Annotated in this window: 37 protein-coding genes and 1 tRNA gene; 25 read left to right on the top strand and 13 right to left on the bottom strand. The window is 51.3% G+C overall.

Annotated features, from left to right (window positions below):
• Positions 1–962 (bottom strand): SecDF P1 head subdomain-containing protein (locus NTH01S_RS08950; RefSeq protein WP_408887597.1); only part of this gene is annotated, 962 nt, incomplete at its 3' end.
• 190 nt (positions 963–1,152) lie between these two features.
• Here NTH01S_RS08950 and NTH01S_RS08945 point away from each other — a divergent pair.
• A complete protein-coding gene (locus tag NTH01S_RS08945; RefSeq protein WP_068172662.1) occupies positions 1,153–2,136 on the top strand; it encodes a Gfo/Idh/MocA family protein in 984 nt (327 codons plus the stop codon).
• 7 nt (positions 2,137–2,143) lie between these two features.
• Here NTH01S_RS08945 and NTH01S_RS08940 read toward each other — a convergent pair whose 3' ends face one another.
• Both NTH01S_RS08940 and NTH01S_RS08935 read right to left on the bottom strand, forming a co-directional pair.
• Positions 2,144–3,955: an ABC-F family ATP-binding cassette domain-containing protein gene (locus NTH01S_RS08940; RefSeq protein ID WP_068172659.1), complete on the bottom strand. Its 1,812-nt coding sequence runs from the start codon at positions 3,953–3,955 to the stop codon at positions 2,144–2,146.
• A gap of 57 nt (positions 3,956–4,012) precedes the next feature.
• Positions 4,013–4,738 carry a response regulator gene (locus tag NTH01S_RS08935; protein WP_068172656.1) on the bottom strand — a complete coding sequence of 242 codons (726 nt, stop codon included), beginning with the start codon at positions 4,736–4,738 and terminating at the stop codon, positions 4,013–4,015.
• Positions 4,739–5,045: 307 nt separating this feature from the next.
• Here NTH01S_RS08935 and NTH01S_RS08930 point away from each other — a divergent pair, with 307 nt between their 5' ends.
• The 8 genes from NTH01S_RS08930 (at position 5,046) to recQ (ending at position 14,042) form a co-directional block, all read left to right on the top strand.
• A complete protein-coding gene (locus NTH01S_RS08930) occupies positions 5,046–5,510 on the top strand; it encodes a sigma-70 family RNA polymerase sigma factor (RefSeq protein WP_068172654.1) in 465 nt (154 codons plus the stop codon).
• 85 nt (positions 5,511–5,595) lie between these two features.
• On the top strand, positions 5,596–6,162 hold the full coding sequence (locus tag NTH01S_RS08925) for a sigma-70 family RNA polymerase sigma factor (protein ID WP_068172651.1): 567 nt from the start codon (positions 5,596–5,598) through the stop codon (positions 6,160–6,162).
• 213 nt (positions 6,163–6,375) lie between these two features.
• Positions 6,376–6,561, top strand: coding sequence for a hypothetical protein (locus tag NTH01S_RS11610; protein ID WP_084367220.1), 186 nt, complete (start codon positions 6,376–6,378; stop codon positions 6,559–6,561).
• Between the two features lie 652 nt (positions 6,562–7,213).
• Positions 7,214–8,287 carry a sensor histidine kinase gene (locus NTH01S_RS08920; RefSeq protein WP_068172649.1) on the top strand — a complete coding sequence of 358 codons (1,074 nt, stop codon included), beginning with the start codon at positions 7,214–7,216 and terminating at the stop codon, positions 8,285–8,287.
• Between the two features lie 80 nt (positions 8,288–8,367).
• Positions 8,368–10,053 (top strand): thiol reductant ABC exporter subunit CydD, encoded by a 1,686-nt coding sequence (gene cydD, locus NTH01S_RS08915; protein WP_068172645.1) that lies wholly within the window; start codon positions 8,368–8,370, stop codon positions 10,051–10,053.
• Positions 10,054–10,058: 5 nt separating this feature from the next.
• Positions 10,059–11,714, top strand: a complete 1,656-nt coding sequence (gene cydC, locus NTH01S_RS08910; RefSeq protein WP_068172642.1) for a thiol reductant ABC exporter subunit CydC — start codon at positions 10,059–10,061, stop codon at positions 11,712–11,714.
• 75 nt (positions 11,715–11,789) lie between these two features.
• Positions 11,790–12,209, top strand: coding sequence for an OmpA family protein (locus tag NTH01S_RS08905; RefSeq protein WP_068172669.1), 420 nt, complete (start codon positions 11,790–11,792; stop codon positions 12,207–12,209).
• A gap of 15 nt (positions 12,210–12,224) precedes the next feature.
• Entirely contained in the window at positions 12,225–14,042 is a 1,818-nt protein-coding gene (gene recQ / locus NTH01S_RS08900; protein WP_068172639.1) for a DNA helicase RecQ, read from the top strand.
• Between the two features lie 5 nt (positions 14,043–14,047).
• On the opposite strand, the gene NTH01S_RS08895 is transcribed toward recQ, so the two are convergent.
• Positions 14,048–14,446, bottom strand: coding sequence for a copper chaperone PCu(A)C (locus NTH01S_RS08895; protein WP_068172638.1), 399 nt, complete (start codon positions 14,444–14,446; stop codon positions 14,048–14,050).
• Positions 14,447–14,616: 170 nt separating this feature from the next.
• On the opposite strand from NTH01S_RS08895, the gene nrdR reads away from it, so the two are divergent.
• Genes nrdR through thiL form a run of 3 tightly spaced genes read left to right on the top strand, consistent with a single transcriptional unit; the run spans position 14,617 to position 16,672 of the window.
• Positions 14,617–15,156, top strand: coding sequence for a transcriptional regulator NrdR (gene nrdR / locus NTH01S_RS08890; RefSeq protein WP_084367217.1), 540 nt, complete (start codon positions 14,617–14,619; stop codon positions 15,154–15,156).
• Positions 15,157–15,208: 52 nt separating this feature from the next.
• Positions 15,209–15,685, top strand: a complete 477-nt coding sequence (gene nusB / locus NTH01S_RS08885) for a transcription antitermination factor NusB (protein WP_068172634.1) — start codon at positions 15,209–15,211, stop codon at positions 15,683–15,685.
• A 42-nt stretch (positions 15,686–15,727) separates the two neighbouring features.
• Complete coding sequence (gene thiL, locus NTH01S_RS08880; protein WP_068172631.1) at positions 15,728–16,672, top strand: thiamine-phosphate kinase; 945 nt, start codon at positions 15,728–15,730, stop codon at positions 16,670–16,672.
• A 61-nt stretch (positions 16,673–16,733) separates the two neighbouring features.
• Here the strand turns inward: thiL and NTH01S_RS08875 are convergent, their stop codons facing one another.
• Positions 16,734–17,918 carry a hypothetical protein gene (locus tag NTH01S_RS08875; protein WP_174523617.1) on the bottom strand — a complete coding sequence of 395 codons (1,185 nt, stop codon included), beginning with the start codon at positions 17,916–17,918 and terminating at the stop codon, positions 16,734–16,736.
• 121 nt (positions 17,919–18,039) lie between these two features.
• On the opposite strand from NTH01S_RS08875, the gene NTH01S_RS08870 reads away from it, so the two are divergent.
• A complete protein-coding gene (locus NTH01S_RS08870) occupies positions 18,040–18,852 on the top strand; it encodes an SDR family NAD(P)-dependent oxidoreductase (RefSeq protein WP_174523616.1) in 813 nt (270 codons plus the stop codon).
• Positions 18,853–18,938: 86 nt separating this feature from the next.
• Positions 18,939–19,907, top strand: coding sequence for a glucokinase (glk, locus tag NTH01S_RS08865; protein ID WP_068172625.1), 969 nt, complete (start codon positions 18,939–18,941; stop codon positions 19,905–19,907).
• A gap of 14 nt (positions 19,908–19,921) precedes the next feature.
• On the opposite strand, the gene NTH01S_RS08860 is transcribed toward glk, so the two are convergent.
• Positions 19,922–19,996: transfer RNA gene (locus NTH01S_RS08860), tRNA-Cys, on the bottom strand.
• Positions 19,997–20,149: 153 nt separating this feature from the next.
• Between NTH01S_RS08860 and NTH01S_RS08855 the strand changes: the two genes are divergently transcribed.
• The 3 genes from NTH01S_RS08855 (at position 20,150) to NTH01S_RS08845 (ending at position 24,876) form a co-directional block, all read left to right on the top strand.
• Positions 20,150–21,610: a TolC family outer membrane protein gene (locus NTH01S_RS08855; RefSeq protein WP_084367215.1), complete on the top strand. Its 1,461-nt coding sequence runs from the start codon at positions 20,150–20,152 to the stop codon at positions 21,608–21,610.
• A 9-nt stretch (positions 21,611–21,619) separates the two neighbouring features.
• Complete coding sequence (locus tag NTH01S_RS08850) at positions 21,620–22,090, top strand: DUF2497 domain-containing protein (protein WP_068172622.1); 471 nt, start codon at positions 21,620–21,622, stop codon at positions 22,088–22,090.
• A gap of 104 nt (positions 22,091–22,194) precedes the next feature.
• Positions 22,195–24,876 carry a valine--tRNA ligase gene (locus NTH01S_RS08845; RefSeq protein WP_068172619.1) on the top strand — a complete coding sequence of 894 codons (2,682 nt, stop codon included), beginning with the start codon at positions 22,195–22,197 and terminating at the stop codon, positions 24,874–24,876.
• Positions 24,877–25,242: 366 nt separating this feature from the next.
• On the opposite strand, the gene NTH01S_RS08840 is transcribed toward NTH01S_RS08845, so the two are convergent.
• On the bottom strand, positions 25,243–26,157 hold the full coding sequence (locus tag NTH01S_RS08840) for a hypothetical protein (RefSeq protein WP_068172615.1): 915 nt from the start codon (positions 26,155–26,157) through the stop codon (positions 25,243–25,245).
• A 271-nt stretch (positions 26,158–26,428) separates the two neighbouring features.
• Positions 26,429–28,285, bottom strand: coding sequence for a dihydroxy-acid dehydratase (gene ilvD / locus NTH01S_RS08835; protein ID WP_068172612.1), 1,857 nt, complete (start codon positions 28,283–28,285; stop codon positions 26,429–26,431).
• 155 nt (positions 28,286–28,440) lie between these two features.
• Here ilvD and NTH01S_RS08830 point away from each other — a divergent pair, with 155 nt between their 5' ends.
• Both NTH01S_RS08830 and msrA read left to right on the top strand, forming a co-directional pair.
• A complete protein-coding gene (locus tag NTH01S_RS08830) occupies positions 28,441–30,372 on the top strand; it encodes a CocE/NonD family hydrolase (protein WP_068172609.1) in 1,932 nt (643 codons plus the stop codon).
• Between the two features lie 81 nt (positions 30,373–30,453).
• A complete protein-coding gene (msrA, locus tag NTH01S_RS08825) occupies positions 30,454–31,002 on the top strand; it encodes a peptide-methionine (S)-S-oxide reductase MsrA (RefSeq protein ID WP_068172606.1) in 549 nt (182 codons plus the stop codon).
• A 194-nt stretch (positions 31,003–31,196) separates the two neighbouring features.
• Here the strand turns inward: msrA and NTH01S_RS08820 are convergent, their stop codons facing one another.
• The 5 genes from NTH01S_RS08820 to NTH01S_RS08800 all read right to left on the bottom strand — a co-directional run bounded on the left by NTH01S_RS08820 (position 31,197) and on the right by NTH01S_RS08800 (position 36,798).
• On the bottom strand, positions 31,197–32,510 hold the full coding sequence (locus tag NTH01S_RS08820; protein WP_068172602.1) for an ABC transporter ATP-binding protein: 1,314 nt from the start codon (positions 32,508–32,510) through the stop codon (positions 31,197–31,199).
• Positions 32,507–34,150 (bottom strand): ABC transporter permease subunit, encoded by a 1,644-nt coding sequence (locus NTH01S_RS08815; RefSeq protein ID WP_068172599.1) that lies wholly within the window; start codon positions 34,148–34,150, stop codon positions 32,507–32,509. Before NTH01S_RS08815 ends, NTH01S_RS08820 begins: the two co-directional genes overlap by 4 nt.
• A 177-nt stretch (positions 34,151–34,327) precedes the next feature.
• Positions 34,328–34,783 (bottom strand): dUTP diphosphatase, encoded by a 456-nt coding sequence (gene dut, locus NTH01S_RS08810; RefSeq protein ID WP_068172597.1) that lies wholly within the window; start codon positions 34,781–34,783, stop codon positions 34,328–34,330.
• A 30-nt stretch (positions 34,784–34,813) separates the two neighbouring features.
• On the bottom strand, positions 34,814–35,995 hold the full coding sequence (gene coaBC / locus NTH01S_RS08805; RefSeq protein ID WP_068172593.1) for a bifunctional phosphopantothenoylcysteine decarboxylase/phosphopantothenate--cysteine ligase CoaBC: 1,182 nt from the start codon (positions 35,993–35,995) through the stop codon (positions 34,814–34,816).
• Positions 35,996–35,997: 2 nt separating this feature from the next.
• Positions 35,998–36,798, bottom strand: a complete 801-nt coding sequence (locus NTH01S_RS08800; RefSeq protein WP_068172590.1) for a class I SAM-dependent methyltransferase — start codon at positions 36,796–36,798, stop codon at positions 35,998–36,000.
• A gap of 30 nt (positions 36,799–36,828) precedes the next feature.
• On the opposite strand from NTH01S_RS08800, the gene mutM reads away from it, so the two are divergent.
• The 6 genes from mutM to NTH01S_RS08770 form a co-directional block, all read left to right on the top strand.
• On the top strand, positions 36,829–37,659 hold the full coding sequence (gene mutM / locus NTH01S_RS08795) for a bifunctional DNA-formamidopyrimidine glycosylase/DNA-(apurinic or apyrimidinic site) lyase (protein ID WP_068172587.1): 831 nt from the start codon (positions 36,829–36,831) through the stop codon (positions 37,657–37,659).
• 109 nt (positions 37,660–37,768) lie between these two features.
• Complete coding sequence (gene rpsT, locus NTH01S_RS08790) at positions 37,769–38,038, top strand: 30S ribosomal protein S20 (RefSeq protein WP_068172585.1); 270 nt, start codon at positions 37,769–37,771, stop codon at positions 38,036–38,038.
• A 334-nt stretch (positions 38,039–38,372) separates the two neighbouring features.
• Positions 38,373–39,791 carry a chromosomal replication initiator protein DnaA gene (dnaA, locus tag NTH01S_RS08785; protein WP_370664317.1) on the top strand — a complete coding sequence of 473 codons (1,419 nt, stop codon included), beginning with the start codon at positions 38,373–38,375 and terminating at the stop codon, positions 39,789–39,791.
• Between the two features lie 108 nt (positions 39,792–39,899).
• Positions 39,900–41,024: a DNA polymerase III subunit beta gene (gene dnaN / locus NTH01S_RS08780; protein WP_068172581.1), complete on the top strand. Its 1,125-nt coding sequence runs from the start codon at positions 39,900–39,902 to the stop codon at positions 41,022–41,024.
• Positions 41,025–41,033: 9 nt separating this feature from the next.
• On the top strand, positions 41,034–42,137 hold the full coding sequence (gene recF / locus NTH01S_RS08775) for a DNA replication/repair protein RecF (protein ID WP_068172579.1): 1,104 nt from the start codon (positions 41,034–41,036) through the stop codon (positions 42,135–42,137).
• Positions 42,138–42,219: 82 nt separating this feature from the next.
• Positions 42,220–44,043, top strand: a 1,824-nt coding sequence (locus tag NTH01S_RS08770) for a DNA gyrase subunit B (RefSeq protein ID WP_245642310.1), incomplete at its 3' end; no start/stop codon positions are given.

Raw genomic sequence — 44,043 nt, 5'->3', positions numbered from 1 at the left:
AGGGCCAAATCAGACGCACTACGCGCATCAAAACCACCCGTAATCTGACCGCTACCAGCCGTAATCGGGTTAATAATGTTCGGCGCTTCGATAACTTTGTTATCCAGCACAATCGCAAAACGACGACCAACATTCGTACGTGTCACATTTCCGAAGGCGCTCGCCCCGGTACTGTTGAGCTGGAATGTTACCGCCCAGCCGCCAGATTGTTGATCAATCACAGCACCTGCATTGGTCAGATCTGTGCCGTCCACATCCACATGATCCTGCACTGCAAGCTGCGTGTGCGTGCTAATATCTTCCAGCATTGTTGAACCGGGGGACGCAGCCGTCGGGTTCGGCGCAAGCAGACGGAAGGTCAAACGCGCGGTCGTGCCCAGCAACGTCTTAATCCGCTCCGGATCAGAAACACCCGGCAGTTCCACCACAATACGGTCATCGCCTTCACGGGCAATGCTCGGATCAATGGCGCCCGTCGCATCAATACGGCGGCGTACAATCTCAATAGACTGCGCCACAGCATCCCGTGCGCGGGACAACATCGCATCATGCTGCAAAATCAGATCAATGCGTTCACCCGTCGCCGCAACCTGAAATTCATTCGGCACAGCAGTCGGCACAGCACGCAATGTCGACAAAACAGAATCACGTTCCGCATCACTACGCAGCGTGAAGCTCAAACGTTGCGTCGCATCATCACGAACAAAATCACGATATCCAAGACCGTGATCCAACAGCGCCTGACGCGCCTGATCTTGCAGGCTTAAAAGACGATCATGCTCTAAAGACTTCAGATCCAACTGAAGCAACAGGTATGAACCACCCTTCAAGTCCAACCCAAGGTGGATTTGCCGCCAGGGCAGGGAGGATGACGGTGCTTTTAGGAAATTGGGCAGACAGAGCAAAACGCCCAGCAGGCAAACGCCTGCGACGCCAAGCAATCTGAGCCGACTATAATACATCATGACGGAACGGGGCGCCCTCGGCTTGAATTAGGTCAACAGATCAAAATCGGCAGCAAAGCCACCAGTGCATGGCCGGGACCATGCCTATTCTCACAACACGATGCAACCTTTCTGCACGCTTGTCAGCCCTTGTGCTATACGGAAGCCTCTACGGCTGTTAGTCGTATTGTGCATGATGAGAGTAGGCATGAACACAAAACGACAGCTAAGAGTTGGTATTATCGGGGCAGGACATTTCGGGCGTTTTCATGCGCTGAAAGCTGCGGCCAACCCACGAGAAAACCTTGTTGGGCTTTATGACCCGGACCCTGCACGCGCTGCTTTAGTCGCGGGAGAGGCCGGGTGTGACCCCGCAATAAGCCTTGATGACCTTTTGGAACGTGTTGATGCCGTTATTGTCGCGGCACCTGCAGAATATCACTACGCACTTGCTTCTCAAGCATTAGATGCCAAAAAGCACGTCTTAGTTGAAAAGCCGATCGCAGCAACGCGTGAAGAAGCGCAAAAACTCGCAGAATGTGCAGAACGCAATCAAAAAATCTTACAAGTCGGCCATTTACTGCGCTATTCTGCTGAGCACCGCGCTATTACCGAGCGAATTGCAGCGCCTCTTTATATCGAAGCAACCCGCATCGCTCCTTACAAACCACGCGGCACAGATGTTTCGGTCATTTTAGATCTCATGATCCATGACCTAGATCTCGTCCTCGCCATCGTTGATAGCCCTATTGAGAGCATTGATGCCATTGGCGCAGCAGTATCTAGCCCACATGAAGATATTGCGAATGCACGCGTACGATTCGAGAATGGCTGCGTAGCCACCATCACAGCCAGCCGCATTTCTCTCAAAACCGAGCGCCGCATGCGTATCTTCTCGCAAGAGGGATATTTATCTGCTGATTTCATGGAGCGGAAACTCAGTTTCATCAGCAAAGAGCGTGGATTACCCCTGCCGGGCACGGGCGGGTACCGCCGTGAAGCCATCTCATGGCGTGACCACGACAATCTCGCGGCTGAGCATGACGCATTTGCCGCTTCATGCCTGGACGGTGCCCCGGTGCTGGTGGATGCTCAAGCAGGCATCCGCGCGCTTGATGCGGCCTTACGCGTTACAGAAAGCATCACGCAGGCCCGTCACGTTATGGAAGCATCGGGCCTTATCAAGCTTTGAAGCTGGTTTAACCAGCTTCAAGCTCCTCTTTTTTCATCTCTAGCTCAAGCCACTGCTCTTCAGCCGCAGCTAATTCCTCTTCCACGGCTTGTAAACGCACTGTCGCCTTTTCAAACTTTTTTGGATCCTGCCCATATAAAGTGGGATCCGCCAAAGCCTCACGCAAAGATGTTGCCTCAGCCTCAAGCTTGGCCATCTGTCCCGGCAACAACTCCAAGGCCCGCTTATCTTTATAACTAAGCTTAACCTGCTTCTTTTCTGTTTTTACGGCTTTTTTCGGCGTTACATCGCCATTATCGCCCACAGGGGCCTCGCGCCCGGATGGCGCTCTCCCACCACGCTGCGCCAACATGTCCGAATAACCACCGGCATATTCAATCCAGCGACCATCACCTTCGGCCACCAGAACAGACCCCGCAACACGATCTAAGAAATCACGATCATGGCTCACAAGCAGAACCGTACCTGCATAATCCGTGAGCATATCCTGCAAAAGATCCAACGTCTCAAGATCAAGGTCGTTGGTTGGTTCGTCCAACACCATCAAGTTAGAAGGCTTGGCCAAAGCGCATGCCAATGCAAGGCGTCCACGCTCTCCACCCGATAATTTTCCAACAGGTGTGCGCGCTTGTTCCGGGCGGAACAAAAAATCTTTCATATAACCAATAACATGCCGGCGCTCATCGCCCACCTGCACGATTTCGCCATGCCCACCGGTCAATGTATCTGCCAGGGTCATTTTCGGATCTAGCGCTTCACGCTGCTGATCCAACGTCACCATAGAGATCGACGGTCCAATCCATACCGTACCCTCTTGCGGAGGCACGCGCCCCGTTAAAAGACGAATCAGCGTGGTTTTCCCAGCGCCATTCGCGCCGACAAGCCCCAAACGGTCCCCACGCATTAAGCGCAAATCAAGATGATCGACCAGTACACGGTCGTCATAGCGCCATGTCAGCCCCTCAACGGAAACAGCGATCTTCCCGCCGGCATCGGCTTCGCTCGCATCCATACGCAGAGTACCATTACCGCGCGAGGAAATATCACGCCACTTCTCACGCAATGCCGCAAGTTCAGCCACGCGCCGGACATTACGCTTCCGGCGCGCTGTAACGCCATAGCGCATCCAATCTTCTTCACGCGCGATCTCACGGTCTAGCTTATGAGCATCACGCTCCTCTTGCTCCAAAACCTCTTCACGCCACTCTTCATAACGCGCAAAACCTTGGTCCAAACGGCGCGTCTTCCCTTGTTCCAACCATACCACGCTCCGTGACAACGTCTCTAATAAGCGACGGTCATGGCTAATCACGATCATGGCACAACGTGAAGCGGCAAGCTCTCGCTCAAGCCATGAAATCGTTGGGAGATCCAAATGGTTAGTCGGCTCATCCAAGAGGAGCAAATCAGGCTCTTCCGCCAAAGCGCGCGCCAAGGCGCATCGGCGCACTTCACCGCCTGATAGGCTATCACAAGCTTCATCGCCGGTAAGGCCAAGCTCAACCAGCATAGAGCGCGCACGGTACGTCTCAGTCTCATCCAAATTCGCAGCGACACAATCAAACGTTGTCTTAAAAGCGCTAAAATCTGGCTCTTGGGCAAGGTAGTGTACCTTAACGCCCGGCTGAACAAACACAGTGCCGCCATCAGGCTGCAAATCCCCTGAAGCCATTTTCAGGAGCGTCGATTTACCCGAGCCATTACGCCCGACCAAACACACACGCTCTCCCGGCGTAACGCTTAATTCAGCGCCATCGAGGAGAGGGCGACCGCCCAAGGTATAAGTGATATTTTGGAGATGAAGAATTGGTGCTGACATGAAAGTCTATGTGTATCAGCCCCCATTTTCCTGCAAGAGCGATCTCGCAGGAAACAATCAAACAACCAGAGAACTCCCCATTATCGCCTGATATGTTGCAACAGACAGAGCCATTGGCTCAAAAGGCTTTGAAATAACGAAAGACGGCTCTTGCGATTCTCCGGTCAAAAGGCGCTCAGGATACGCAGTGACAAAAATAACCGGTGTTTTATGGGCTTCTAAAATTCGGCTAATCGCGTACATACCATCGCCGCCGATACCCAAATTAATATCAGCCAAAATCAATCCGGGCTTGGTTTCAGACGCTATACGAATTGCCTCATCTTCACTATGCGCCACCCCGACCACACGATGCCCGCATTGTTCGACCAGCCCCTGAATATCCATCGCGATAATAGGCTCATCTTCGATAATAAGGACGCTTGTATGTGCAGCATCTTCTAAAATTTCACGCGCGGCAGCCAAAGCGCCCTCGGCGTACACATCATCCAACTTTAAGATGCGTGCTGCGACTGGGAGAGACCGACCTTCCAAACACGTTAGCAACAAAAGAGCACGCTGCTCTAAGGTAAGGCTCTGCTCCCCTTGATTGTCAAACGCACTTGTTAAATGCCTGTATAAATTTTCACGAACCGATAGCGTATCATCAACACAACTCGTTATATTCTGTAAAGTTCGTGCAACTAATGCATCACCAGATTTTTGATCACCGGATAATGCTCTCGCATAACGGCGCGCATAAGGAAGGGCAGCAATTAAATCATGACGCAAAGCAGATGGCACTCTTTATAGTCTCCCTTGGCGCGACTTAAAAACTAACACTCACATCATCACAGCGCTATCGTTTAATAATGCACATTAATGATTTTTACGACACTTATCATAGCATCAAAAATTTTATTGTCCTATACAGATATGAACAAAATAGAAATTCAAAGAGGTTTCTTCATGATATTTTATATATCACCTCCATTAGATATTTTTTACACAAAAGGAATGTTTTCTGGGTAACGTTTCACAATCATCCTCCCCCAATGCGGGGAACACCCCTGCAACGCATCTTGAAAGCTCTGACTTTCACCAAAACCTTATTGCCACCCTTCCACATCTACGTGCTTTTGCACGGTTTTTAGCACGCACTCCCTCAGCCGCAGATGACCTAGTGCAAGACACATTAACGCGCGCACTTGCGGCACGCTCACAATATGCTCATGACACATCCTTAAAAGCATGGCTCTTCACCATCCAGCGCAATATATTTTATGAGCAATACCGTCGCCACACTAAAGAACGCGAGATTCTGGAAAGCCTCGGCGCAGCAGCCCTGCCTCACTCAGAGCATGACGCACCTCACGAGGCTCATGACACAATTCGCGAACTCGACGAACTCTTATGGCAGTTGCCTGATATTTTGCGCGAATCTCTCATTCTCATCGGCGCACAGGAACTTACCTATGACGAAGCTGGAAGCATTTGTAACGTGCCTTCAGGCACCATAAAGGCACGTGTATCAAGAGCTCGCAGCTTACTCTGTGAACTTCAACGAAAAGTCTAAAAATAAAATCTTTCCCCATGCAACGATCCGTCTTTTCCATTCATTCAGTAGAGTGAATGCAGAAGTGCTATCAGGGAGAGACGTCATGACGTTCCATGACCAAGTGATTACGATGATACCCAAACTGCGGGTACAAGCCCTTGCTCTAACACGCAATCGCGCTGCTGCAGAAGACTTGGTACAAGATGCTATTTGCAATGCCCTTGCAGCACAACATAGCTTTATTCCCGGCACCAATTTCTCTGCTTGGATACACCGTATTTTACGCAACAGATTCATCTCCGACCTACGCAAACGCCGCGACACAACCGATATTGAGGATGTTCCCGCATCCACATTTGCAAGCTCAGCAACGCATGAAGATACATTAGCCTTAAAAGACTTAGCCTTAGCGCTGACACACCTTCCAACCGACCAACGTGAAGCACTTGTTATGGTTGTCATTCACGGCATGAGTTATGAAGATTTAGCTGAAGCAACACATTGCGCAGTGGGCACAGCGAAAAGTCGCGTCTTTCGTGCGCGCAGACAACTTGAAGCCTGGATGAGCGGAGATCTTCCCGCAAATGACAAGCTACGCCTTAAAGTGCAAGCACTCAGAGAAAGACTGAAGAACACCACATATCCTCACGATATGGAAAATTTATTCTAATTAAGTTAAGATAATTCCTGATAATGGATGTATTTTAATTAATTTTCATATCATTTAAAAAATGTTTTCCATTATTCATTTGGTAATATAAGGAAATGTATATAGCGTATTATCTCTTTTTATCTCCTCGATGGAACCAAACTTGAACTCATCTGTTTATTCTTCAGTGAATGCACCGTTCATAACACCACACGAAAGGCCCCTCTAAACACAATGAACGGCAGCAAAAAACACAATCAAAGTCCAAAAGCGCCAGATCAAGAGGCCAGAACGATGCGTGACGAAACACCTTTTGGGATTTGGTTAAGCAGAGGACTTCACAAGCTTTTTGATGATATCGCTCATGAACCCATTCCTGAGTATTTACTCAAATTAATAGAAGACGACCGAAGCCGTTAAATCCAAAAACAATGGAGCGATCAACATTTCAAAACGATTTTCCTACGCCCGGCTGTTACGAAGTTTAGATACGTTTGGCACCAGAATTGTTTTACTCGTCATTGGAAGCTCTCTTCCTATCTCCTGCGTAGCGGGTATAATATCTTGGAATTATTATAATCAGAACATTAAAATATCTGCCAATCATACACAAAAAAATTTAGACGAAACCCTCACAAATATCCATAACTCCCTTATAAAATTACAGAAGATATCCAATTTCTTTACAGAAAATACCTCTTCTATTCAAAAAATTAGCGAATACATTGATTTTATCAATACCTCAGAAGGCAATAATTACTGCGCCATTATTGATGATAAAAACAAAAAAACAATAATAAACGAATCCCTATGCAATAAAGAAGATCAATACTACCGCAATGAAGAGTATGGAATTAAAATAAAAAAATACAATACTAATGTTTTTTTAATAAATAAATTTGAATATCAAAATAAAATTATCACAATAAAGTATGACATTAGCGATATAACACAAAAAAAAGACGATTATGATTCATACTATATAATATCCATCGATCAATATGATTGGATATACAAAAACTACCTAACAAAATACATAAACAATATAAACCGTGATAGAATAAAAAAAGACATGATTAAAAAAAATTACTTTGATTCATTTAATCAAGAATACAAAATATTTTTACTATCAAAGCAAACCGAAAATAATTGGGTTCTCATAATACACAAATACAATAAAATTGACCGGAACTACAGTAACATATTATTAGAAAATATAAGCATTATATTTACCATTATATTTATAGAAATGATGGTGGGACTTGTTTTTGCTAAAGATTTTCTCATCCATCCTTTAGAAAAATTGTCTCAATCAGTTTCTGAGTGGCACAAAGGACAAAAATTTATCTCTAATAGGAATAGATATATTCCCTCTGAAATAAGACAATTAGAACGCTCTTTCTTAAGGGCTATACGACACCTCAAAATTCGAGAAGAAAAACTTAAAAAATCAACCAATTATCAAGAACATCTTATTCACGAAATTCATCATCGCGTCAAAAATAACTTACAGATCATTGCATCTTTATTAAATTTACATGCAAACCGTGTAAAATCTCTAGATGCTCGAGAAGAATTTCATCTTGTACGTGACAGAGTGCGCGCCATATCAATGATGCACCATCATTTATATGAGAGCGACCAAAAAAACCACTTGAAATCAGACATTTTCATACCAGAGCTCGCAAATAGTATTCTCATTTCACATAATCAAAAATCAAAAGAGCGCTTCGATATCCATTACGATATTGATGATATACTCATTCCAACCACTCAATCATCTCCCATAACACTTATTATAACAGAAATAATCAGCAACCATTCGCACTACACACGTCCTTACGACGGAAGTGGCGCTATATTCATCTCCTTTAAATATGAACGCCAGGCCCACATAAAACACAATGTCGCGTTGACCTTAACGGATAACCGAACAGAACACACCGCTAAGGAACTCTCCACCCACCATCAAGATGGCATTGGGCGGCAACTTATTCGTGGGTTCGCACGGCAGCTACATGCAGATCTCACCATTGAACATGATGAAAGCACAACGTATCGTTTAACCTTCCTTTTAGCTCCCCTTGAAATGATTCCACCCACAGTCGCACGACGCACTCTGAGTGAGAGAGGCACCCTTTCGTAGTAGGGGGCAGATGAAAAAAATCTTTATACTCAAAAATAAGCTCTCACCTTTGAGAGCAGAAGCCTATATGCACAAAGATTATGAGCGGCGATAAATCCATCACAAAACGCTGGACAAAGACGCAGGGCAAAGCAAACCGCGTCCAAACAGCATTCTGCACCAGCCTTGGCATTCTAGCGACCTTCGTAGCAATAGGGCAGGGATGGGCACTCGCGCACATCATTGCAGCGACACTCACACAAGGTATTTCAACGAGCATCCCTTGGGTAGAAGCCTATTTTACCTTAGCTCTTCTTCGTACAGTCTTGGCCGTTGTACAAGAGATCGCCGCAATACATGCGGGGGCCGCAGCGCGCCGCCGTTTGTTAAACGATGTCCTACAACGCATCACCCTCACTGGCCCCGTCATCTTACGCAACCAGCATAGCGGCACAATCGCAAGCCTAATTGTAGACCGTATTCAAGCTTTAGACGGATATTTCGCCCGTTGGGTTCCAGCGTCTGCGCTGTGGCTTATCTTGCAATGGCTTGTCGTGCTCGCCGTTTACCTTGAGAACCATCATGCGGGCATTGTCTTGGCCCTATGCTGCCTCTCATTACCCTTTTTTCAAGCGATTTTCGGCATTGCTACAGGCATTGCGTCACGGCGTCAGTTTCTAGCCATGACACGCCTACAAACCCGTTTCCTCGACCGCATAAGAGGCATTGCCACAATCGTCTTATCTGGCGCCACCGAGCGTGAAGCCACGGCACTTGCACAAAGCGCAGATGACCTACGCAGCCGCACGATGAAAGTGCTACGCATCGCCTTTATCGCCTCCGCAACAACAGATGTGGCCATGGTCGTGGCACTAGTTCTCATCGTCTCTACCCAAATACATGCCTTGTCTCCCATGAGTTCAATGGAGACTTTGACCAAAGCCCTTTTCGCCGTCCTCATGGTGCCTGAGGCGTTCGCTCCCTTTCGTGCACTCTCTGCCGCCTATCAAGACCGCGCCCATGCGACGGCTGCGGCCGAGAATATGGCCGCTCTCCCCGATAGCAAAACTGCTTCGCGCCCCCAGACACAGCCACTGCCTCCCGCGCATAATTATGCACTCACCGTGGAAAATGTCAGTTTTTCATGGGAAGAATCACACAATCCCGTCTTCACTGATTTGAACTTCAGCCTTCAACCGGGTGAGACACTTATTCTGAATGGCGAAAGTGGCTCGGGAAAATCAACACTTATTGAGCTTCTTTTAGGCTTCATCATGCCAAGATCAGGCCGTATCTTACTGAATGGCCACGACCTCAACCATATTCCGCCACAGCATTTATCCAATATCATTGCCTGGATTGGACAAAAACCCATCCTCTTCGCGGGCACAATCCGCGAAAACATTCTTTTTGCACGGCCTGACGCTACAGATTCTGACCTGCAAAAAGCTCTGCGCCTTTCTGCCGTAGACCACTATCTCCCGACACTTCCGAACGGGCTTGATACCCAAATCGGGGAGGGCGGTTTTGGTCTTTCTGGCGGACAGGTACAACGCATCGCCATCGCACGCGCTTACCTGAAAAACGCGCCTATCTTGTTGCTCGATGAGCCAACGGCACATCTCGACCCCGCAACAGAACAAGACATCCTAAACAGCTTAAAAGAACTGATTGCACAGCGCACAGTCATCATGTCCACGCATTCCGAACGCGCTAAGAGCTTTTCCAGCAAGCACCTCGTTCTCACCAAATCCGCACCACATATTAACGAGACGGGAGAGGCGTAAGAAACATGTCATCTCACTCTTCAGCTCCATTGAGCCGCATCATCCGCCTCTGGCGCCCACATTATGCGCACCTCATTGTCGGGCTTATCCTCTCAGAACTCGCCGTATGTGCTGGCCTTATCATGATGGGCAAAGCCGGTCAGCGCATGACCGCAGCCGCTCTTGGCGTCAGTGCTGGTACCATTTTGCTGCAAATCGCTGGAACTTCTCAAATTATTTTGCGCTATGCGGATCGCTACAGCACCCATAACGCCATGTTTAAAGCCTTGGCAGATTTGCGTGTTTGGTTTTTCCGGCGCCTTGCACATGGCGCCGCCGCAGGGTTAGGGTTCCAGCGCTCTGGAGATCTGCTGTCACGTTTGGTCAGTGATATTCAAACGCTCGATAATTTTTACCTTCGCATTATCGTACCTCTGGCATCCGCAGCGCTCACATTGCCGCTTACCGCCTATATTTGGTGCCGCGCAGACATGATGGCTGGCATCATCATGACCATCCTTTTCGCTGTCATGGCATTTGTGTTGCCGTTATTAGCCAGCAAACAAGCACAAACATTAGGCCCTGCTATTTTGAATGCAGAGTCACACTTACGTGTGACCACTTTAGATCTCACCACTGGCCTGCGGGAAGCACGCGCTTTCGGGGCAGAAAAGAACCTCACAACACGCGTCATACAAAGCCAAGAAACACTCATCAAATACCAGCACGCTCTCCACCTACGCATGGCTCTCATGCACGGTTGTGCGCGTTTATTGGGGCAAGTTGGTGTTGGCATCACTTTATGCCTTTTAGCGGGCATATTCTTCCATACCAGCCATACACCCATACTCGCCGTCACGGCATTATTTGTCGCTCTAACAGCGTTTGAGAACATCAGTGGTCTATCCAAAGCAGGCTTGCTCACGGGCAAAGTCGTTCATGCCTCTGAGCGCATTATGGCCGTAGCTGATCAACCCCACGCCACCACGCGCACAACCAAGCCTCTCCCAGCAGGGCGGGACCTAACCCTCAACGCTGTCTCATTTCGTTGGACAGAGCAGGGACCTCTCATTTTTAATCATGCACATGCTACCTTGCGGCACGGTGAGCGCGTGGCTCTCATTGCGCCATCCGGGAGCGGGAAATCCAGCTTGGCAGCGCTTCTGTTAAAAGTGGCCAACCCAACCTCTGGGCATATTTCGCTCGGTGGCACCGATATTGCAGATCTCTCAGATGATGCATTGCGCAGTCAAATCGCATGGCTCTCACAAGCGAGCCATTTGTTTGATGATACCATCCGAGGGAACCTCCTGCTCGGTCGCACCGACATTAATGATGACACATTATGGGACGCCCTCGAGCGCGCCCAGATCGCCACTACATTACGTGAGCTACCAGAAGGCTTAGAGACGTGGGTTGGTGAAAATGGATCCAAGCTCTCGGGCGGGCAGGGGCGCCGCATTGCACTCGCCCGCGTTCTCCTGTCCAATGCCCCCATTCTCATCCTCGATGAACCCGCAAGTGGCCTCGATGCCGATACAGAACGCGCTTTCCTCCAGACCCTCAACAGTCTTGATGATCAGCGCAGTATCATCCTGATTGCTCATCGCCTCATCGGTGTTGAGCGCTTGGATCGTATCTGGACACTTAAGAACGGGCAGATCCTCTCTCAAGCCAGTTGACCCGCACGCAGGGACAAGGCACGAAGAGCCTGCACGATGGTATTACACACCACCCTCAACATGAGGCACATGATCATGGTCCGTACTTTCTTGTCTTCTCGCCGTCTTTTGGCTCGCAGCGTTCTGCCAGCCTTGGCACTTACCGCAACCCTTGGCGCTTGCTCCTCCACCGACCGGGACAGCTACGTGGTATTCTTTGACCGTGACGACGCGGTCATGAACCAAACAGCAAAAGAGATTGTCGCCAAAGCAGCGCATACTGCACAAAAAGAGCATGCGCTAAGCGTCCGCGTTGCTGGCTCTGCTGGTTTATCAGGTGACCCAGATACACTTAAACAGCTTGCTCGTGACCGCGCGAAGACCGTGGCGGCTGAATTAACAGCCGATGGCGTCGACGCGTCCAAAATTACCTTAACCCCCGAGCCGGACACTGATGTTGATGCTTCACACGTTGCTTATCGCCGCGTGTCTATCACCATCATCCCCGGCCTCTAATTTCCGGGACCTTCTGTGACGGATACCGCTTCTCCTCAAACTCCTGAGACTATTCTCAAAGACATCTTTGGATTTACAGGCTTTCGTGGCCTACAAGGTGAGGCGGTACAAACCGTCATGGATGGTGGGGACGTCCTCGTCCTTATGCCAACAGGAGGCGGGAAAAGCCTCTGTTATCAGGTTCCCGCGCTCTGCCGCCCCGGTATGGGGATTGTCGTCTCCCCACTGATTGCCTTGATGGATGATCAGGTCGCTGGCCTACGCCAAGTCGGCGTTCGTGCGGCGGCCCTCCATTCAGAGCTTGAACAACAAGAACGAGAGCAGTTGCATCACGATTTGCGTTCGGGGCAAATCGACATCCTCTACATCTCTCCAGAGCGCTTATTACAACCTGCGACCAGCGCTTTTCTCGCGCGCTATCACATTTCCCTCATCGCAATTGATGAAGCCCATTGCGTCTCCGCATGGGGTCATGAATTCCGGCCTGAATACCGTGGTCTAGCCTCGCTCCCAGATCTTTTCCCCAACGTCCCCCGCATGGCGTTAACCGCAACGGCAGACCCACGTACACGCGATGACCTCCTCAATGTGCTCGGAATGCCCAACGCCAAAATACTGTTGGCAAGCTTTCATCGACCTAATCTTTTTGTGGAAGCACAGCCCAAAGGCGGGGAGACCAAACAACTTCTTGAAGCACTCGACAACCATAAGCACGGCGCATCCATAGTCTATTGCGGAAGCCGCAACAAAACAGAGCGTGTTGCCAAAACCTTGCGGGACCGAGGGTTAACAGCCCTTCCATTCCATGCCGGCCTCTCCGCCATTGAAAAGCGTGCCGCACTGCACCGCTTTCGATCAGGCGAAGATATGGTCATTGTTGCGACCATTGCTTTCGGCATGGGGATCGACCGCCCAGATGTGCGCTGCGTGATACATCTTGATATGCCGTCCTCTCCTGAGGCGTATTATCAACAGATTGGCCGTGCTGGACGTGATGGTGAACGCTCCGACACGTTACTTCTGTACGGCGGTGAAGATATGGCCCGGGCACGGCACTGGCTTGATCAGTCTAATGCCCCTGACCATGAAAAGCGCATAATGCGCGCCCGCCTTGAAAGCATGATTGCGCTCACAGAAACCACAGGCTGTCGTACACGTGCTCTTCTAGCCTGTTTTGATGAACATTTGCCTGAACCCTGCGGCCATTGCGATAACTGCATCGACCCGGTTTCAACCTTTGATGGCACACAGGCAGCGCAAAAAGTTCTCTCAGCGATTTATCGCACTGACCAACGCTTCGGTGCTGTGCAAATTGCCAATGTACTGCGCGGCAAAACGAATGAAACCATTGAACGCAATGCGTTTAATACCTTAAGCGTTTTTGGGATTGGCAAAGAGCATAGCGAAACATGGTGGCGCGCCGTGATCCGGCAGCTTATTGCGCGCGGCGCCATCCATATTCATGGAGAACACGGCGCTTTAGCCCTTACAAAAGACATCGCACGCCCAATCTTGCGCGGGGAAGAGAAGATACGCTTACGCCAAGATCAAAAACGTGCCCTCAGCCAAGGGGCAAGCGAACCCGTGGCGGATACTCTGCCTGACCATGCACGCGATATATTTTCGGCCTTACGCCAATGGCGCTTGGCAGAAGCGCGCGAACAAGAAATTCCACCCTATGTCATTTTTCATGATACCACCTTAAAAGACATTGCTCTCGCTCTACCGCAAGACCGGAGAGAACTCGCGCAGATCAAAGGGGTCGGTGGCTCGAAGCTAGAGCGCTACGGGGATGCGGTTTTAGCCACTCTTGCAAGTGCCAAAACCGCATAAAATATTTACCGAACAACCGTGAAATTCACCGTCACATCTGGACTATCCAGAAACAAGAAAGTGAACGGCACTTTATCACCGGATTGCAAAGAACGATGCAGCCCTAAGCATACTAAATGATACCCGTCACGCGGGAAAACCATGGTCGCATTATGCTGCAACGCAAGATGCGTGAACAAATCATTTGTCGCTACCGTTTGTTCTTGCTTCGTATGGTGCGCCATAATCGAAGCGCAAAGAGGGGATGTAATCCCCTTCAACAAATGATCGGTTGCATCATTATTCGTCAGCGAAAAAAAACCTGCCGCACGGCTTGAACTCAATGGCAACGGCAACAAAGTGCCATTGGAAACCACGATATGTGCGCTATTCTGTGCTACAGGTTCTGCTTTAGCTATGGTCATAGCACTAGCCAAAGCCAAGCAAACGCCCCATACACAGAACCGATCACGACGTATCAGACTTTTAATCAATGGGAACACCCTCGTAAAATCCCGTTAGGGAGCAAATTCATTCTTACTCTAGAGTGAACCGCTTTAAGAGGGCAAACAAGGCCGCACGCACAGGACCGATCATGCACTGCCCATTCTGTGGACATGAAGACACTCAGGTTAAGGATAGTCGCGCCTGTGAAGACGGCACCGCCATTCGTAGAAGGCGTGTCTGTTCCGGCTGCCAATTACGTTTCACAACGATTGAGCGGATCCAACTGCGCGAATTATCCGTCCTAAAAGCGGATGGCCGCCGTGCTCCCTTTGACCGTGACAAGTTAGCACGATCGATTCGCGTGGCACTCCGTAAGCGCCCGGTAGAAGAAGAACAACAAGAGCAACTGGTCACCCGACTGGTTCGACTGCTTGAAGCCTCTGGCGAGACCGAAGTGTCCTCCCAAAAGATTGGTGAACTCGCGATGGACGCATTGCGTGCGGTCGATGACGTAGCGTATGTCCGCTTCGCTAGTGTTTATCGTGATTTTCGAGAGGTCGAGGCGTTTTCAAAAATTTTAGCCGATATGAACCCAATCCCCAGCGCAGAAGAACTTCTACGAACACCCAAACATGCTGTACAAGCGCCCCCAGCAAAAGAACGGCGTTCAAAAAACGAAACGCCATAAACTGTTCAGACTAAAGACGACACGGGCCAGAGAGGCCCAGTGAGGAGACACCATGACGACCCCATCTGAAAACCCGACACGCCGCAGCCGCACCATTGCCCGCGTTGCTGCTGTTCAGGCCTTATTCCAATGTGAGCAATCTGGAGATAATGCCGAAACAGTCGTTGACCAATTCATCCGTCACCGCCAGATCACGCCAGCAGCATCTTTTGAAGATGGCCATATCCCCGACGCTGACCTGAAACTGTTTCAAGACATCGTCCGCAAAACGACGTGGAACCAAGACGAAATTGACACAACCATCGTTGCGGCACTGCCCTCAACATGGCAGATCACCCGCCTTGACCCCGTTCTCCGTGCACTCCTGCGGGCAGGTACCTACGAAATTCTTAAGACGGACACGGCTGAACGTATCGTCATTAACGAATATATGGATGTTGCTCACGGCTTCTTCTCAGGCGATGAACCGCGCATGGTGAATGGCCTCCTTGATGCCGTAAGCCGCAAGAAAACATCTACTGCTGAATAAACAATACCCTATTGAGCAACTCTGGAGGTACCCCGCGTGAGCATGGGAGAGTTTGACGTTATCGAACGTCATTTCCGTCCACTTGCGGGGGATGCCGCGCTGGACCTCAGCGATGACTGCGCGCTCCTCATACCACCTCCGGAGCAGGTCATTGCCATTTCAACCGATACAATGGTTGAGAATGTGCACTTCCTACCAGATGATCCGGTAGAAACACTCGGCCGGAAACTTCTTCGCTGCAATTTATCAGATCTTGCCGCAATGGGAGCCACCCCCCTTGGCTATACCCTAAACCTCACATTACCCCGTGACCGCTCTTTTTCAGACGCATGGTTCTCAGCATTTTGTGGTGGTTTAGCGGAGGATCAAAAACACTATAATATTCCCCTCCTTGGTGGAGACACAACCTCCATCAATGGCCCATTAGTGCTGAATGCAACGATTTATGGGGGAGTGCGCCCAGAGCACGCCTTGCGGCGTAACGGTGCTCAACTAGGGGATGATGTCTGGGTAACGGGTACTATTGGAGACGCGGCCCTCGGCCTTCTGGCCTTACAGGGAAAGCTTGCTGACCCTGACGGTACTTTCAGCGCACGCTACCACTTACCCTTACCACGCGTACATCTCCCCCTTGGCGGCCTAGCACATGCCGCGATGGATATTTCTGACGGGCTCATACAAGACTGTGCCCATATTGCGCGTGCCTCAGGCGTCATGCTGTACATCAACGCAGATCACGTTCCAGCATCACCTGCCGCCGCCGCACTGGGAGCGGAATATCTCAAGCACCGTTTAAGCGGGGGCGATGATTACGAGCTTCTGCTCTGCGTACCAACTGAACGCGCGGAAGCACTACAACAGCTCTGTGCCGCACATCATGTTCCCATAACGCGTATTGGCACAGTACGTAAGGGGCAGGGCGTGCATGTCCATGACCATGCGGACCATACCCTCACCTTTGAAAAAACAGGCTGGTTACACTTTTAAAAACCCACAACCTCCTCAATGGGTGAGTTACGCAAAAACGCTACTTCACCCAACTGTGCCATCATTCCGCGCTTAAAGAGACTTCGTAAAGACGGTGCCGCTTATAAGGCTCAGGCACGATGGCTTCCGCGAGGTTTTTCATGCCGGTATCACTTTCCTGAATCCATCCCAATTCAACCCAACGATACGGCAGGGCATGCCGGCGGCGGAGGAGTTCTGCAATCGCCAGAGACGGCAGCAATGCCCCAAGCATTGTCCCCTGCAAACGCCGCGTTACGCCCAACAAAATCACACGGGCAGATTGAAAACGATGCTGCAAGAGGCGGGAAGCCAAACGTACCCACCCCAATGGAGAAGGGGAGCCATTCAAATCACCGGCAATATCAAAAACATTAGGCACCACAAGCGCCATCGCAACCGGAACGCCGTCTTGATCAATCTGCACATAATGCTCTGGCTTCAACACAAGCTTAAGCTGCGCAATCATAGCGGCCATTTCATAATCTTGCAGGGGAACAAAATTATATTTTTTATCCCACGCGTCATTATAAAGCTGGCGTAAAACCTCGCCTTGCGAGGCAATTTGACTGCGGGAGAGGCGCGCAACAGAAATTGCTCCTAAACGCCCCTCACCAATTTTCAAATCACCCGGAACGCGGAATTTTTCTTCTGTATGTTCATCAAGCTCCAAGCGGTAACTCAATAAATCTTCCGTCTTCACCAAGCCTGCGGCTTCAAACAGCTTTCCCAAAGCCTTGGGGTGCCATGACATCCCCACCATAGGCGCTTGATCCTGCCCATCAATCATCAGGCCAGATTCACCATTACCGCTCAACGTCACGGGGCCGCGCATGACCTGCATACCCTGTTGAATAAGCCATGCTTTTGCAGCCGCCAAAAGAGCCGTCACCACAGCCTGCTCAGGCACACAATCCAATGCTGCAAAAGACCCAACAGCTTGCCCCCAGTGCTCCAACGCACGATGATCAACAATAGCCGCAATCCGTCCGACCGGTGTTTTCCCACGCCATGCCATAAAATAACGAATACGTGCATGGCGGAACACAGCTGATTTTCTAGGGTTTAATAAATCATTTTGCTCCATATCAAGCGGAGCAACATAACCAGCCATCCCCATATACAAACGCCGAGGCAGTGTAATAAATTTTTGGATATGGCGCTTATTCACCACAGGGCGAATAACAAGACTATCCGGAGGCGAAATAGGTGAGGGCACAGACGTCATGAAAAACCTTATACTCAGTCAAACACGGCCATAATGGCACAAAAGATCGGGCTTTTTTGCACAGCAAGGCTATAAGTTTCTATCTTCTTTCTTCTCTTTAGCCATGAAGTTTTGCTTCTCAATGCAACAGACACCCCAATTTTCCTCTGATACGACCCTCATCACCGGTGCTTCGAGCGGTATTGGGGAAGCGCTGGCCATGCTTTATGCACAGCCCGGAGCACATCTGATTTTATGGGGGCGCAGCCCAACGCGCCTCGCCAAGGTCGCGAAAAATGCCGCCCAACGCGGCGCAACCACAGAATGCTACAGCCTTGATCTAACGGAAACAAACACAGCACTCGAGCAACTGCGTCACAATGATACCCAAACCCCAATCTCTCGTCTGATTCTCGCGGCTGGGTTAGGGGATATTCGTAAAGACGGCGCTCTGACCGAAGCCCCCTCTCTCGTCCACGAATTATGCCTCGTTAATTTTACAACCCCAGCCACATTAGCAACCGAAATGGCTGACCGCATGGCCAAACGCGGCGGAGGAGAAATCGCCTTTTTAGGATCTGTTGCTGCGTTTCATGACCTTCCCATGTCCACAGCCTATAGCGGCTCAAAAGCAGGGCTAGCACGCTTCAGTACCGCTCTACATGCAGCCATGGCCCCACATCACGTCTCCGTAACACTCATCTCTCCCGGCTATGTCGATACACCGATGAGCCAGCGCCTAAGCGGCCATTTACCTTTTTTAGTCTCTCCCGACAAAGCCGCTCAAAAAATTAAACGCGCCATTGCACGCAAAAAAATACATCTCATCTTCCCGTGGCCATTTGCCGTCTTTGCCTTTCTAGAAAGCCATTTGCCACGTCCTATCGTGCACCGTCTTTTACGCCTCTCAAACGTTCAACAAACACCACGTGATTCTAAAAGCACTGATGCATGACCTTGACGGCGGCGGAGTCGTGCGCAACTGCTGGACGCGCTCCCTTTAAATAGGGACCGGATTGATTTGAGATGAGGAGCGGTTTCATGAAGGAAATCGTCACAGTCGACATTGGCGGAACGCATGCTCGCTTTGCTATCGCGACCGTCGCTGAAGGAAAAGTGGTGACCTTGGAAAAGGAAGTCACGTTAAAATGCGCTGAACACGCGAGTCTTGCCCTCGCATGGGAAGCTTTTAGCCGTCAAATCGCTCGCCCATTACCCCGTGAAGCGGGTATAGCTGTTGCCTGTCCCGTGGCCGGCGAAATCCTAAAGATGACCAATAACCCATGGATCATCCAACCCAGCCAACTCAAAACACGCCTTCATCTTGATAACTTCGCGTTAGTAAATGACTTTGGCGCTGTCGGTCATGCCGTTGCTCAAGTGTCTTCATCCTACATGCAGCATCTCTGCGGCCCTGAGATAGACCTCCCCACACAAGGAACCATCAGCATTGTTGGTCCGGGAACAGGCCTCGGAGCCGCATGCGTTTTACGCCGTGATGGCCGATATTTTGTGATGGAAACAGAAGGGGGGCACCTCGATTACCCACCGCTTGATGACGTAGAAGACAAAATCCTCAAAACATTACGCCACCGCTTTCGCCGTGTTTCGGCTGAACGAATCGTGTCTGGCCCCGGCCTCAGCAATCTTTATGAAGCCATCGCCGAGCAGCAAGGATTACCCATCACGCTACGTGATAACCGGACGCTATGGCAAAATGCTATGGAAGGGTCAGACACAATTGCTGCCGCAGCATTAGAACGCTTCTGTCTCAGCCTTGGTGCTGTTTCCGGTGATCTGGCATTAGCGCATGGCGCACGTGGCGTTGTTATTGCCGGAGGGCTTGGCCTGCGCTTAGCCCATATTCTAGGCACATCTGGCTTTGCTGAGCGTTTCGTCGCAAAAGGGCGCTTTGAAAGCATGATGAGTGAGATTCCTGTAAAGATCATCACGCATCCCCAGCCAGGGCTATTTGGTGCTGCAGCAGCCTATGCAGAGGCTTATTCATAAAGAGGGGGATGTCTTGGAGGTCCGGGCGGGAATTGAACCCACATTCGCGGATTTGCAGTCCGCTGCATAAGCCATTCTGCCACCGGACCTCGGAGACCCGTGCTATATCCTCTTTCAGCGCGGCTTGGTCAAGACCTTACATGCAATAAAGAACAAATTTTTCTTTCTGCGCCATACAGGCTATGGTGCTCCAATCATTTTAGCACTGCATGTACGCACACTCATTGTTGCGAGGAGTTTTCATGAGCGCAGAGTTTCTCCGTAAGAAAGCAGTGTTTGCCCATTTAGGGCTAGGCTGTGGTGCTATGCTGCTGCTGAGCAGCACGGCATTAGCGCAAAGTTATGACGGCAGTGGTTCTCCAACATTTGTACCGCATACGCTCCAAGATGCTCTCGCCACAGCATATTTGACCAACCCAACCCTCAAAGAAGAACGGGCTCGTTTGAGGGCCACGGATGAACGCGTGCCTACCGCCCTCGCTGGCTGGCGCCCAACCATTCAGGGCAACGCCCAACTCACCCATTATGATGGCCACACCTCTTACGGCCCTCAAGGTTTCATGACGGGTAGTTCCAGCGCCTATAACACACCCGGCTTTACAGGCGGCGTTACCGTCACCCAGCCCCTTTACCAAGGCGGAAAAACCGTTGCCGGCACACATGCTGCCACAGATCAAGTTCTGGCGGAGCGTGCACACCTCATCAGTACAGAACAAGACGTGTTCATGAATGTGGTGGAAGCCTATGTTGGTGTCATCAAAGATGAGCAACTGCTACAACTGGCCACCAACAACCAACGCGTTCTTGAGCAACAGCTTCACGCAACAGAAGAACGCTTTCATATAGGCGAAATTACACGCACAGATGTCGCACAAGCCGAAGCGGCTGTCGCGAGTGCGACATCTGAAAGACGACAAGCCGAAGGCACGCTTCAAAGCGCACAAGCCGTCTATCTCCAGATTGTGGGGATAGCCGCGCCACCCAATCTGCTCCCGCCTCAACCCCTTAATCTGCCGATTAAAAGCGAACAATCCGCTTTACAGATCGCTGCTGAGAATAACCCAGACGTTATCTCTTCTCTTTTCACTGAAGCGAACCAAAAAGATAATGTATCCGTACAAATTGCTGCTATCATGCCAAAAGTATCGGCGCAGCTTATGTATCAACACAGCCGCAACCAAGGCTACGGCAACTCTACGCTAGACAATAAAGCCGGCATGATCACATTTCAGGTGCCCATTTACCAAGGCGGCTCTGAGTACTCGGCCGTGCGTGGCGCACGTCAACAAGCACAAGCAGCGCATCGTGAAGTTGATGTACAGCGCCGCTCAGCACTGCAAAAGGCCGCTTCAAGCTGGCAGAGAATGACATCATCCCAAGCCGCCGTACAAGCTGACCGCGTTGCTATCTCTGCCAACCTCATCGCGCTCGGCGGCGTTGAGCGTCAGGCTCTCCTCGGCACAACCAGCACACTCGCCGTTTTGCAGCAACAACAGACCTTGCTCGTTGCTCAACAAGCCCTCGTGCAAGACCTGTCTACACTCGTGACATCCTCTTACTCTGTCGCAGCTTCTATCGGTCGTCTAACGGCTGCGGACCTCAAAATTGGCGTACCTCTTTATGATGAAAAAGCCTATTATAACGCCGTGAAAAATCGCCTCTGGGGCATTTCAGACTACGCCCAAAACCAGCCGGGTCGTTGAGAACAGATCATGCAGGATAACGCGATGGGTGATGTTCTCCACACTATTCGTCAAATCCTGCATGATGATAAAACACGAAAAGACCATCCCCCCATGAGCGATACTATGAATGATGAACTTCTTTTGGATCATTCCATGATGATCCATCCCCCCGCTTCGGAACGCTCTGTACAACCTACCGCTAAAGAGGCCCCAATGGACCCATCTTTCGCTCAAGAGCAACATGACGGCATGATGGATAAGCTGACATCCGATGCCGTTGAGCGTTCTTTCAACGACCTCAAAGGGCAGTTTGCGCAAGCTTCTGCGTCTGCCATGCCCAAAGACATGCCGATTTCCTCTCAAGGCTCTCTCACAGTAGAAGATATCGTACGCGGCGAAGTCCGTGAAATGGTGCGGACATGGCTCGACACGCACTTACCCTCCATGGTGGAAGAGATGGTGCGCGCTGAAATTGCACGTCTGCGCCCTAAAGTCTGATACCTTAATCCATCAGGTTATGCCTTTAAGGTATCGACCTTATGGCCCAACAGCGATAAGTGCTTCCGCTTTCTTAGCGTTACTCAACACGACAACGGACGATCATGCTCGATAAAAGTTTTTCTCCAGCCAACCACGAAACCAGCCTCTATGACCGCTGGGAGAAAAGCGGGGTCTTCCATGCTGACCCGAAAGCACCCGGTGATGCTTTCTCGATCATGTTCCCACCACCAAACGTCACGGGCACGCTCCACCTTGGGCATGCACTGACCTTTACCCTCCAAGACATTCTTATTCGCTGGAAACGCGGCACCGGGTTCAACACGCTATGGCAGCCAGGTACGGATCACGCTGGCATCGCCACTCAAATGGTAGTTGAGCGCGCGCTCGATCAACAAAATATCAGCCGTACCGCTTTAGGTCGTGACGAATTCGTCAAACGCGTGTGGGACTGGAAAGAAGAATCCGGCGGCACCATCATCCAACAGCTCCGCAAACTCGGTGCATCCGCCGATTGGGAGCGTGAGCGCTTTACGATGGATGAAGGCTTGTCACAGGCTGTCCGTAAGGTGTTTGTCACCCTGCATAGCGAGGGGCTGATTTACCGTGACCGCCGCTTGGTCAATTGGGACCCGAACTTCCGCTCCGCGATTTCTGACCTTGAAGTTGAGAACCGCGAAACCAAGGGTTCCATGTGGTACGTCCGTTACCCACTGGATGATGGCCGCACCATTACCGTTGCGACGACACGCCCAGAAACCATGCTGGCTGACTCGGCTGTTGCCGTTCACCCAGAAGATGAGCGCTACGCAGACTATATTGGCCAACATGTTACACTTCCGCTCACAGGCCGCCGTATCCCCATCGTCGCGGATGAGTACTCAGACCCAGAAAAGGGAACGGGTGCGGTTAAAATCACACCAGCCCATGACTTCAATGACTTTGAAGTCGGTAAGCGCCATGACCTTCCTTCGCCTACGATTTTGGATGAATCTGCGCGCTTGTGCGTTGATGAAGTCCGTTCCGAACTGCGCGACGTAGAGAACCTCTCCTCTATCGCGTTTGTTGAATCTCTTCAGGGCGTCAGCCGAGAAGAGGGACGTAAGCGCATTGTTGCCGAACTAGAAGCGCTTGGCTGGCTCGAAAAAATTGAACCTCACAAGCTGCAAGTTCCTTACGCAGAGCGTGGCGGTGCCATCGTAGAACCGCGCCTAACATGGCAATGGTATTGCGACGCGAAAACACTGGCTGGCCCTGCTATTGACGCCGTAGAAAGCGGGAAAGTCGCCTTTGAGCCGCGCCAATGGCAAAATACGTTCTTCGCATGGATGCGTGACATTCAGCCATGGTGCATTTCTCGCCAGCTTTGGTGGGGTCACCGTATTCCCGCATGGTACACCGATAACGGTGACATCATCGTGGCCGAAACAGCAGAAGAAGCCCAATCGAAAGCCGGTGAGGGCGTTACCATCACGCAGGATGAAGACGTTCTAGACACATGGTTCAGCTCTGCATTGTGGCCTTTCACCACACTTGGCTGGCCCGAAGACACGGAATCTCTGGCTCGTTATTACCCGACCAGTGTGCTCGTCACGGGCTTTGACATCATTTTCTTCTGGGTTGCCCGGATGATGATGATGGGCCTGCACTTCATGAAGGATGTGCCGTTCCAGACCATTCTCATTCACGGTCTTGTCCGTGATGAGAAGGGACAAAAAATGTCCAAGTCCAAAGGAAACGGCATTGATCCCCTCGAACTGATCGAAGAATACGGCGCCGATGCAACGCGCCTCGCCATTTGTGCGGGCACTGGGCCGGGCCGTGACATTAAGCTCGGTAAAAAGAAGGTTGAGGAGCATCGCGGCTTCATCACCAAGCTGTGGAATGCTGCTCGTTTCCTCGAAATGAATGGCGCAAAACCTGTTGAGGCTTTTGATCCGACCACCGTGCAAAGCAGCCTCGGCCGCTGGATCTTGTCCGAAGCGAATGAAGCCATGACCGAAGCCAACCGTGCTCTCGAAGCGTACCGCTTCGATGAATATGCAGGAAGCTGCTACCGCTTTGTCTGGACGCGCTTTTGTGACTGGTTCGTCGAACTCGCCAAGCCACTTCTGGCAGAAAACAGCGCTGAAAGTGATGAAATCCGCAAGGTCAGCGCCTATGTCCTCGGCCTGATCCTACGCATGATGCAGCCAGTCATTCCATTCGCCACAGCAACACTTTGGAAAGAACTCGGCTATACCAACCTGTTCGAAATTATCGCTGGCAACGAAATGCCATGGCCCACACCTGTTGCCCTTGAGGGGGCCGAAGAGAGCCGCGCAGAAGTCAACTGGCTCATCCGTCTGATCAGCGAAATCCGTACAGTTCGCGCTGAAATGAACGTGCCCCCCGCACAAAAAGCACCCATCCTTCTACGGGATGCCACGGCTGAAAACCTTGCCCGCGCACAGCGCTGGAATGAAGCCCTTGGCCGCATGGCACGTGTGGAAAGCGTATCCGTGCTTGATGGTGAAACCCCACGCCATGCCGCGCAAATCGTGCTGGATGAAGCGACCATCTTCCTACCTCTTGGCGGTTTGATTGATCTGGACGCAGAGCGCGCACGCCTTGCCAAAGAAATCAAGCGCATCGGGGGTGAAATCACCAAGGTAGAACGCAAGCTAGGCAACGCTGACTTTATCGCCCGCGCTAAGCCAGAAGTCGTTGATGAAAACCGTCAACGTCTTGAAAGCTTTACGAGCGACCTCACACGCTTGCAGGCCGCTCACTCACGACTGGCATAAAGTAGTATTTTTATGCGTTTAGCGGCATCGCCTGATCCGCTCAACGCATAAATAAGACATCCTAAGTGGCGCATAAAAGGTTCTGCCTAAACCCAGCAGCACCTTTTAATAGCATCTACTCTATTATTTTTTCCTAGGCCATAACGATATAGTATCATCGTTTTTTAGCCGATCCGCTACAAGACCTCAGCCATTATTCCAAAATAAATATAGCGTGCTTCTCTGAGCAAAACAAAAGGACCTATTAAATGATTTCATCTACCATCAGAAAAGCGTTCAACCTCCCCATTATACATAAGGCAGCCCTCGCAAATGCGGAAAGATACCTGCTCAGAATATCTCTCACATTCTGCTCTCATCATGGCCTTATGGTATAAACATTCTATCTGCATGGATGGCGAGCGCGACTTTGGGAAGCATGAAGAGCATATCTGGTTGATGAAAAATCTCCCAGAGGTAAACCCAAACAGGCTGATACCCGTAAGCGAGATGAATTTTATTAAAATCATCATAGAAAAGGGATTCCGTTTTTCTGTGAATCCCTATGGATGACGTATCAATAATGCGTGCTGTGCCACGTAATACCCGCCAGTATTGAAATATCAAATGCTCGAATGATTCATATCTAACTTTAGCAAGAAAACCTTCAAGACCATCAAAGCGGTTACTCATATCATTAAAAAATAGATCAAGTTCTATCCCTGTATAAAATGGTGCATCAAAAAACCAACTATAAATATAACCTTCAGGGAAGAGTGTATTTTTTTCAGTATCATCAAAAAAATTCACACAATCTTCGACAATTCTTTGATTTTGTTCACAATCAGGGGGAGATCCAAGGTACAATCCAGAATTATAATTAGAGACCAAATCATCAAAAAGCTTATTAGGGCTCTTCAGCAACCTCATATCGTCATCAGAGACGAAAATTTCATTGTATCCATTCTTTAATGCATAAAACATCATGCAGAATTTTTTAAGGTTTACTGTGCACCCATCATGATTTTCCCTTAATCTACCAGCGATAGATGGCATATTAAGACCAAAATTCAAATAATCATCAATAGACAGAATCTCGATAGAAATTTTTGAAAAATACGGTGTCAGCCATTTTTGGAACAGACGCGCCTCTACGCCATTAGAGGCACCCAAAAAAAATTTTACATTCGCCAGAAGTCGATCTGGGTCATGCGCGATGACGCTGTCCAAAAATGCACCAATCCATGTGCATTTGCTCGAATGTATAGGGATAATGAAGCACTGTTTACGATTAGGCATCATGGGATCCATTTTTATTTTGTTTCAGATTTACCACCAATAAACCTAAAAATCACCGCGAATAAATACCATTATAGAATATAAAATGCGCTAAGCAACGTCACTGAAGAAAGTTTTATTTTTACACTTTCTGTCGTTTTACTATGCTAATAATATCAGCCAACGCCCCCATAAACAGCACGCATTCTCGGAAATGCTTTGCGTTTTCTGGAAATAACAAACTTAGAAAGCCGTGACCGCCCCAAAGAGTCGACCACTGCTCCAGACACCACATTTAACCGCGGGTCTTTACAATAATCTGAGACAAATCACGCACAGCACCATTTGCGGCACTCGTCGTCATTGCCGCGTAAGCTTGCAGTGCACGGGACACAACACGTTCACGGTTAGGCGTCCATGCTGCATCACCGCGTGCTTTCATCGCATCACGACGCGCTAAGATCTCAGCATCGGACACATCCAGCTTCATCACGCGGTTCGGAATGTCGATCACGATCGGATCACCATCTTCAACCAGCCCAATCAAGCCACCTTCGGCCGCTTCCGGAGAAACATGCCCAATGGACAGGCCAGAGCTACCGCCTGAGAAGCGTCCATCCGTCACCAGAGCGCAGCTTTCAGCAAGGCCCTTAGACTTCAGGTAACTGGTTGGGTACAGCATTTCCTGCATGCCGGGGCCGCCTTTGGGGCCTTCATAGCGGATCACGACCACATCACCCGCAGAGATTTTTCCACCCAAAATGCCACTAACAGCATCATCTTGGCTTTCAAAAACGCGCGCTGTCCCCGTGAACGTCAGAATATGTTCCGCCACACCTGCCGTTTTCACAATCGCGCCGTCTTCCGCCAAGTTACCATACAAAACGGCCAAGCCACCATCTTGCGAGAAAGCATGGGCACGATCACGCAGCACGCCTTCCTCACGATCCAGATCAAGTGCGTTGTAGCGGCTTGATTGCGAGAAGGCATGAACAGTCCTTACACCGCCCGGCGCAGCGCTGAACATATGCCGCGCTTCTTCATCGCCATGAATAATATCCCATTTCGCCAGAGCGTCAGCCATCGTTGGCGCATGAACGGTGTTCACATCCGTATGCAGCAAACCTGCACGATCCAACTCACCTAAAATGGCGGGGATACCACCAGCACGATGAACATCTTCCATATGCACATCATTCCGTGCAGGAGCGACCTTACATAGGTTCGGAACACGCCGTGATAAGCGGTCAATATCCTGCATATGGAAATCGACTTCTCCCTCACGCGCGGCAGCCAAAAGGTGCAAAACCGTGTTGGTAGAGCCACCCATAGCAATATCGAGCGTCATGGCATTTTCAAACGCCGCGCGCGTCGCAATAGAGCGGGGAAGGACTCGCGCATCATCTTGCTCATAATAGCGCCGCGCCAAACCAACAATCTCACGACCTGCACGCAAGAACAGCTCACGACGGTCAGAATGAGTTGCCAACAATGAACCATTACCCGGCAAGGACAAACCCAAGGCTTCCGTCAGGCAGTTCATGGAGTTAGCCGTAAACATCCCGGAGCATGAACCGCATGTCGGGCAGGCAGAACGCTCGATAGCAGCAGATTCTTCATCCGTCACATTCGGGTTCGCGGCTGCCACCATGGAATCCACCAGGTCCAGCTTACGGTTAATGGAAGGACCATTCAGCTTGCCTGCTTCCATCGGCCCACCAGACACGAAAATAACCGGGACATTCAGGCGCAAAGAAGCCATCAACATGCCCGGCGTGATCTTGTCACAGTTACTGATGCACACAATCGCATCAGCACAATGAGCATTCACCATATACTCAACAGAGTCAGCAATCAGTTCGCGGGAGGGCAGGGAATACAACATTCCCCCATGACCCATTGCGATCCCATCATCCACGGCAATGGTATTAAATTCTTTCGCCACACCGCCGGCTTCTTCCACAGCAGATGCCACCAAAGACCCCATATCCTTCAAATGGACATGACCCGGAACAAACTGCGTAAACGAATTGGCAATAGCGATGATGGGTTTACCAAAATCCCCATCCTGCATGCCAGTAGCCCGCCAGAGGGCACGGGCACCCGCCATGTTACGGCCATGTGTCGTGGTACGGGAACGATAAGCAGGCATGAGAGACTTTCCTAACAATAATTGCCCCATTCCATAGCGAAACAAACGCTAAGACGCCAGCCCACGAAAGAAATGCAAAGCTTTCGCAAACCCCCTTGCCATAACGAAACGATAGACGCAGAATCACCCGATTTTATGAGGAGTAACCACATATTATGAAGCGCTCATTATCACGCCTCTGCGCGACAATCGGACTGCTCTGCCTGTCTGGCACCGCATTATCGAGCGGCCATGCTGCCCCAGTCACCCCGGACATGCTCCAAACGGGAAATGACATTACTCCACAAGCTAAGCTCCCCACAAACGGGCAAGATTATATCCGCCGTGAGATCATGATCCCGATGCGCGATGGCGTAAAACTGCATACCGTCATTGTCATTCCCAAAGGTGCCAAAAATGCCCCCATTTTGCTGACCCGCACACCTTATGACGCATCAGGTCGCCTAAACCGTACCCCCAACGCACCCACCATGCGTGCCTTATGCCCCCAAGGTGACGGCGTCTTTGTGGAAGAAGGCTATATCCGGGTCTTCCAAGACATCCGTGGGAAATACGGCTCCGAAGGGGCGTATATTATGACACGCCCTCCCATCGGCCCGCTCAACCCCACTAAAACAGACGACACCACAGATGCGTGGGACACAATCGACTGGCTGGTCAAAAATATCAAAGAAAGCAACGGTAAAGTCGGCATGACCGGATCATCCTATGAAGGGTGGACCGTTGTGATGGCGCTGTTACATCCGCATCCAGCTCTCAAAGTTGCGGCCCCAGAAAGCCCAATGGTCGATGGCTGGATGGGCGATGACTGGTTCCATTACGGCGCATACCGCCAAGCCAGCTTTGACTACTTCACCATGCAAATGAGCACACCGGGCAATGGGCCAACCATCCCTCGCTCAGAATCAGACGATTACACCGAATTTCTAAAAGACGGCTCCGCAGGTGCATTTGCAACGCATGCGGGCTTAGACCATTTCCCATTTTGGCAGCGCCTCAAAGCACACCCCGCTTATGATGCCTTCTGGGAAGATCAAGCACTGGACAAACTCATTGCTCAAAACCCCCTCAAAGTACCGACCATCTGGGAGCAGGGGCTTTGGGACCAAGAAGACATGTGGGGGGCTATCCACTCATGGCTCGCCCTGAAAGCTACACATCCAACCGTTCCCAATATACTCGTTATGGGCCCATGGCGTCATAGCGGTGTGAACTATGACGGGTCCACGCTTGGACCATTGCACTTCAATGGTGACACAGCCCTTTGGTACCGGGCCAATGTCATGCGACCCTTCTTTGATCATTACCTCAAAGGTGGAGCAGACCCGAAGCTAGACGAAGCAATCATCTACAATACGGGTGAAAATCACTGGAACCACTTCCGAAACTGGCTACCCGAATGTGGAACAACATGCCCACAATACGGCACACGCCTCTATCTCCAACCAGACCGTGGCCTCTCATTCTCTCGAACACTGCCTGGGTCTGACAGCTATGTGTCTGACCCAGCGCACCCCGTACCCTTCTTACCGCGCCCCTATGTGATGGGTGAGGACCCACGATGGAAAACATGGCTACTGCAAGATCAACGCTTTGCGGAAGCCCGCCCAGATGTTCTGACATACGAAACCCCCGTCCTTGATGCACCCGTACAAGTGTCCGGCGTACCTACGGCCGATTTATATGCTGCTACCACAGGCACAGATGCGGATTTCGTCGTTAAAATCATTGACGTACAACCTGCCCGAACACCTGACCGCCCCGAAATGGGGGGATACGAGTTGCCTATATCCATGGATATTTTCCGTGGCCGCTACCGTCAGAGTGTAAGCCAACCCTCCGCCATCCCAGCCGGTCAGGTGCAGAATTACCACTTCACCCTGCCGGCGGTTAACCATGTCTTTGAAAAAGGGCATCGTATCATGGTGCAAGTCCAATCAAGCTGGTTCCCGCTCTATGACCGTAACCCGCAAACCTTCGTGCCCAATATCTTCACAGCACAGCCTAAAGACTACAAAACCGCCACACAAACACTCTACCGTGGCGGTGACCATGCCAGCGCAATCTGGCTGCCTGTTGTCCATTAATACCCCCTAAACAGGGTGTAATTTACAGGAGGCCTCCTTATATGGGAGGTCTCCTCCTTTCACATAAAGGTCCATCATATTATGGCTGAAACGTCTTCTATTCTCCTTGGTGCCGGCTGCTTTTGGTGCGTGGAAGCCGTTTATACCGGCCTACGCGGAGTCATTTCGGCCAACCCCGGCTATGCTGGCGGAGACATCCCCAATCCCAGCTATGAAGCCGTTTGCACTGGCCAAACAGGACATGCAGAAGTCGTTAACGTCATCTTTGACCCAACCGAAATTTCTCTCGCCGATATCCTGCGCGTCTTTTTTACTACGCATGACCCAACTCAGTTAAACCGGCAGGGTAATGACGTCGGTACACAATACCGCTCCGTCATTTTCGGCACGGCAGAACAGAAAAAAACCGCACAAGACGTTTTAAACGCCATCACTCATGAGGGCCTATGGCCCAACGAAATCGCCACATCACTTGAAGATACGGCAACGTTTTGGCCAGCCGAAGCCAAGCACCTGGATTATTTCGCACGCAACCCACAAACCGCTTATTGTGCTGCTGTCGTAGCACCTAAGGTCGCAAAAGCGCGTAAGCTTTATCGGGACCGCCTTAAAAACCCTGATGCTGTATAATATGACCCACTGAACTCTCTTGCCAGCCCCCCTGCCGGAGTAAACAGGCCTATAGCGTGCATGCTAACTCAGGCAGGAAGAAAACCGACCAATAATTCTCTCATACCAATCCGTCTTTATGCAGAGCAGATATTGCTCTTTTACAGTCCTAAATGGTACCTCTCGCAAGACTTACATCCATAAAGCGGCAGTTATTATTCTTCGTCATCGAGGTAGAACCGATCGGCCTCTTCATCATAATCTAAGAGTTCCGCATAACGCGCCCAATCTATCGCAGTACTCAATGTTTGTCGCGCATAATCGGGAGACATCGTTTCTTCTAACTCTTTACGAAAGCGCGCAGCATCCACTGTATGAGTAGGGCGCTCATCCAGTGATGAGCGAAGAGAGCGCAACAAAGGAATATGATGCAGTAGGGCTGTCCGCATCGTATCGCGGCGGGCATCCCCATCCCCCTCCACAAACGCACGCCCACCATCCGTTAGAAGAATGTCACCATCCTCCAACTCAGCCAGTTCTAACCTTTGCAACGACTCACCAATCGCAAGTAAATCATCCAACGTCATCTGCAAGCGCTTAGCCAGTTCCGGCAAATCAGCACGCCCAAAGAGTGGATCTGCTCCCAGCACTTCCATGAGCCCCACCAAGACTTCAACCGGCAAATCAGGCAAAACAATTTGTGCAGAAGACGGAGAGACTAGAGTTTGAGTCGATGCGTTATCGACCTCCGACACGATGGGGGCACGACGCGTCATCAAACTATAGATTTGGTCCACAAATAACCGGAAATCAGCATCTTCACGGTTTCTGGGGTGAGGGAAGGGCACTGCAATTTCATGGGTCACTTTTCCCGGACTTGGCGAAAAAATCAAAATCCGGTCACACATTAAAACAGCTTCTTCAATGCCATGCGTCGCCAATATCATAGCACGTAAAGACGGCAAGCGCCGCTCTGACCATAGCTCAATCAGATCCGTCCTAAGATTTTCGGCACTCAGCATATCCAATTCAGAAAATGGCTCATCCAAAAGCAAGACTTCCGGTCGTAACGCCAAAGCTCTCGCAAATGAAACACGCTGTCCAACAGCATCAGAGACTTCTTTAGGATACGCATTTTCATACCCCTCAAGCCCCATCACTTCCAGCGCATCATCCGTATAATCTTCACGCTGTACACGCGGCACGCGCCGCGCCTCCAAGCCCAGCGCCACATTTTGCCGTAGCGTAAGCCAAGGGAACAGCCCGCCGGACTGGAAAACCGTCGCAACATCCTGCAACGGCCCTTTCATCCGCCCCCCGCGCCAAAGTACCTCGCCTTTCGCCGGTGCCATCTGCCCACTGATAATTTTAAACAGGGACGACTTCCCTGAACCAGAACGCCCTAATAACCCAACAATTTCAGCTTCCCGCACCTCAAAACTGACATTGTCCAAAACAACAAGCTCTGTCGCGCTGTCCTTGTCATATGTTTGACTGCACTCATGAAGACGAAGAAGTGGCTGGATCATCGGAACGCATATTTTTGGGCGGCATAAACCGCGATGGGCTGAAGGATCAGACGATCAAACAACATGGAGAGTAAAGTCAGCAACATTAAAAGTAAGATCTGTGCATGAAGATCCCCAATCAATACGGCCGCAACCAAAGCGCGGCCCAAACCATGCCCTGATGGCGCCAAAGATTCTGCAATAATCACAGCATTCCACAACGGTGCCACAGCCAGTAAAAGACCACCCGCAATATCAGCAACCGTCGCCGGAAGCACGAGGCGTTTCCACAACAAGATCCCTTTAACCCCCAGACCTTGAGCCGTGTGTACAAGTGGCGCGGGAATGGCCCGTACCGCCTCCAAAACCGTGCGCCCATAAAGCCCCAATCCACCCAGACATAACAGAAGAATAGGATTCGTAAGCCTCAGAAGATCAAAAAATGGATACAGCAAAATAACAGGGAACAAGACCATACTGCTCATCACAACCTGCTCTATACGCCCGCTCTTCACGCGGTAGGACGCAACCAACAGCCCAATCGGCAACCAGATCAGCAAGCATAATACTAATGCCGCCGCGACATGAATAAAGGTCAAACCCATTTCCATCACGGCCACACGCACAGGAACAGACGGAACACGCCGCAAAACAGCCGTCACAAAAAACGCCAGCGCCAAACCGGGAATAACAGCCCGAAAATGCTGTCTATCAATACGCATGACCACGCTACGCTCGCGCGAAACACCACCCAAGCGCCAATTCCCTATAGCGGCGACGCTTTCATGAACAGTCTCGCTCAAGCGACTCAGAAAAGGCCTGTTACGCCAAAGGCGCAGCAACCATGACCGTGGTGCTACTATATCTGTACGCTCATTATGCACACGGTACCGCTCTGCCCAGCCCAAAAGGGGGGCCACACAAATGTGCTGGATGAAAACAATACTCCCAACACAGGCCAAAAGAGCATAAAGCAAAGCCGCCCAGTGCCCGGAGAGAATTTGCGCTAATGCATAAGCACCAATACCGTTCCCATGCCCCCCAGCAATAAAGCACAGTCCCGCTTCAGCCCCTAAAAGCCGAAACCACACACCAGGAACAGAGCGCGCAAACAAATCTGCAGCTAAAGGAATAGAAACAGGGAAACTGACACGCCAAAAGCGCTGCCAAGCCGTCATTGCAAGGCCACGCGCCACCGTGTCTAAAGCAGGAGGGACATTGTCTGTCCCATCCATAATCGCCGTTGTGATCCGCCAAAGCATATTAAAAACGGCCACAGCAACAATGGCCCATCCCACAGGGAGGAGAAACGCCATAAGGCCAATTAAACCAAGCCCAGGCACAGCACGTGCCACAGATAAAAAAGGGATTAACACCCGCCGGAACCACCGGAAGCGGCACGCAAACCCGGACAGCAGCAAAGATAGCAGAATACCCAAGCCAAACACGGCCAAGACACGCAGAACGGTTAGCCCAACATTACGCCACAGTGATCCGGTATCTGACACATATCCAGAAAAATGCACCGGCTGCACATGCTCCGGCGTCAGAACAAGTGCTAATGCAACAAACACAATTAGAAGAGCCAGTTCCAAAACGCTGGTTCGTTGCTGCCAACGACGTAAAACACGCAAAGGCAGAGTAAGGGACGTTACAGCCATAAGACGCCCCCTTGCCACTGCACACCAGAACCAACCCGATAAGCCCTCTTATACACCGTCAATATCACGTCGGGTAATATCATAACGGGTTGATCCATCATTCTGCCTTGTGATCATCCTGCATGGCTAACTGACATATTACAGGCGCTGTTATGACTGGCGTTACTACCGGCGTTATTACTGGCCCGTGCTACCAAAACCACCTGCGCCACGTGCTGTTTCATCCAACGTCTCAACAGCCTGCCAACGCAACCGTACAACAGGCGCCAAGACACCCTGAGCGATCCGCATGCCACGTTCAACAACAAACGGTTCCGCACCTGCATTCATGACAATCACGCGTACTTCACCACGGTAATCTTCATCAATAGTGCCGGGCGTATTGGGCAGCGTAATCCCGTGTTTCAATGCCAAACCAGAACGCGGGCGGATCTGTAACTCATATCCCGCCGGAAGCGCCATACACAGCCCCGTCGGCACCAAAACCCGCGCACCGGGAAGGATCGTCAGCGTTTCTTCAACAGCAGCCAGAAAATCAAACCCCGCAGCGCCCTGCGTGGCATAAGAGGGCAACGGCAAACCTTCCGCATGGGGGAGGCGCGTGATCGCAACATCAATTGGTTCTGAAGTCATAATCCAACCCTTTACCCTGAAGTCACACCACTATGGAAGGCTGAAGAATTGTACAATCTCTTCCGCCAAGCGCTCCCCAACGGCGTACTTGCTCATTTCCGGCCATTCAGCCGTACCAGCCGCAGTTATCAGCGTTACACAATTATGATCCGCACCGAACACACCCGTGCTTACATCATTCGCCACAAGCCAATCACAGCCTTTACGCAACCGCTTTGCCGCAGCATGTTGCAAGACCGTTTCTGTCTCCGCAGCAAAGCCCACAACCAAGGATGGGCGCTGCTCATGCTGGCATATTTGCGCCAAAATATCCGGATTTTCAGCGAGCTCCAGAACCGGCGGAGCACCCGTTTTCTTAATCTTCTGACCTGCCACAGCTTTGGCCCGCCAGTCACTCACCGCAGCCGTACAAATTGCAGCATCCACCGAGAGATTTTGAGTACAGGCACTCAACATCTCATCCGCCGTTTCAACCGATATACGGGTCACACCACGCGGGGCCGGCAAGGAAACAGGACCACTCACGAGCACAACATCTGCACCACGCGCGACTAATGCCTCAGCAATGGCATAACCTTGTTTTCCCGATGAATGATTCGATAAAAACCGGACCGGGTCTAGAGGCTCCCGTGTTGGTCCTGCCGTGACCAAAATACGCTTTCCCTGCAAAGCGTTATCTCGTTTCATAACGGCCAATACAGCACGGCAAATAGCCTCTGGCGCGCTCAAACGCCCCATACCCACTTCGCCACATGCCATGCTGCCGTTATCTGGACCGACAAACTGAACGCCACGCCCTGTAAGCTGCGCGATATTTTCTTGCGTTGCAGCATGCTCCCACATGCGTACATTCATTGCAGGAGCCACGACAATCGGTACTGTCGTCGCCAGTAGCAATGTGGTGGCCAAATCATCAGCCAACCCATGCGCCATACGCGCCATAAGATTCGCCGAAGCCGGACACACCAAAACCACGTCCGCATCACGGGCAAGGCGAATATGCCCAATTTCACTTTCCTGCGTTGGCGCAAAGAGCACATCATGCACACGCTCTCCCGCCAACGCTTCTAAGCTCAATGGTGTAACAAATTCTTTTGCACTGCTGGTCATAACCGGTCGGACGGATACGCCCTCCGCACGCAAGAGGCGGATAACATCCAGCGCCTTATACGCGGCAATACCACCCCCAACGATCAGCAGAACACGTTTCATTATTACAGACGCCAACCTGAGTGAATGGCCGCAATGCCACCCGAGAGGTTCTGATGTTTTACCTGTTCAAGCCCCGCATCACGCATCATCTGCGCGAGCGTCTCTTGATCAGGGAACATGCGGATACTTTCAGCCAAATACTGATAGCTCTCAGCATCCCCAGCAACCACCTTGCCCATACGCGGCAGTACCTTGAACGACCACGCATCATAAATCGGCGCCAAAGCAGCGACCTCAACGCGCGAGAACTCCAAGCAGAAGAAGCGGCCACCCGGCTTCAATACGCGGCGCACCTCACGCAGAACGGCGTTTTTATCCGTACAGTTACGCAAGCCGAATGCCATCGTAACGCGGTCTACGGAACGGTCGGGGAGGGGGATGGATTCCGCATCAACAACACAGCATTCCACTTGACCAATCAGGCCCGCTTTGATGGCGCGATCACGGCCCACATCCAGCATAGCGGGATTAATGTCAGACAAAATGGCAGGACCGCCGCCCGCACGCGCCCAGCCAAACGTAATATCACCCGTACCACCCGCCAAATCCAACAGCTTCAAACCCGGACGTGGGTTCAGTTGGCTAATGAGAATACGTTTCCAAACACGGTGAATACCGAGTGACATGACATCATTCATGACATCATATTTACCGGCAACACTTTCAAACACCTCACGAACCATCGTCTTTTTTTGCGCGCGCGGCACGCTACGATAGCCAAAATCAGTGGTATCTTCCGCATGATCGAAGCTCGGATCAGCGGCAGAAGTGAACGCAGCAGCGTCATGGGCTCTATCGGTCATGAAGCAATCGATATAACGTTGTGAGCCATCATGCCAGAGCTTCCCGAAGTTGAAACCGTCATGCGTGGTTTGCGCACCGCCCTCGAAGGGCAGCGAATCACGCAGGTTACCCTCAATCGCCACGACCTTAGATGGCCGTTTCCTGCCAATCTTCAGCAAGAAATGCTCCATCAAAAGGTTATTTCGTTTCATCGACGCGCGAAATATATTCTCATGCGCCTCGAAAATAATTGGAGCGTTTTATTTCACCTTGGCATGTCTGGCCGCATGCTCATTGGGGTGAGGGGACAAAATACAGCGCCACCACGCCATGAGCATGTTGTCATTGAAAGTGATGGCGGCACACGTATCGGATTCGTGGACCCACGACGTTTCGGCGCTATTGACCTTGTCCCAACAGCAGATGAAGAGCAGCACATGCTCCTGCATAAACTGGGCATAGAACCTCTCTCAGACGCCCTAACCGGACAGTATCTCCAAAACGTTTTTCTCAAAAAACGCACTCCCATCAAAACAGCGCTCCTAGATCAGCGCTTCATTGCGGGATTGGGAAACATTTATGTCTGCGAAGCACTTTTCCAATCTCGAATCCACCCCACCCGTACAGCAGGTAACCTGACAGACACAGAAGCCGCTTCACTCGCACAAAACATCCGTGTCATTCTGAACGCAGCCATTGCATCCGGCGGATCTTCGTTGCGTGATTATGTGCAAGCGGACGGAACACGTGGCGGTTATCAAGACCTACACCACGTCTATGGCCGCGAAAACGAGGCATGCCGCCACTGTACCGCAACCCCCATAGAACGCCTCGTTCAGTCCGGGCGTTCCACCTTTTACTGCCCATCCTGTCAAAAATAACCGGTTTATCCACAGCAATCTGTGTAAAATACTTGACGTATCTCGCTAGGCGGAGTAGACCCCGCCAATCATTTTCTGAGACACCTTAAGAACCGAAACCGAAAGATCCATGGCAAATACAGCTTCAGCCCGTAAGCGCATCCGTCAAAACGAAAAGCGCCGCGTCCGTAACGTTGCTCGCGTTTCCCGTATGCGTACGTTCATCAAGAAAGTCGAAAGCGCAATCCAGAGCGGTGACAAGAGCGCAGCTTCAGAAGCGTTCCGTGCAGCACAGCCAGAAATGCAGCGCGCAGCAGGCAAGGGCGTCGTGGCGAAGAACACCATCAGCCGCAAGCTCTCTCGCTTGTCAGCACGCATCAAGGCTCTGGCAACAGCCTAAGCTTTCAGGCAGGACCTGATGTGGAAGACGCGTCCCTGTATGGGGGCGCGTTCTTTTTTTGGCTTTTTTTAGCCTCTGGCAGCGTGTGATCACTTTAGCAAAAGTGCTCATTGAACCTGCTCTTCGTACTTGCTTCGCTCCATCATCAAGCATATCCTAAGGGGATACGAATCAGCAGATCAGCGCACGGCACCATGGCTTACTCACGAGGCCATGCTCCGTATAAATAAGCGCCCCGCACAGCCAAGTTGTTTATTATCGCTTCTACGCCTTAAGCGTTAAGCACTGCACGACGCCGTCTTAAAAATACGGTCATAGAATGAAAGGAGGGATCATGGTGGAAAACGCACAATATCTGGACGCCAATGCCTCCTTCGACCACGCTCTTGAAGCCGCTTGGCACATTGTCCGTGACAAATTGAAGAGCGAAGTCGGTGAGGTCGAATACGGCACGTGGCTACGCCAAATCGTTCTCGGGCCACTTGAAGACGACGAACTGACACTTTTCCTACCCTCACGCTTCTTGCGTGACTGGGTTCGCAGCCAGTACGAAGAACGCCTGAAGTCTCTGTGGCGCACAGAATACCCAAAAGTGCAGCACATTGAGCTTCTCGTACGCCGTGGCGTGGCTGAGAGCACCTCCGACACACCTTCCGCGCCCAGCTCGGACAACCCCGCTTCACTCAGTGAGCAGAGCAGCGCCGAGGCTCCATCAGAAGTCCGCAGTGACCTTACTGCCCCCTTGGATGCGCGTTTTACCTTCGATAGCTTTGTCGTGGGTAAGCCCAATGAGTTTGCGTATGCATGCGCACGCCGCGTTGCTGAAAAGCCATCTAGCCCCGGCTTTAACCCACTCTTCCTCTATGGTGGCGTTGGCCTTGGCAAAACGCATCTCATGCACGCCATCGGCTCTGAACTGACCAAGACCGGCAATGTCTCAGTGGCCTATATGTCTGCTGAGAAGTTTATGTACCGCTTCATCGCGGCGATCCGTTCACAATCGACCATGGAATTCAAAGAGCAATTGCGCTCAGTGGATGTCCTCATGATTGATGATCTTCAGTTCCTCATCGGCAAAGACAACACGCAGGAAGAGTTCTTCCATACGTTCAATGCCTTGGTTGATGCAGGCCGGCAGATCATTGTCAGCGCGGACAAAAGCCCGTCTGATCTGTCTGGCTTAGAAGATCGCCTGAGAACCCGCCTCGGCTGCGGTATGGTGGCCGATATCCACGCCACCACATTTGAGCTGCGCATTTCGATTTTGGAAGCCAAAGCCAAAGCCTCCGGCACCACCGTACCGGCCAAGGTTTTGGAGTATTTAGCGCACAAAATCACAACCAACGTCCGCGAACTTGAAGGGGCCTTAAACCGCCTTATCGCACACGCCGATTTGGTTGGGCGTCCAGTCACGCTCGACAGCACTCAGGATGTCCTCAAGGACATGCTGAAAGCACATGACCGCCGCGTCACGATTGAAGAAATCCAACGCAAGGTTGCTGAACACTGGAATATCCGCCTAACGGACATGTCCTCCGCACGCCGCGCACGCGCCGTTGCACGACCACGTCAGGTGGCCATGTTCTTAGCCAAGCAACTCACCAGCCGTTCATTACCTGAAATTGGCCGTAAATTTGGTAACCGCGACCATACGACCGTCATGCACGCCGTCAATCGTGTTGCTGAATTAATGGAACAAGACCCTTCATTCGCAGAAGATGTTGAACTTCTGCGCCGTATGCTTGAAGGCTAAGTCCTGAAAGAGCCGGGCAATTCCAGCCCGGCCTCTCTTTCCCAGCGCTAGCCGTTCTGCTAGACAGAAGGCCTTCTGGACTTTCTGCCGATCCACTGGAAAAAGACAATGAAATTCACGGTTGACCGCACTCTCTTGCAACGTGCTCTCGCTCATATTCATGGCGTTGCAGAAAAGCGGAATACCATTCCCATTTTGGCAAACGTTCTTCTGAGTTTTGCCGATGGGACGCTGCGCCTGACAGCAACCGATATGGAAATTGCGGTCGTTGAAGAAGTCGCCGCAGAAGGGCCAACACCCGGCTCCACTACCGTACCGGCATCAGTGCTGTTCGAAATCGTCCGTAAACTGCCAGACGGTGTAGCCATCGAGTTCAGCCACCCCGAAAGTGATGCTCCGCTGGGGCTGCGCGCTGGCCGCTTTGCAACGAGCTTGAACGTTCTGCCCGTTGATGACTTCCCAGCTATGGTTGCAGGTGATCTGCCGCACCGCTTTGTCATCCCTGCGGCAACGCTTAAAGGACTGATTGACCGCACAAAATTTGCGATCTCCACAGAAGAAACGCGCTACTACCTGAACGGTATCTACGTCCACGTCGCTGGTACAGGCCCCACAGCCACATTACGCGCCGTTGCTACAGATGGGCACCGTCTTGCACGCGTGGAAGCCGATGTTCCTGAAGGTGCGCAGTCCATGCCGGGCGTTATTATCCCGCGCAAAACCATCAATGAACTGCGTAAGCTGCTGGATGAAGGCGCTGCCGATATTGAGATCTCCCTATCTGACACGCGCATTCAGTTCGGGGCAGGGCCTGTTTTACTAACGTCAAAGCTCATCGACGGCACCTTCCCAGAATATGAGCGCGTTATCCCGAAAGGGAATGACCGTCTGCTCCGCGTCGGCAAGAAAGATTTTGCAGCTTCTGTCGCACGTGTTGCGGCCATCAGCACCGAGCGCTCACGCCCTATCAAAATCTCTCTCACCACCAATTTACTGACACTCTCAGCCATCAGCCCAGATCAAGGCGTGGCGCAGGAAGAGTTGGATGAGAACACCGTCACCTACGACGCGCCACCCATTGAGATCGGCTTCCAAGCACGTTACTTGACTGATATTACAGATCAAATTGACGTTGAAGTTGAATTCGCATTCGCGGATAGCTCTGCCCCAACTTTGGTACGGGACACAGGCTTCCCAGCAGCGCTCTACGTTCTAATGCCGATGCGGGTGTAAAAACCTGCATTGGACTTACTACGCCTCACGCTGACAGATTTTCGCAACTACACACGCGCAAACTGGACACCATCTCACCCCATTACGGTCTTCACCGGCCCTAATGGGGCAGGGAAAACCAATCTTCTGGAAGCTGTATCGCTCCTGTCACCAGGCCGCGGACTACGCGGCTCACCGCTCCCACAACTCTGCCGTACACACGCTCAGGAGTGGGGTATCGCCGCAATACTCAGCGGCAGTCATAACGAGCAAATCCGCATCGGCACCGGCGCCAAACACAGCGAACAGCGGCGCAACTTCCACATTGATGGTCGCCCCGTACGCTCCCAAACCGCTATCGCACCGTATTTCAGCTGCGTATGGCTCACTCCACAAATGGACCGGCTTTTCCAAGAAGGGGCGAGCGGCCGACGACGTTTTCTTGATCGTTTGGTCATTGCCCTGACGCCTGATCATGCCCGCGAAATCACCGCACATGACCGCTCAGTCTCCAGCCGCAATCGCGTCTTGCAAGAACAACCACACGCAGACCTCTGGCTCAACGCGATTGAAGATTCCATCGCCAGACATGCAACAGCCGCAACAGCGTCCCGTTTAGCCCTCATTGAGCATATGAATGCCCAAAGCAATTCTCATACAGAATTCCCAGAGTGCTCCCTCGGCCTTGATTGCCGTATTGCTCAACACCTCAAAATAGCCCCAGCCTTAAAGGTCGAGGAAACACTGCGCGCACAGCTTAAAGCATCTCGCATAACAGACCGTGAGCAACGCTTAACCTCACATGGCGCACATCGTGCCGATTTATTACTTTCCGACAAAGCCACAGCACGACCCGCTCACCTCTCTAGCAGCGGTCAACAACGCGCACTGCTCACAGGCATTATTCTGGCGCATGCCGATCTTATCGCCAGCCTACGCGGCCAAGCCCCGGCCTTATTACTTGATGAACCCTTAGTCCATTTGGACGAAATACGCCGCAATGCATTGTTAGAAACCCTAAAACACCGCCAGTCACTGGTCCTTATGACCGGCACAGACCATCATTCTTTCGGCCCCCTTCATGATCATGCTGCATTTTTATCCGTGAAAGACGGCCTAGTTCTCCCCAGCTGACACGGATGCTCTGGCCTAGATCGGGGGGAACGGCTATACTGTCTCACAAGATTTACAGTGAGTTACGGAGACCACCCCGCGCATGTCAGACAGCCAGAACCAGCCGGAAAACACAGGCGCGGAGAAAGACGACTACGGTGCCTCATCGATCTCGGTACTCAAAGGGCTAGACGCCGTCCGTAAACGCCCCGGCATGTATATCGGCGATACGGATGACGGCTCAGGCCTGCACCACATGGTGTTTGAAATCATCGACAACGCTGTTGATGAAGCCCAAGCTGGTTTCGCTACAAGCTGCACACTGACACTCAACGGCGATGGTTCCATCTCCGTCCGTGATGACGGCCGTGGCATTCCAACGGATATGCACTCAGAAGAAGGTGTCAGCGCAGCAGAAGTCGTGCTGACCAAACTTCATGCCGGCGGCAAGTTTAACCAGAACTCATATAAAGTATCCGGCGGCCTTCACGGCGTGGGTGCAGCTGTGGTGAACGCTCTGTCCGAATGGATGGAAGTGCGCATCTGGCGTAATGGGCAAGAACATTTCATCCGCTTCCAACATGGTGAGCGTGATGAAGCTCTGCGGATCATTGGCCCGTCCGATGAACCCCGTGGCACGTTGGTGACCTTCAAACCAAGTCGCGGTACCTTCACAAAAGTAGACTTTGATTTCAGCATTCTCGAACGGCGCGTCCGCGAACTTGCCTTCCTGAATTCCGGCATGGAAATCATCCTGCGCGATGAACGCCATAGCGAGACGACCGAAACACGTTTCTTCTATGAAGGTGGCCTCAGCGCTTTCGCAGAATGGCTCGACTCTTCCAAAACATCCATTGTCACTCCACCGATCACCGGGGACGCAGACAATGCCGAAAGCGGCATTCGTGTTGAGTTTGCTCTCAGCTGGAACGATACCTACCACGAGACAATGCTGTGCTTTACCAACAACATTCCCCAGCGGGATGGCGGCACACATTTGGCGGGTTTCCGCCAAGCGTTAACGCGTGTTGTTGGTAAATATGTTGAAGCACATTCCAAGAAAGAAGCAGGCTCGCTCACGGGCGAGGACATGCGCGAAGGCATGACGGCCGTTCTGTCCGTGAAAGTGCCTGACCCCAAATTCTCATCACAAACAAAAGACAAGCTGGTTTCCTCTGAGGTACAACCCGTTGTGCAAGCTGCCGCCGCAGATGCAATCGCACATTGGTTTGAGACACACCCCAAAGAAGCCAAGGCAATCGTCAGCAAAATTCTTGATGCAGCCTCCGCCCGTGAAGCGGCACGCCGCGCCCGTGAATTAACACGGCGCAAAGGCGTGCTGGATGTTTCTTCTCTACCGGGCAAACTCGCAGACTGTCAGGAACGCGATGCGTCTAAAGCTGAAATCTTTATCGTTGAGGGTGACTCCGCAGGCGGTACTGCAAAGCAGGGCCGTGACCGTCGTTTCCAGGCCATCTTGCCTTTGCGTGGTAAAATCCTGAACGTCGAACGCGCACGCTTTGACCGTATGTTAGGTTCCGCTGAAATCGGGACGCTTATCACGGCACTTGGCACCGGCATTGGTCGTGGGGAAGTCGATCAAGGCGGTTTTTCCGCCGAAAAGCTACGCTACCACAAGATTGTCATCATGACTGACGCTGACGTGGACGGCTCACATATCCGGACACTTCTGCTAACCTTCTTCTTCCGCCAAATGCCCAACCCTCGTGCGGCGCGCCGCCGTCGTTGTGATATGCTGGCAACGCTGTTTGGTATGGCGGCGGCGGGTATTCTGGTGCTTGTGCTGGCGTCTATTCTCTGGACTTTGCTGTTCAATGGTTTGGCGGGTTTATCTGTCGCGGCTTTGATTAAGCCTATGGGCGCACCGGGGTCTGGTGGTGGCTTGGCCAATGCGATTATTGGTAGT

Source organism: Neokomagataea thailandica NBRC 106555 (assembly GCF_001598495.1).
GTDB lineage: Bacteria > Pseudomonadota > Alphaproteobacteria > Acetobacterales > Acetobacteraceae > Gluconobacter > Gluconobacter thailandicus_A.
The sequence above is the reverse complement of the archived record's forward strand: the minus strand, read 5'-3'. Positions and strand labels throughout refer to the sequence as shown.

Bases quoted from the DNA above. Each gene is read 5' to 3' on its own strand.
- NTH01S_RS08800 (WP_068172590.1), bottom strand. From the start codon at position 36,798: ATGACCGATAGAGCCCATGACGCTGCTGCGTTCACTTCTGCCGCTGAT.
- mutM (WP_068172587.1), top strand. From the start codon at position 36,829: ATGCCAGAGCTTCCCGAAGTTGAAACCGTCATGCGTGGTTTGCGCACC.
- NTH01S_RS11610 (WP_084367220.1), top strand. From the start codon at position 6,376: ATGAACGGCAGCAAAAAACACAATCAAAGTCCAAAAGCGCCAGATCAA.
- dnaA (WP_370664317.1), top strand. From the start codon at position 38,373: ATGGTGGAAAACGCACAATATCTGGACGCCAATGCCTCCTTCGACCAC.
- glk (WP_068172625.1), top strand. From the start codon at position 18,939: ATGAAGGAAATCGTCACAGTCGACATTGGCGGAACGCATGCTCGCTTT.
- thiL (WP_068172631.1), top strand. From the start codon at position 15,728: ATGGGAGAGTTTGACGTTATCGAACGTCATTTCCGTCCACTTGCGGGG.
- NTH01S_RS08840 (WP_068172615.1), bottom strand. From the start codon at position 26,157: ATGATGCCTAATCGTAAACAGTGCTTCATTATCCCTATACATTCGAGC.
- NTH01S_RS08830 (WP_068172609.1), top strand. From the start codon at position 28,441: ATGAAGCGCTCATTATCACGCCTCTGCGCGACAATCGGACTGCTCTGC.
- ilvD (WP_068172612.1), bottom strand. From the start codon at position 28,285: ATGCCTGCTTATCGTTCCCGTACCACGACACATGGCCGTAACATGGCG.
- cydC (WP_068172642.1), top strand. From the start codon at position 10,059: ATGTCATCTCACTCTTCAGCTCCATTGAGCCGCATCATCCGCCTCTGG.
- NTH01S_RS08845 (WP_068172619.1), top strand. From the start codon at position 22,195: ATGCTCGATAAAAGTTTTTCTCCAGCCAACCACGAAACCAGCCTCTAT.
- NTH01S_RS08905 (WP_068172669.1), top strand. From the start codon at position 11,790: ATGGTCCGTACTTTCTTGTCTTCTCGCCGTCTTTTGGCTCGCAGCGTT.
- NTH01S_RS08945 (WP_068172662.1), top strand. From the start codon at position 1,153: ATGAACACAAAACGACAGCTAAGAGTTGGTATTATCGGGGCAGGACAT.
- NTH01S_RS08870 (WP_174523616.1), top strand. From the start codon at position 18,040: ATGCAACAGACACCCCAATTTTCCTCTGATACGACCCTCATCACCGGT.
- NTH01S_RS08815 (WP_068172599.1), bottom strand. From the start codon at position 34,150: ATGGCTGTAACGTCCCTTACTCTGCCTTTGCGTGTTTTACGTCGTTGG.
- rpsT (WP_068172585.1), top strand. From the start codon at position 37,769: ATGGCAAATACAGCTTCAGCCCGTAAGCGCATCCGTCAAAACGAAAAG.
- msrA (WP_068172606.1), top strand. From the start codon at position 30,454: ATGGCTGAAACGTCTTCTATTCTCCTTGGTGCCGGCTGCTTTTGGTGC.
- NTH01S_RS08920 (WP_068172649.1), top strand. From the start codon at position 7,214: ATGATTAAAAAAAATTACTTTGATTCATTTAATCAAGAATACAAAATA.
- NTH01S_RS08940 (WP_068172659.1), bottom strand. From the start codon at position 3,955: ATGTCAGCACCAATTCTTCATCTCCAAAATATCACTTATACCTTGGGC.
- nusB (WP_068172634.1), top strand. From the start codon at position 15,209: ATGACGACCCCATCTGAAAACCCGACACGCCGCAGCCGCACCATTGCC.
- NTH01S_RS08895 (WP_068172638.1), bottom strand. From the start codon at position 14,446: ATGACCATAGCTAAAGCAGAACCTGTAGCACAGAATAGCGCACATATC.
- NTH01S_RS08855 (WP_084367215.1), top strand. From the start codon at position 20,150: ATGAGCGCAGAGTTTCTCCGTAAGAAAGCAGTGTTTGCCCATTTAGGG.
- dut (WP_068172597.1), bottom strand. From the start codon at position 34,783: ATGACTTCAGAACCAATTGATGTTGCGATCACGCGCCTCCCCCATGCG.
- coaBC (WP_068172593.1), bottom strand. From the start codon at position 35,995: ATGAAACGTGTTCTGCTGATCGTTGGGGGTGGTATTGCCGCGTATAAG.
- NTH01S_RS08925 (WP_068172651.1), top strand. From the start codon at position 5,596: ATGACGTTCCATGACCAAGTGATTACGATGATACCCAAACTGCGGGTA.
- NTH01S_RS08820 (WP_068172602.1), bottom strand. From the start codon at position 32,510: ATGATCCAGCCACTTCTTCGTCTTCATGAGTGCAGTCAAACATATGAC.
- dnaN (WP_068172581.1), top strand. From the start codon at position 39,900: ATGAAATTCACGGTTGACCGCACTCTCTTGCAACGTGCTCTCGCTCAT.
- cydD (WP_068172645.1), top strand. From the start codon at position 8,368: ATGAGCGGCGATAAATCCATCACAAAACGCTGGACAAAGACGCAGGGC.
- NTH01S_RS08850 (WP_068172622.1), top strand. From the start codon at position 21,620: ATGCAGGATAACGCGATGGGTGATGTTCTCCACACTATTCGTCAAATC.
- NTH01S_RS08875 (WP_174523617.1), bottom strand. From the start codon at position 17,918: ATGACGTCTGTGCCCTCACCTATTTCGCCTCCGGATAGTCTTGTTATT.
- nrdR (WP_084367217.1), top strand. From the start codon at position 14,617: ATGCACTGCCCATTCTGTGGACATGAAGACACTCAGGTTAAGGATAGT.